50 protein-coding genes and 1 riboswitch (2 of these 51 running past the window's edge) are annotated in these 57,671 nt (G+C 53.5%); of the genes, 36 read left to right on the forward strand and 14 right to left on the reverse strand.

Annotated elements, in window-relative coordinates; translation table 11 throughout:
- A protein-coding gene (locus tag SAMA_RS07325) for a DMT family transporter (protein WP_041410222.1) crosses the window boundary here: on the forward strand, positions 1–45 show its 3' portion. Its footprint begins 840 nt before the window's first position; the window shows 45 of its 885 coding nt (coding positions 841–885); its start codon lies off the left edge, out of view; its stop codon occupies positions 43–45.
- A gap of 6 nt (positions 46–51) precedes the next feature.
- Here the strand turns inward: SAMA_RS07325 and SAMA_RS07330 are convergent, their stop codons facing one another.
- Positions 52–552: a glycine cleavage system protein R gene (locus SAMA_RS07330; RefSeq protein WP_011759522.1), complete on the reverse strand. Its 501-nt coding sequence runs from the start codon at positions 550–552 to the stop codon at positions 52–54.
- Positions 553–764: 212 nt separating this feature from the next.
- Here SAMA_RS07330 and SAMA_RS07335 point away from each other — a divergent pair, with 212 nt between their 5' ends.
- From SAMA_RS07335 to SAMA_RS07355, 5 genes are all read left to right on the forward strand, one after another.
- The gene (locus tag SAMA_RS07335; protein ID WP_011759523.1) at positions 765–3,020 is read left to right on the forward strand and encodes an ABC transporter permease subunit; all 2,256 of its coding nucleotides are present in this window, start codon (positions 765–767) and stop codon (positions 3,018–3,020) included.
- Between the two features lie 63 nt (positions 3,021–3,083).
- Complete coding sequence (gene pstA, locus SAMA_RS07340) at positions 3,084–4,736, forward strand: phosphate ABC transporter permease PstA (RefSeq protein WP_011759524.1); 1,653 nt, start codon at positions 3,084–3,086, stop codon at positions 4,734–4,736.
- Positions 4,737–4,771: 35 nt separating this feature from the next.
- Positions 4,772–5,590, forward strand: coding sequence for a phosphate ABC transporter ATP-binding protein PstB (pstB, locus tag SAMA_RS07345; protein WP_011759525.1), 819 nt, complete (start codon positions 4,772–4,774; stop codon positions 5,588–5,590).
- Between the two features lie 23 nt (positions 5,591–5,613).
- Positions 5,614–6,324 carry a phosphate signaling complex protein PhoU gene (gene phoU / locus SAMA_RS07350; protein WP_011759526.1) on the forward strand — a complete coding sequence of 237 codons (711 nt, stop codon included), beginning with the start codon at positions 5,614–5,616 and terminating at the stop codon, positions 6,322–6,324.
- 241 nt (positions 6,325–6,565) lie between these two features.
- The gene (locus tag SAMA_RS07355; RefSeq protein ID WP_011759527.1) at positions 6,566–7,138 is read left to right on the forward strand and encodes a DUF502 domain-containing protein; all 573 of its coding nucleotides are present in this window, start codon (positions 6,566–6,568) and stop codon (positions 7,136–7,138) included.
- 141 nt (positions 7,139–7,279) lie between these two features.
- On the opposite strand, the gene SAMA_RS07360 is transcribed toward SAMA_RS07355, so the two are convergent.
- The 3 genes from SAMA_RS07360 to SAMA_RS07370 form a co-directional block, all read right to left on the reverse strand.
- A complete protein-coding gene (locus SAMA_RS07360) occupies positions 7,280–7,681 on the reverse strand; it encodes a GFA family protein (RefSeq protein WP_011759528.1) in 402 nt (133 codons plus the stop codon).
- 37 nt (positions 7,682–7,718) lie between these two features.
- Positions 7,719–8,132, reverse strand: coding sequence for an SRPBCC family protein (locus tag SAMA_RS07365; protein WP_011759529.1), 414 nt, complete (start codon positions 8,130–8,132; stop codon positions 7,719–7,721).
- Between the two features lie 64 nt (positions 8,133–8,196).
- Positions 8,197–9,063: an MBL fold metallo-hydrolase gene (locus SAMA_RS07370; protein WP_011759530.1), complete on the reverse strand. Its 867-nt coding sequence runs from the start codon at positions 9,061–9,063 to the stop codon at positions 8,197–8,199.
- A 737-nt stretch (positions 9,064–9,800) separates the two neighbouring features.
- Here SAMA_RS07370 and SAMA_RS07375 point away from each other — a divergent pair.
- Positions 9,801–11,549: an Ig-like domain-containing protein gene (locus SAMA_RS07375; protein WP_011759531.1), complete on the forward strand. Its 1,749-nt coding sequence runs from the start codon at positions 9,801–9,803 to the stop codon at positions 11,547–11,549.
- A 107-nt stretch (positions 11,550–11,656) separates the two neighbouring features.
- Here the strand turns inward: SAMA_RS07375 and SAMA_RS07380 are convergent, their stop codons facing one another.
- The 6 genes from SAMA_RS07380 to SAMA_RS07405 form a co-directional block, all read right to left on the reverse strand.
- The gene (locus SAMA_RS07380; protein ID WP_011759532.1) at positions 11,657–13,294 is read right to left on the reverse strand and encodes a DUF11 domain-containing protein; all 1,638 of its coding nucleotides are present in this window, start codon (positions 13,292–13,294) and stop codon (positions 11,657–11,659) included.
- A gap of 202 nt (positions 13,295–13,496) precedes the next feature.
- Positions 13,497–14,840: a sigma-54-dependent transcriptional regulator gene (locus tag SAMA_RS07385; RefSeq protein WP_011759533.1), complete on the reverse strand. Its 1,344-nt coding sequence runs from the start codon at positions 14,838–14,840 to the stop codon at positions 13,497–13,499.
- 139 nt (positions 14,841–14,979) lie between these two features.
- On the reverse strand, positions 14,980–18,039 hold the full coding sequence (locus tag SAMA_RS07390) for an efflux RND transporter permease subunit (RefSeq protein WP_011759534.1): 3,060 nt from the start codon (positions 18,037–18,039) through the stop codon (positions 14,980–14,982).
- Positions 18,036–21,281, reverse strand: a complete 3,246-nt coding sequence (locus tag SAMA_RS07395; protein ID WP_011759535.1) for an efflux RND transporter permease subunit — start codon at positions 21,279–21,281, stop codon at positions 18,036–18,038. Before SAMA_RS07395 ends, SAMA_RS07390 begins: the two co-directional genes overlap by 4 nt.
- A gap of 12 nt (positions 21,282–21,293) precedes the next feature.
- The gene (locus SAMA_RS07400; protein ID WP_011759536.1) at positions 21,294–22,358 is read right to left on the reverse strand and encodes an efflux RND transporter periplasmic adaptor subunit; all 1,065 of its coding nucleotides are present in this window, start codon (positions 22,356–22,358) and stop codon (positions 21,294–21,296) included.
- Positions 22,359–22,634: 276 nt separating this feature from the next.
- A complete protein-coding gene (locus tag SAMA_RS07405; RefSeq protein WP_011759537.1) occupies positions 22,635–23,921 on the reverse strand; it encodes a citrate synthase in 1,287 nt (428 codons plus the stop codon).
- A gap of 412 nt (positions 23,922–24,333) precedes the next feature.
- On the opposite strand from SAMA_RS07405, the gene sdhC reads away from it, so the two are divergent.
- The 11 genes from sdhC (at position 24,334) to rnk (ending at position 36,303) form a co-directional block, all read left to right on the forward strand.
- Positions 24,334–24,729: a succinate dehydrogenase, cytochrome b556 subunit gene (gene sdhC / locus SAMA_RS07410; RefSeq protein ID WP_011759538.1), complete on the forward strand. Its 396-nt coding sequence runs from the start codon at positions 24,334–24,336 to the stop codon at positions 24,727–24,729.
- On the forward strand, positions 24,723–25,070 hold the full coding sequence (gene sdhD, locus SAMA_RS07415; protein ID WP_011759539.1) for a succinate dehydrogenase, hydrophobic membrane anchor protein: 348 nt from the start codon (positions 24,723–24,725) through the stop codon (positions 25,068–25,070). The genes sdhC and sdhD overlap by 7 nt, the downstream gene beginning before the upstream one ends.
- A 1-nt stretch (position 25,071) precedes the next feature.
- Positions 25,072–26,838 carry a succinate dehydrogenase flavoprotein subunit gene (gene sdhA / locus SAMA_RS07420; protein ID WP_011759540.1) on the forward strand — a complete coding sequence of 589 codons (1,767 nt, stop codon included), beginning with the start codon at positions 25,072–25,074 and terminating at the stop codon, positions 26,836–26,838.
- A gap of 12 nt (positions 26,839–26,850) precedes the next feature.
- Positions 26,851–27,558 carry a succinate dehydrogenase iron-sulfur subunit gene (locus SAMA_RS07425; protein WP_011759541.1) on the forward strand — a complete coding sequence of 236 codons (708 nt, stop codon included), beginning with the start codon at positions 26,851–26,853 and terminating at the stop codon, positions 27,556–27,558.
- 192 nt (positions 27,559–27,750) lie between these two features.
- Positions 27,751–30,573 carry a 2-oxoglutarate dehydrogenase E1 component gene (gene sucA, locus SAMA_RS07430; protein ID WP_011759542.1) on the forward strand — a complete coding sequence of 941 codons (2,823 nt, stop codon included), beginning with the start codon at positions 27,751–27,753 and terminating at the stop codon, positions 30,571–30,573.
- 28 nt (positions 30,574–30,601) lie between these two features.
- Positions 30,602–31,804 (forward strand): 2-oxoglutarate dehydrogenase complex dihydrolipoyllysine-residue succinyltransferase, encoded by a 1,203-nt coding sequence (gene odhB, locus SAMA_RS07435; RefSeq protein WP_011759543.1) that lies wholly within the window; start codon positions 30,602–30,604, stop codon positions 31,802–31,804.
- A gap of 77 nt (positions 31,805–31,881) precedes the next feature.
- The gene (gene sucC / locus SAMA_RS07440; protein ID WP_011759544.1) at positions 31,882–33,048 is read left to right on the forward strand and encodes an ADP-forming succinate--CoA ligase subunit beta; all 1,167 of its coding nucleotides are present in this window, start codon (positions 31,882–31,884) and stop codon (positions 33,046–33,048) included.
- Entirely contained in the window at positions 33,048–33,920 is an 873-nt protein-coding gene (gene sucD, locus SAMA_RS07445) for a succinate--CoA ligase subunit alpha (RefSeq protein WP_011759545.1), read from the forward strand. Before sucC ends, sucD begins: the two co-directional genes overlap by 1 nt.
- Before the next feature lie 108 nt (positions 33,921–34,028).
- The gene (locus tag SAMA_RS07450; RefSeq protein ID WP_011759546.1) at positions 34,029–34,946 is read left to right on the forward strand and encodes an AEC family transporter; all 918 of its coding nucleotides are present in this window, start codon (positions 34,029–34,031) and stop codon (positions 34,944–34,946) included.
- Between the two features lie 126 nt (positions 34,947–35,072).
- Positions 35,073–35,576 (forward strand): GNAT family N-acetyltransferase, encoded by a 504-nt coding sequence (locus SAMA_RS07455; protein ID WP_011759547.1) that lies wholly within the window; start codon positions 35,073–35,075, stop codon positions 35,574–35,576.
- 316 nt (positions 35,577–35,892) lie between these two features.
- Entirely contained in the window at positions 35,893–36,303 is a 411-nt protein-coding gene (gene rnk / locus SAMA_RS07460; protein ID WP_011759548.1) for a nucleoside diphosphate kinase regulator, read from the forward strand.
- 87 nt (positions 36,304–36,390) lie between these two features.
- Here the strand turns inward: rnk and fur are convergent, their stop codons facing one another.
- Positions 36,391–36,822, reverse strand: a complete 432-nt coding sequence (fur, locus tag SAMA_RS07465) for a ferric iron uptake transcriptional regulator (RefSeq protein ID WP_041409720.1) — start codon at positions 36,820–36,822, stop codon at positions 36,391–36,393.
- 252 nt (positions 36,823–37,074) lie between these two features.
- Here fur and cobB point away from each other — a divergent pair, with 252 nt between their 5' ends.
- Together cobB and SAMA_RS07475 are read left to right on the forward strand one after the other, a co-directional pair.
- Positions 37,075–37,821 carry a Sir2 family NAD+-dependent deacetylase gene (gene cobB / locus SAMA_RS07470; RefSeq protein WP_011759550.1) on the forward strand — a complete coding sequence of 249 codons (747 nt, stop codon included), beginning with the start codon at positions 37,075–37,077 and terminating at the stop codon, positions 37,819–37,821.
- 3 nt (positions 37,822–37,824) lie between these two features.
- Entirely contained in the window at positions 37,825–38,265 is a 441-nt protein-coding gene (locus SAMA_RS07475) for an AAA family ATPase (RefSeq protein ID WP_041409721.1), read from the forward strand.
- A gap of 7 nt (positions 38,266–38,272) precedes the next feature.
- On the opposite strand, the gene bioA is transcribed toward SAMA_RS07475, so the two are convergent.
- The gene (gene bioA, locus SAMA_RS07480) at positions 38,273–39,583 is read right to left on the reverse strand and encodes an adenosylmethionine--8-amino-7-oxononanoate transaminase (RefSeq protein ID WP_011759552.1); all 1,311 of its coding nucleotides are present in this window, start codon (positions 39,581–39,583) and stop codon (positions 38,273–38,275) included.
- A gap of 110 nt (positions 39,584–39,693) precedes the next feature.
- On the opposite strand from bioA, the gene bioB reads away from it, so the two are divergent.
- From bioB to bioD, 4 genes are read left to right on the forward strand one after another with little or no spacing between them, the layout of a single operon-like run.
- Positions 39,694–40,758 carry a biotin synthase BioB gene (gene bioB, locus SAMA_RS07485; protein ID WP_011759553.1) on the forward strand — a complete coding sequence of 355 codons (1,065 nt, stop codon included), beginning with the start codon at positions 39,694–39,696 and terminating at the stop codon, positions 40,756–40,758.
- A gap of 16 nt (positions 40,759–40,774) precedes the next feature.
- Complete coding sequence (locus SAMA_RS07490) at positions 40,775–41,932, forward strand: 8-amino-7-oxononanoate synthase (protein WP_011759554.1); 1,158 nt, start codon at positions 40,775–40,777, stop codon at positions 41,930–41,932.
- Positions 41,929–42,675, forward strand: coding sequence for a methyltransferase domain-containing protein (locus SAMA_RS07495; protein WP_011759555.1), 747 nt, complete (start codon positions 41,929–41,931; stop codon positions 42,673–42,675). Before SAMA_RS07490 ends, SAMA_RS07495 begins: the two co-directional genes overlap by 4 nt.
- A complete protein-coding gene (gene bioD, locus SAMA_RS07500) occupies positions 42,675–43,364 on the forward strand; it encodes a dethiobiotin synthase (RefSeq protein WP_041410233.1) in 690 nt (229 codons plus the stop codon). The genes SAMA_RS07495 and bioD overlap by 1 nt, the downstream gene beginning before the upstream one ends.
- Positions 43,365–43,462: 98 nt before the next feature.
- Here bioD and pepE read toward each other — a convergent pair whose 3' ends face one another.
- A complete protein-coding gene (gene pepE, locus SAMA_RS07505; RefSeq protein ID WP_011759557.1) occupies positions 43,463–44,170 on the reverse strand; it encodes a dipeptidase PepE in 708 nt (235 codons plus the stop codon).
- 312 nt (positions 44,171–44,482) lie between these two features.
- Here pepE and htpX point away from each other — a divergent pair, with 312 nt between their 5' ends.
- From htpX to SAMA_RS07525, 4 genes are all read left to right on the forward strand, one after another.
- Positions 44,483–45,343, forward strand: coding sequence for a protease HtpX (htpX, locus tag SAMA_RS07510; RefSeq protein WP_041409722.1), 861 nt, complete (start codon positions 44,483–44,485; stop codon positions 45,341–45,343).
- 314 nt (positions 45,344–45,657) lie between these two features.
- A complete protein-coding gene (gene cctA, locus SAMA_RS07515) occupies positions 45,658–46,008 on the forward strand; it encodes a tetraheme c-type cytochrome CctA (RefSeq protein ID WP_041410235.1) in 351 nt (116 codons plus the stop codon).
- 103 nt (positions 46,009–46,111) lie between these two features.
- Positions 46,112–47,272 carry a tetratricopeptide repeat protein gene (locus SAMA_RS07520; protein ID WP_011759560.1) on the forward strand — a complete coding sequence of 387 codons (1,161 nt, stop codon included), beginning with the start codon at positions 46,112–46,114 and terminating at the stop codon, positions 47,270–47,272.
- A gap of 363 nt (positions 47,273–47,635) precedes the next feature.
- Positions 47,636–48,268: a LuxR C-terminal-related transcriptional regulator gene (locus SAMA_RS07525; protein ID WP_011759561.1), complete on the forward strand. Its 633-nt coding sequence runs from the start codon at positions 47,636–47,638 to the stop codon at positions 48,266–48,268.
- An 86-nt stretch (positions 48,269–48,354) separates the two neighbouring features.
- On the opposite strand, the gene SAMA_RS07530 is transcribed toward SAMA_RS07525, so the two are convergent.
- Entirely contained in the window at positions 48,355–50,118 is a 1,764-nt protein-coding gene (locus tag SAMA_RS07530; RefSeq protein WP_011759562.1) for a M61 family metallopeptidase, read from the reverse strand.
- A 187-nt stretch (positions 50,119–50,305) separates the two neighbouring features.
- Between SAMA_RS07530 and hinT the strand changes: the two genes are divergently transcribed.
- The 8 genes from hinT to SAMA_RS07575 all read left to right on the forward strand — a co-directional run.
- Entirely contained in the window at positions 50,306–50,659 is a 354-nt protein-coding gene (gene hinT, locus SAMA_RS07535; protein WP_011759563.1) for a purine nucleoside phosphoramidase, read from the forward strand.
- An 11-nt stretch (positions 50,660–50,670) separates the two neighbouring features.
- Positions 50,671–51,660, forward strand: a complete 990-nt coding sequence (locus SAMA_RS19930) for a PaaI family thioesterase (protein WP_011759564.1) — start codon at positions 50,671–50,673, stop codon at positions 51,658–51,660.
- A 174-nt stretch (positions 51,661–51,834) separates the two neighbouring features.
- Positions 51,835–52,230 carry a YcfL family protein gene (locus SAMA_RS07550; protein ID WP_041410242.1) on the forward strand — a complete coding sequence of 132 codons (396 nt, stop codon included), beginning with the start codon at positions 51,835–51,837 and terminating at the stop codon, positions 52,228–52,230.
- A 211-nt stretch (positions 52,231–52,441) separates the two neighbouring features.
- A riboswitch (TPP riboswitch) is annotated at positions 52,442–52,547 on the forward strand.
- Positions 52,548–52,600: 53 nt separating this feature from the next.
- Positions 52,601–54,793 carry a TonB-dependent receptor gene (locus SAMA_RS07555; RefSeq protein WP_011759566.1) on the forward strand — a complete coding sequence of 731 codons (2,193 nt, stop codon included), beginning with the start codon at positions 52,601–52,603 and terminating at the stop codon, positions 54,791–54,793.
- 64 nt (positions 54,794–54,857) lie between these two features.
- Complete coding sequence (locus tag SAMA_RS07560; protein WP_041409723.1) at positions 54,858–55,118, forward strand: hypothetical protein; 261 nt, start codon at positions 54,858–54,860, stop codon at positions 55,116–55,118.
- Between the two features lie 3 nt (positions 55,119–55,121).
- Positions 55,122–55,769, forward strand: coding sequence for a nicotinamide riboside transporter PnuC (gene pnuC / locus SAMA_RS07565; RefSeq protein WP_011759568.1), 648 nt, complete (start codon positions 55,122–55,124; stop codon positions 55,767–55,769).
- The gene (locus SAMA_RS19140) at positions 55,766–56,794 is read left to right on the forward strand and encodes a phosphotransferase (RefSeq protein WP_011759569.1); all 1,029 of its coding nucleotides are present in this window, start codon (positions 55,766–55,768) and stop codon (positions 56,792–56,794) included. The genes pnuC and SAMA_RS19140 overlap by 4 nt, the downstream gene beginning before the upstream one ends.
- 63 nt (positions 56,795–56,857) lie before the next feature.
- Positions 56,858–57,671: the 5' portion of a DUF6279 family lipoprotein gene (locus SAMA_RS07575; RefSeq protein ID WP_011759570.1), read on the forward strand. It continues 35 nt past the right edge of the window; only the first 814 of its 849 coding nucleotides appear in the window; the start codon lies at positions 56,858–56,860; the stop codon falls past the right edge of the window.

Consider the following 57,671-nt stretch of genomic DNA (forward strand, 5'->3'; position numbering starts at 1 on the left):
CCCTTAAGGTATCTGGTGAAATCAAGGCACCAAAAGGTGACCTAGGCCTGCTCAGTTGCTGACGGGGTCCAGCACCACATCATCGCCGATGCGGTAAAGGGATTCGGTCAGCAGTTCCTGTTTGGCGATGTCATCCATTCCCAGCACAAAGGTCGCGCGAAACAGGGCGACACCCGTGTGGCTGGCACTTTCAAATTGGCTGGAAAACTGCTCAATATTAATGCCAAGGGCATTGATTTTATTTGATATATCGAGCACCAATCCGGGTCTGTCGTAAGCTACCAGGCTGTAACTTCGTTTGAAGGCCGGTGGTTTGCCCGCCCGTGTACTGGCGTGGGTGAGGGTCAGGCCATCGATGCATTCGAGGGTTTCTATCAGCGGGTCCCAATTATCGGACGGGATCTCCAGCACTATGATGGCGGCAAAAATACCGTCGATATGGCGCAGCTCTGAATCCAGCCAGTTGCCGCCATGGCGACTCACCGCATGGGCAATCTGCTCAACCAATCCGGTTCTGTCCGGGGCCTGCAGTGTGATGAGGTATCTCAGCATTGCGCGCTTACTCCTTGTGTTTGCTACAAAATAAAGACAGAGTGGCAGATGATCTTTTGGCGGCTTGCATCTATGGTCGTAACACAACTGTCATATTGACGTCATATAATGGCCGCCATTCCAGGTTGGGTCGTTCCGATGATTAATTGTTAGCACAGCAAATCGGCGCTGCCCAGCGAAAAGAGCTCAGGCCAATCAATCAGAGGTTATGAATGGAAATTCAGGTCACTAAGCCTGAAATGGCTGCCAGCAGCATACTGGCAGGCAGGGGCACGGGGCGACGCGCCCTCAAGGACAAGGCGACAGCCATTGGCGTCAGCGTAGGTGGCGTGATGGTGTTTGTCGCCCTTTTGCTGATCTTCTTCTATCTGCTTTATGTGGTGAAGCCCATTTTTGACAGCGCCGAAGTGACTGAGCGTGTCTCTGTTGCCTATGATGCGTCAACTGCTCCCGCCCTGATGGTGGGCAGTGATGAGCAAAATGAAATTCTCTACCGTGTGGCCACCGATGGCAGTGTTGCTTTCTATCGTGTAAGCGGTGAGCTGGCCGATACGTTTGTGCCAACCTTTCCCGACGGTGTCAGCGTCAGCGGCGCCTATGCCGGCATGCCCTATGAGCAAAGCTATGCACTGGGCCTCTCCAACGGAGAACTGCGCCTGTACCGTGTCGAGTTTGGTGTGACCTACCCGGACAACCGCCGCCTTATTACCCCTAAACTGCGTCAGCTGAGCCAGGACGGCGAGATTCTGGTGAGTGAGTCAGGTGACGCCATTGCCCAGTTTGCCTATGCCCGCAGCAGTGAGCAGGTGAGTGTGGCCTATAAAGATGCCGAGGGCCGCTGGCAGCTTACCCGCCTCGAAGGCGAAGTGAACATGATGACCGAAGAGGTTGAGTGGAGCCGCGTGAGTGCCCCGCTCGTGGATGCCCCTTCCAGGGTTGATCAGCAATTGATGACTCCCGATCAGCGTCAGCTGATGCTGCGCGGCGGTAACAAAATTTTTGTGTACGACATCCGTGATGCCGAATCGCCTTCGCTGCTGCAGGTGATAGATGCGGGCCGTGCCAAACAGCAGCTCACCAGTGTGTCTTTACTTGCCGGCGCCAGTTCACTGCTGCTGTCTTACGACAGTGGCGACGTGGTGCAGTATTTCCAGGTCAGCAGCGACAAGGGGCGCCTGTACCGTGAAATCCGCGACTTCAATGGCCTTGGCAACATTCAGGCGATTGGCAGCGAGTTTTATCGCAAGAGCTTTGCCACCATTACCGCCGACGGTCGTTTGGCGCTGCTTTATACCACCAGTGAACGTGAGCTTTTGAGCGAGACCTTTGATATTGCCAAGCCACAGGCGCTGGGTTTCAGTCCCCGTGCCAATGGCTTGGTCGTGGATGCAGGTAATAAGCTGCATCTGTTTGATGTGAGTAACTCACATCCGGAGGTGAGCTGGAGCGCCCTGTGGAACAAGGTGTGGTACGAAGGCTATCCAGAGCCCAAGTTTGTGTGGCAGTCCACCTCGGGTTCCGATGACTTTGAGGCCAAGCTCAGCCTGATGCCATTGGCATTCGGCACCATGAAGGCTGCGCTCTATGCCATGTTGTTTGCTGTGCCCATTGCCATTGCCGGTGCCATCTACACGGCGTATTTCATGTCGCCCAAGGTGCGTGGCATAGTCAAACCCACCATTGAAATTATGGAAGCTTTGCCAACGGTTATTCTGGGCTTTTTGGCCGGTCTGTGGCTGGCCCCCCTGGTGGAAGAGCATTTACCCGGCATTCTGGCCCTGCTGATACTGTTACCTGTATCCATTCTCCTGAGTGCCTATGGCTGGAGCAAGTTGCCCGGCCGCTGGAAGCAACGCCTGCCTGAAACCTATCAGGAATTGATGTTGGTACCGGTTATTTGTGCCGTGGGCTATCTGTCCTTTGCCATCAGCCCCAGCATCGAAGTGATGTTCTTCCACGGGGATACCCGTCAGTTCATCACCAACGAGCTTGGCATCACCTTTGACCAGCGTAACGCTTTGGTAGTGGGCATTGCCATGGGCTTTGCGGTTATTCCAACTATCTTCTCCATTGCCGAAGACGCCATCTTCTCGGTGCCCCGTCATCTGTCCAATGGCAGTCTGGCGCTGGGGGCTACCACCTGGCAAACCCTGACACGGGTGGTGCTTCTGACCGCAAGCCCGGGTATTTTCTCCGCCATTATGATGGGCCTTGGTCGCGCCGTGGGTGAAACCATGATTGTGCTGATGGCAACGGGTAACACCGCCATTATGGAATGGAGCGTATTTGAAGGTATGCGAACCCTCGCGGCCAACATTGCCGTTGAAATGCCGGAGTCGGCTATTGGCAGCAGCCACTATCGGGTGCTGTTCCTCGCGGCCTTTGTGCTCTTTATCTTCACCTTTATTTTCAACACGATTGCCGAGGTGGTTCGTCAACGCCTCCGTGAGCGTTACAGCTCGCTGTAATGACGCTCTGATAAGCAGGAATTGTTCTGATGGAATGCATTGAAATGAATTGGGGAAAGCACAATGGGTAAGTGGTTTAAATCGGGTTCCCCCTGGATTTGGATGACTGGCGGCGCGGTGAGCATCAGCCTTATCGCCGTGCTGGGCCTCTTGCTCCTTATCGCCTGGCGCGGTCTGTCGTATTTCTGGCCAGCTGACATCTACGAGTGGAAACTGCGCGATGCCAAAGGGGTGGAGTCCACCCTGATTGGCGAAATTTATGATAGTGAAGCCGTGCCCACTGAGCGCCTTATCACCGCCGGTGTGGAGTTTGCCGAGCCTCCCGGCGAGTTCGTCACCCGTTATCTGGTGAAAACCGGGAACCGTGAATTCGTGGGGCTGGATTTCCGCTGGATTTTGGAGACTGACATCGTCTCGCGCACTACTCCCGAAGGCATTGCCAAAATCGAGCGCACCAAAAACGGTAACTTCTATGGTTATCCGCTGGCGGTGATTGAAGATGGCAAGCGTCTGGAACTTACCGACGTGCAGCACTCACTGGAAGAGCATATTGCTCGTGCGGTGAGCATTGCCGACAAGGCGATGACACTGCAAAAGCGTGATATCGGCGCCATCAACTACGAGCTGGAACGCCTGCGTCTGAAAGCGCGCCGCGCCGAACTGGACGGTGAGCTCAGCGACAGCAAAAAGCAGGAGTTTGAAGCGGCCCGTCAAAAGCTTGAAGCCGACTATCTGGTGCTGGAAAAAGAACTCTTTGCCCTGCGTGATGAAGCGGCCCGCGACAGCGTGATTATTCGAGACATGCGCGGTGAAGAAGTGGTGCTCAAGCTCGATAGCGTGCTGGACGTGGCCTATGCAAATCGTCTCGGCTTCGTTGGCAAGATTGGTCACTGGTTCGCCGGTGTGGCGAACTTTGTCAGCGCCGATCCCCGCGAGGCCAACACCGAAGGCGGTGTCTTCCCGGCAATCTTCGGCACCGTGTTTATGGTGCTGCTGATGGCCGTAATCGTGACGCCATTCGGGGTGATTGCCGCCATTTACCTGCACGAATATGCCAAAAAAGGCCCGCTTACCAAGATTATCCGCATTGCCGTGATTAACCTTGCCGGCGTGCCGTCGATTGTGTACGGCGTGTTCGGTCTGGGCTTCTTTGTGTACATGCTGGGGGGCTCCATCGACCAGCTGTTTTACCCCGAAGCGCTGCCGTCGCCCACCTTTGGTTCGCCCGGTGTGATTTGGTCGGCGCTGACGCTTGCCATTCTTACCCTGCCGGTGGTGATTGTGTCCACCGAGGAAGGTTTGTCGCGTATTCCAAGCGCAGTGCGACAGGGCAGTTTGGCGCTGGGCGCCACCAAGGCTGAGACCCTGTGGCGGATTGTGATCCCCATGGCGAGCCCTGCGATTATGACGGGCCTTATCCTGGCAGTCGCACGTGCCGCCGGTGAAGTGGCGCCGCTGATGCTGGTGGGTGTAGTCAAGCTTGCGCCAACGCTGCCCATCGACATGAACTTCCCCTTTGTGCACCTGGACCGTAAGTTCATGCACCTCGGGTTCCATATTTACGACGTGGGCTTCCAGAGCCCCAACGTGGAGGCGGCCCGTCCGTTGGTGTACGCCACCTCCTTCCTGCTGGTGTCCGTGATTGTGGCGCTGAACCTGACCGCCATCAGTGTACGTAACCACCTGCGTGAAAAATATCGCTCCCTTGAGCATTGATAATCCGACGATTATCCTGAGAATTGGTACAGAATATGATTTCGATAGACAGCACTGTAATGAAGACCGAAACCCTGGATTTGGCCAATCTGCCCGCGTCGGAGACGGCTCTGGAGATCCAAAACCTCAATTTGCACTATGGCACCAAGCAGGCCCTGTTTGATGTGTCCATGAAGATCCCGAAAAAGCGCGTTACTGCCTTTATCGGTCCCAGCGGCTGCGGTAAATCGACCCTGCTGCGCTGCATTAACCGCATGAACGACCTGGTGGATAACTGCAATATCACAGGTGAAATTCGCCTGCATGAGCAGAATATCTACGACAAGGCGGTGGATGTGGCGGCGCTGCGCCGTAACGTGGGCATGGTGTTCCAGCGCCCCAATCCTTTCCCCAAGTCCATCTACGAGAACGTGGTGTATGGCCTGCGCCTGCAGGGCATTAACAACCGTCGTGAGCTGGATGAAGCCTGTGAGCGCTCGCTGCGCGGCGCTGCCATTTGGGATGAAGTGAAAGACCGTCTGCATGACAATGCCTTTGGTCTTTCAGGTGGTCAGCAGCAGCGTCTGGTGATTGCCCGCGCCATTGCCATTGAGCCCGAAGTGCTGCTGCTCGATGAGCCTACCTCGGCCCTGGATCCCATCTCGACCCTGACCATTGAAGAGCTCATCACCGAGCTTAAGGCCAAATACACTGTGGTTATCGTTACCCACAACATGCAGCAGGCCGCGCGGGTATCTGATCAAACGGCCTTTATGTATATGGGCGAGCTGGTGGAATATGCCGATACCAACACCATCTTCACCACGCCATCCCAGCGCAAAACAGAAGACTACATCACAGGCCGTTACGGTTAACAGCAAGAGGCGTTTGAATTCACATGGATAAACTGAGTACCAATAAGCACATTTCCGGTCAGTTCAATGCCGAGCTGGACGACATCCGTAACCGGGTTCTGGCCATGGGTGGTCTGGTAGAGCGTCAGCTGGAGCAGGCACTGGATGCCCTCGGTGGCTTGGATGCCGAGCTCGCCAAGCGCGTGATCGATGGCGACCACAAGGTCAACGGCATGGAGGTGTCCATCGACGAAGAGTGCACCCGTATCATTGCCAAGCGTCAGCCCGCGGCGAGCGATCTGCGTCTCATCATTGCCATCTCCAAGACCATTGCCGACCTTGAACGTATCGGTGATGCCTCGGTGCGTATTGCCAAGGCCGCACTGGAGAAGCGTAACAACAACCAGCAACCGCTGCTGGTGAGCATTGAGTCCATGGGACGCCATGCCACCCGCATGCTGCATTCCACGCTGGATGCGCTGGCGCGGATGGATGTGGAGTCGGCCCTGGAGCTGCACCGAGAAGATGCCCGTCTGGATAAGGAGTACGAGGGCATCATTCGTCAGCTGATGACCTACATGATGGAAGACCCCCGTTCAATTCCGGGAGTACTGGATGTGCTCTGGGCCGCCCGCGCGGTGGAGAGAGTAGGGGACCGCTGTAAGAACATCTGCGAGTACATCATCTACTACGTGAAGGGCAAGGATGTGCGCCATACCTCCTACGAGGACATGGAAAAAGACATTAACCTCTGATGTCTCTGCTGTTGCCATCTTTAAAAGCCGGGTTCCCCCGGCTTTTTTGTGTCTCTGATCCGCCTGGACATCGGCACTGATGGCGTATTGTCGATACCCGTTGGCTCAATAAAAACCGTGGTATTTGCACCGGTAACGAAAAGGAGTGAGGCACGGATAGCCAGAGTCAACGGCTGTGATACCATAGCGGACAATTTCAGGGGCATCCTGCCCCAAAGCCACTGCGTTAATCGAGGAAATAATGAAAACCACTCTGACCCGTGGACTGATGAACGTATTGCCCATGGCACTTAGCCTGTGGCTTTTCTGGTCGCTATTCGTGTCGCTGGATGAGTTGGGTGTCTTGCTGCTGGAGTTGGTGGGCTTACCCAAGCTGTTTGTGGGTGAGGGCTTCTTGCTGGTGATAGCCCTGGTATTCTCTGCCGGCTTGCTGTTTTCCGTCAGCCCCATCCAATGGATATGGGGCAAGGTTGAGCGCGCGCTGATGCGCTTTCCACTGTTTAAGTCTGTGTATGGCAGTATCAGAGACATAGCGTCTTTGATGAACCGTGATGGCAAGCCAAAGGATCAGCAGGTGGTACTGGTCAAACAGGCCAATGGCGGATACGTGGTGGGCTTTATCATGACTGATAAAGCGCCTGAGCCTGTATCACAGGCGCTGGGGGACGGCGACTGGGTGCCCGTGCTGTTTCAGCTTTCCTATCAAATGGCCGGTGTCACTACCCTGGTTAAGCGTGAAGACCTTATCAAGGTTGACTGGAGCTTTGAAGAAGCCATGCGTTTTAACCTGACTGCCGGTCTGTCAAAGTCCTGAGCGACTAATCGCATCGTCATTTAACACCTATGCCAGCCCTGCGGCGATTTCAGCAGGGCCACGCCTCTTGCCAGATTGTTTCTATTCTAAAGACGCCACTATTCTCAATACGCCACTATTCTCAATACGCCACTATAACCACTAGCCTTGTGAGCGGGATCTGATAAAGCGCGGCAGATTGTCCTGGATAGTCAGCCATGGCTGCCGGCTTTGGGTATGGATGTGGTACTTGGGTGAGATGCCCGACGCGTCGTCCAGAGAGCAGATGCTGAGGGTCAGATAGTCGGGATATTGGGTGCTGCGATAAGTCAGGGTGCAGCCACATTCAGGACAAAATCCACGGCGGATATTGTCCGATGAGGCGTATTCTTTTACCTCACCAGCAAGCCAGCTGACCTGCTCCGCCTTAAAGTCCATCCAGGCGCCAAACGGGGCGCCTGAGGTCTTTTGGCAATCCAGACAATGGCAATAGTCGGCATCAAAGGGCTCTGCGCTGAGCTGATAACGAATGTTGCCGCAGTGGCAACCACCTTGCCTGTTCATGTTTGCCTCCTTGTTGACGCCTTATCTGCGGCCCTTATCAGCTGCGAAGGGACTCTACGTGTTGCTTAAAGTTGTCCAGGATAGCCTGCCAGCCCTGGCGCTGCTGCTCAGCGGTATGTTGGTCCTCATTGTCGAAGGTTTCCTCCAGCAGCACGCCTTCCTTGGTTTGACGCAGGATCACCTGTACTTCGCGACCATCTTCCATCACAAACGTCAGGGCGCTGCCGGGGATAAGATTGGTGAAGGTGCCGCTAAAATCAAAGCCCATGGAGCCGTCACGGGCCTGCATCCGATAACTGAATGTGCCCCCTTCACGCAGATCGATTTCTGCTGCGGGGCAGCACCAGCTGTCGGCCGCAAAATTCCATTGGCAAATATGGCTGGGGGTTGTCCAGGCTTGCCACACAATGGCAATAGGGGCGTCAATCAGGGTTTGTACTGTGGTTTTCATGGTACTCAGTTCCTTGTACTCGGCGGGATGAGCGGCAGGGCATCAAGGCGCTGCCGCAATCAGCTTAAGCGGACTTAAGCCCCTCATAAAGCGTGGCAATCCATTTTTCTTCATTGATGAACGACCAACTCCAGCTTTGATATTTTTCGCCCAGGCCTTCGGAGGTCATTTGTTCGAGGCTTTTGCCCTCGCGGTGGGCTTCCTTGGCCCAGTTGATACTGTAATCAAGCATGTGTTTAAACTTTAACAAATCATCCTTGGTGGCAAGCTCACCATGCCCCGGGATGACTTTGGTGTCGTCCCCGATCATCTGCAGCACCGTAGCCACATTGTCGCGATAGCCTATCACGTCGCCACCACCCTTAAGGTCAATGTAGGGAAATCTGTCTTTAAAAAAGAGATCGCCCATGTGAATAACGTTGGCAGCCTGCCAAAGCACGACACTGTCGCCGTCGGTGTGGCCGGGGCCCAGATGGGTTACTTTCAGGTTGTCACCGTTAAATCGAATATTGATGCCCTTGTCGTAGGTAATGACCGGCAAACCTGCGCTAGGGAACTTGTCGTCCTTTTGCAGTCGTTGCAGGACGTTATCATGGGCCATGACAGTGCCATGGTCTGCGAAGTGTGCATTTCCTCCGGTGTGATCGCCATGATAATGGGTGTTGATGATGTATCTGGGCATAGCGGCTTTTTTGGCACCCGGCGTTTGCGCGAGGGCCGCAGTTATCTTGTCTGCCAAGGGGGCGAACTGATCATCAATGATCAGCAGGCCGTCTTCGCCGCTGCTGACGCCTATATTCCCACCGGCGCCTTCAAACAACCAGGCGCTGCCATTGAGGTGAGTACTTTTGATTTCCACGGCAGCAAATTTATCGTCGGCGGACATGGCTGCGCTACAGCACAGCAGCAGGATCAGTGGCAGTTTGTTCATCTGTATATCCCTGTTGTTATAAACCTGTTTAAAGCTACAAGAATTCACCTTAAACGCAAGTAGAGATCCCCCTGCGTCTCGTGCTGGCACGCGCCATTGATGCGTCAAAAAATCGCTGCGTCTGTTGGTGGCGATTTATCCCGCTATTCCCAATATTTTTGGATGAAATGACTGTTGCTGGTCCTATTCATTGCGCGCAATGAAAAGCGTCATTTTGCCGTGTCAAAATTCAGGCATTTGACTTTTTATTGACACTGGATAAATAAAGCCATGTTTCTCGTAAAAAAAGCAATTATCAAATTTTCAGGATCGCTAACTTAATGGAAATTAGTCAAAAATTCGTCTGGTATGACCAGATTAAAAATTAATCAATCTTATGTGTTGTTTTTAAAAGAAAATGGCTGAAACCCGCTAATTTACTGGGTTTCAGCCTATATACAAGCCGACAAGCTTCTCTATAGAATGACCTCGCCGAACAGATCCATAGAGGTTTGGGTGAAAAAGTGAAGGAAAGCGTTTCTAATCGTAAAAAGGATGTCCTGAAACGCAAAAGCTTCCATCGTTATTCACATACAAATTCTAGTTTTATCAGTTATCTGAAACCTGAAAAACACAGAATTTGAATAGCCCAAAAGAGTTGCAAAATGACAAAGTTGACCCAAGTTACTGCAAGCACCGCCCACATCCGTCAGTCACAGCGCCTTTCTTCAAAGGGGTTTGGCAGGACAGTTGCGTCAATGATGGTGATGTCCGCAATGGGACTGGCCGCCATGGTGCCTGTGGCTGCAAACGCCGCCGTGACCGGGGCGCAGAAAACTCTGGTGTTTCTGGTCAACTTTCAGGAAAACCCCAACGATCTGCCCATGAGCGTCAGCGAAGCTGATGCCATGGTGTTCGGCACCGTCAATGATTTCTACCGTGCGGCCTCAGATAACCAACTGTGGTTGACCGGTACCGTGGCTGGTGTGTTCACCGCGCCCATGTCCAACCAGGTTTGCAACAACGCCAATACCCTGGCGCAGTCCATCAATGAACAGGCGATTGCCGCCGGCGTGCCCCTGAACCAGTATGACCGCTATGTGTATCTGACCACCAAGGACGCCTGTCAGTCTGAAGGCTCAGCCACCCTGACCGGTCTGCCATCACGCGCCGTTATCAATGGTCCTCAGCCTGCCCGCGTTGTTGCACACGAATTTGGTCACAACCTGGGCCTGGAACACGCCGGTGCCTGGGATTGTGATGCCGGTACGCTGGCGGGTAACTGCCGCGTAATTGAGTACGGTGACAGCTACAGCACCATGGGTAACTCAGATATGGGCTATTTCGGCGCCGAGCAAAAAGAACAGCTGGGTTGGGTTAGCGCAGCGTCTGGTGCAGTAGCTGTGGCAGCGGAGGATGGTGTGTATACTCTGGGCGCCTATGAGCAGAGCAACGGCCAACCCATCGCGGTGAAAATCCCCCGCGGTGCCGACCCCGTCACCGGCAAACAGCGTTGGTTTTATATCGAGTATCGCCAGTCTCTGGCCCATGACAGCTTCCTGGCTGCACGCTCTTACACCCTGTACCGCGGCGATGTGACCGAAGGGGTATTGGTTCGTATGGTCACCGAAGGTGAGCCACGCAGCCGCGTACTGCACATGAAGCCTGATGCCTACTTCAAGCAAAGATATGGCATGAACGACTGGAAAGATCCTGCCATGGCCATAGGTGACAGCTTTACCGATCCGGATTCAGGTGTGACTTTCAGTCTCTTGTCTGCCAATGGCAACACTGCCGACATCAGTGTCCAGCTGGGTAGCGCTGCTGGTCAGTGTTTGAAAGCCGCACCAACCGTTACCGCTGTGCAAAGCGTTGCCTCCGGGAATGCCGGTGACACTGTGCAGTACAGTGTGAGAATTGAAAACCGTGACTCTGCAGATTGTGCCGCTACCGATTACCGTGTTGCAGCCAGCCTGCTGAGTGGTTGGCAGGCCAACACTGCCACTGTCACTCTGGCTCCCGGTGCCAGTCAGCAGGTGACGCTGGCCGTTACTTCTGCCGGCAACAGTGCTGACGGTAACTACAACGTGCCTGTGACTGCCACTTCACTGGCCGACACCAGCGTTAAAGGCAGCACCAACCTGACTTACCAGGTAATTGCAGCCCCTGCTGCCAGTGAGCTGGTTGCCAACAATGACCTGGTGAACATCAGCAGCAAGCAAGCCGTTACCATCGCGGTGAAGGCCAATGACGTGATAGCCCAGGGTGCCAGTGTGACAGTGCAGGTTTCTGCCGCCGCTAAAGGCAGCGTGGAAGTACTGAGTGATGGCAGCGTACGTTACACTCCTGCCAAGGCGTTCAAAACCAGCGACAGCTTCAGCTACACCCTGTTTGATGGTATCAGCAGCTCCAGCGCGACCGTGACTGTGACGCTGAGCTCATCCACCACAGATACAGGTGATACCAGCACTGGCGGCAGCACCGGCGGCAAAGGTAAGAACCGTTGACAGTGACCCGATAAAAAAAAGCCCGGTATTGATACCGGGCTTTTTGTTTGTGCTCTTTCTGGAGTCAGGTCTTGTGGTTCACAATCAAGCCACTGACTGACCAGCCGCTAGTCGCTACTTGGGCAAATAGGACAGGTGGCAGAGTTTTCACTGAAGGCACTTGAGCCATCAATCTTCAGTTGTCCCACTGCAAAGACGGTGTCACTGAAGGTCTTGTCTACTGCAGAGGTAAAGGCTTTAGGTACGTAATCACCTGAGTAAGGCATACATACACCGCCACCTAAAGTCACACCTGAAAGCACATCCACGTCGTCGGATGGATCGGATGGAGTACCTGAGTCATCGGTTACTGTTACGTTGATCAGTGTGAGGTTATTGGCTGTGGTATTACAAACCTGTCCAGAGAAGCTGACCTTGGCAATCACACCATTTTCAGTTTCGACAAAGTTGGAATTACAGTCTTTGGTCACATTAATCATGGGCGAAATGCTCAGTGATTGGCAATCGGCCCCACCAGTATCGGAAATGGTGGAGGCTGCACTTGGTGTGCCTGCTGCAGTTACAGTAACAGTGTTTTGCAGGCCGTTGAGGTTACTTTCAAAAGTGCCACCACCTTCAGCTATCGCACCTTTTGCCAGCGTGCCGATGTTAAAGGTCTGATTGGCCACGTTGTCGGTTACCACAACGTTGTACAATGTACCGGCGCCGTCATTGGTGACTTTGTATGTAAAGTCATACTCATAACCGGTTTCTGTAGCATTGACACGAGCCTGGCTGCAGGTCTTGGTAATATCGACACTGCAAAGTTCAAAGTCATGGATAACAAAGTCTTTCAGCGTGGCGGTAAACTCGCTGGATGAACGGGTTTCTGCCATAAAGCTGCTGAAGCAACTGTCACCACCGACCAATTGAGTCAGGTTAATGCCACCTTCAAAGAAGGTTTCATATGGGAACTCATTGGCATTGTTGCTGTTTTTAGACTGATATGGCCATGGAGATGGGGTAGGATCGTATGACCCATTCTCATCGTTGGTGATGGCGCAAACCAAATCATTACCCAAGCCAGAACCGCAAATGGCTGCCCCTTTGTACAGCAGACGCAGATTGGCTGCATCACACTCACCGGCAGCTGGATTGTTGTTGGCGGCCTTGGTACAGCTTGAATCCCACACATCCACACGGATTTCGGGGCTGGCGTTCACTGATTGCGGGAAGTTTGCCAGAACCAGCACGTCGCCGTTAGTGTGCATGCCTTCAAAACTGCCATTTGGTAAGGCAGCGACATGCTGTTTAAAGAACCAGAATCCCAGGAAGGCATCACCCTTGTTGGAGATCCTGTCGGCGCCAAAGTACACCACCAGGTCATCATTGATGTTATAGGCTGCCGCATACGCGTGGGTAATTTCATCTTTATCAGGTGAGCTACCCATTTTGTGAGCCCAGGCATTGATGTCCTGAATGTCTTTTCTACCACCGGTGAAAATACTGCTGTCGACTCCGGACGCATCGGGCGTATCGTCGACTATGCCGGTGAATCTCAGTGGATCGCCGCCATCATTACCGCCATTGTTATACAGGGTTGCCCAGTCATAGGGTGGTGCAACGGCATCCTGTACGGCATTACCCTCCAATTCGAATATATCGTCATGAACCGCAAACGCAGGTGTTGCGGCCATACCCATCGTGAAACCCAGCGCCAGTGCGCTGAACCTACGAAGTATCTTTCCTTTACAGAGTAGTTTCATTTTTAGCTCCTTCTATGCATGCGTAACCCGTTACGTCTTCTTATGCCGACAGGGGGGCGTAATGGGCGTGGTCACGCATAGTCATAGCAAGACTTGAGCCTGAAATTATCTATTTGTTTTTTATGGGAAATTTATTGGATGGTGGGTAAAGCTGTTGCATGCATGAAGCAGGTTGTTTCATTTACCTGCGACACTGACACACTTAACCGGGTTCCTTTTTCAGTAATCGATAGAGGGTGGAACGTGAAATATTCAACGCCCTCGCGGCGGCAGACATATTGTGTTTATGGTCGCTGATTGCTTTGAGAACCGCTTCCACGTCCAGTTCATCGCGCTGACTGACCAGGTCGCGGTGTTTGGCGTGAATGGCAACGCTGAGGCCTAAATCGTCGGGTGTGATAAGTGATGTTTCTGCCATAATCACTGCTCGCCGTATGCGGTTTTGCAGCTCTCTGACATTACCTGGCCAGTCGTAATGGCGCATGGTCGCAATGGCACTGTCACTGAAACTCAGTGAACGATTAGGAGGGGAAAGCTGGGCAAGAAAGGCTTCAGCCATCAACCTTACTTCTGTGCAGTACTCTCGCAGGCTGGGTACATGCAGCCTGAGCACATTAATTCTGTGGTAGAGGTCTTCCCGGAACGTACCGTCATCGACCGCTTTTTCAAGGTTTTGATGCGTCGCAAAGATAATGCGGCAGTTTATCTTCAGTGGGCTCTTGCCACCGATACGGGTGATTTGTCTGTCATCAAGAAAATGGAGCAGGTTAACTTGCAGCTCCAGTGGCAGATCGGCGATTTCATCCAGGAACAATACCCCGTCTTTGGCTTGTTCGATGTGACCCTGATACTGTCTGTCTGCGCCGGTAAAGGCCCCCTTTTCGTGGCCAAACAGGGTGGATTGGATAAGGCCGTTGGGTAAGGCGCCGCAATTAAGGGCAATAAAAGGTCCATCGGCTCTTGCCGACATTCGGTGCAGCCATTTAGCACACAGACCTTTGCCTGTGCCGGTTTCACCGCTGAGCAGTACTGTTTCGTCTGTACTGGCGAGTTTTTGGATGTCTTGTTTCAGACGGATGATACAGGGGTGTGTGCCCAAAATATCGGTAATTTTAACCCCTGCGGTTTTTACCGGCAGTAATTTTGCCATGCCGTCGGCGTGGCCCAGGGCTTTGTTGACGCTGTCCCAGTCAAGGGGAGAATGGTGATAGTCGATAAAGCGGGCGCTGAGCAACCACTGGCATGCCTTATCGAGTTTACCGTCGGTGAGGGCTATCCAGAGTAAGTGCGGAAAGTGGCTTTGAATGAGGGCGATGTCTGAAGACAGGGTATCGGCACGGGGACACAGCATGGCGACGGCGACTCCCAACTGCTGTCCGCTCAGTTTTAAAATTGCTTCATGACCGCTGGCTGCAGTCAGACAATGCCAGCCGTATGCCGCGAGGCGACGACTTACATCTGTTACTTCCTGGGATTTTGACAGGAGCAAGAGATGGCGGGGCATTGTGCCAGCAGCGCGGGTTTCCTTTTGCACCACTTTGTTCATTTCGGTTGCATTTCCATCACAACGCCGGATCCTGAGTGTATGCAAGGATTGGCGGTCTCTCAAGGAAGCGGGTGCGATGTTTTTGGCCAGAGTTGTCAAGAAAAAGGGCCGCAGAATGCAGCCCTCGACGTTTGTCGGTTCAATCAGCTTTACCTGCCAGCCAGGGCAGTAACTTGTCTGTACGTTTGTTTGCCATCCACAAGCCTTGGGCCGCCCTGTGTCTTAAGCGATAAAGTGCCTGATAACACAAGGGAACCAAAAACAAACTGGTGACAGTGGAGAAGCTGAGTCCACCAATAATGGCAATGGCCATAGGGTAGTATGGGGGCCCACCACCGCCGATTTGGGTATCGCCCATGGCCAGGGGCACAAGACCCAGCACTGTGGTGCCTACCGTCATTAACACTGGCCGCAGACGGGTAATGCACACTGCATGTATGGTGGCAGACAGTTCTTCCAGTGAGGGGGTCATCTGGTTGATTTGGTCAACCAGCACTATGCCGTTGTTCACCACAATCCCCATCAGAATGAGTATGCCAATCATAGCCATCACGCCATTGGGCGTACCTGTAAGCCACAGTGCCCAGAATACCCCGGTGATGGAAAAGAGTATGGAGGTAATGATGGCCGATGGCAGCAGCAAGGATTCAAACAGTGCGGCCATGACGATATAAATCATTGCCACCGCCAGCAGCATGTTCACCACCATGATCTGCTGATCTTCATCCTGACGCTCGAAGCCGCCCCGGAGCGAATATTCGTAGCCATGGGGGAGGTTCAGATGGCTCATGGCCTGCTTGATCTTCTCCTGGGCTTCTTCGGTGGTAATGCCTTCCACGTTGGCGCCGATGGACAGTGCCGTTTTACGATTAAAGTGGCGTATGGTGTCAAAGCGCGGCGCAATGTCTACCTCAGCCAGTGACGACAGGCTGTATACCCGCTCGTCTATTTTCAGTACCGGCAACTGCTTGAGCTTTTCCAGGGACTGTTGCCAGCTTTTCTCGTAGGCAAGTTCAATGCGGATTTCCCCGCTGGGGTCATGGCGAAAACTTCTCAGCATTTGGCCGCGAAGCGCCGTAGCGATGGCGCGGGCAATGTCGCTGGCCTGGGTACCAAGGCGCGCTGCCATGTCTCTGTTAACCCGTATAAGTACTTCCTGCTGTGCACCATTGACCTCGGAGTTAACATCTTCCAGCCCCTCAATGGCGCTCAGCATAGGCAGCGCTTCCTCGCTTAAGCGTATAAGCTCGCTGGTGGAGCGACCTGTCAGGGTGACGCGCACGCCCTGACGGTCATTGCTCCAACCGAACTGTGGCTTGGCGATGGAGAACTTGGGAAAACCTTCCCGCATGCTTTTCTTCAGGGCTTCGAGGTCAAACTCAGCGCCTTTTTTAAACAGCACGGTCGAAGAGGCGCGCTCGGGATTGTAGTAGCTGTAAACCGAGTCGATGAAAAACTCCTCTTTGTGGGCGTAGAGGTAGCTCTCCATCTCGGCGACTACCGCTTCGGTAACGGCCAGGGCGTGGCGGCCTTCAATCTGATAGTTAATGAAAAGTCGTTGCTTATTGGCGCCATCTTCCTGATCCTGCTTCACGTTCGCAAGTGGCAGTGCGGTGGATGCCAGCATCAGCACCGCGATAAAAGTACTCCATTTAGGGTGGGTCAGCACCCAATTCAGGCTCTCTTCATAGAATCGCTGCACCCGGGATTTCTGGGTTTTGTCTTCATGATGGATGTGAATGCGGGTCAGCATCAGTGGGATAAGGGTCTTGGCAACCAGCAGTGAGGCGCCCAAAGAAATACAGATGGCGATGGCTACGTGCTCGAGGAAGATGGTGAGCTGCACCTTGGCGCCAAAAATATTGGGGAAAAACACGATGGCCGTGGTCAGGGTACCGGCAAGTACTGCCAGTGCAACCTTATCCACCCCGGCCAGCACGGCTTTATCTTTGCTTTCGTGCAGCTCTTTTTGCTTTTCCTGCAGCACGCTCTCGGTGACCACGACCGCGTTATCAATGAGCATGCCCACGGCAAGCAGCAAGCCCATCATTGACAGTATGTTCAGGCTGTAGCCAAGCAGATACATGGCTGCCAGGGTCATACAGATTGAAATGGGCACCGAAGACACCACAATCAACGTCATTCCCATGTTGCGTAAAAACAGATACAGCACGGCAAAGGACAGGGCCGCACCTATGAGTCCTGCCATCATCAGATCCCACAGGGAGGATTTTACCCCTTCGGCCTGATCTTCCATGATAAAGAGCTTAATACCGCTGAACTGCTTATCGGCTTTTACCTCTTCAATGACCCGCATGACCCGGGCAGACACTTCCACCAGGTTGGCACCTGACTCTTTAAAGACATCCAGGCCCACGGCATAACGCTGATCCAGATGACGACCTTCGATTCGCTCAGGCAGCTCATAGTTAATCCTGGCGATATCGCCAAGACGCACGCCGCGTGTGAGTACTAAATCTTCAATTTCCTTGAGGGAGCGAAACTCACCCTTGGGGGAAACCTGATAGACGGATTTGTCCTGACGCAGCGTACCACCGGCTATCACGAAGTTTTCGGCCTGTAGACGGCGGTTAAGTTCGGCGGAAGATATACCGGAAGCGGCCAGCAAGTCGGCATCTACCCTGATGCTGATTTGCTTTTGCTCCACCCCGTAGAGAGTCACCTGAGAGACACCTTCCACGCGTTCAAGTGGCTGACGCAGTTGCTTTTCCAGCAAGTCGTAGGCGCCAGAGAGCTCCCGATCGCTGGAAATACGCAGGTTAAAGATGGGCATGTCCGATGTGGAGAACTGCTGGATGAATACCCGCTCAACGTCCTTTGGCAACAGGTGCCTTACTGCATCGACCTTTTCTCGGGCCTCCAGGCTTTTGGTGGCGGTATTTTCCCCCCACTTCATACTCAGTTCGATAAAGGCACCATCCTGACTGGATTCTGAGGTCATTTTTTCAATGCCACTCATGGTGGCAAGTGACTCTTCCAGTACCCGGGTAATATCGCGCTCAACCTCGGCGGGGGTAGAACCCTTATAAGGAACCTGAACCATCACCTGAGGAATGTCGATGCCGGGAAAGAGTTCCAGCGGCAGCAACCTGGTAGACGCCATACCAAACAGCAGTATGGCGACAAAACACATCACAGTGGTGACCGGGCGGCGGACCGCGAGTTTGGTGATATTCATACGCCGGCCTCCGCAGTCTCTGGGGTCTTGGCGACAAACTCTTTGCGGTCAAAGAGGGCATAGAGCACAGGAATCAACACCAGCGTCAGTAAGGTAGACAGCGCCAAACCGAAAATCACTGTGATTGCCATTGGGGCGCGCACCTCTGCGCCATCACCCAGACCAAGGGCCATGGGCAACAGGCCAAGTACCGTGGTCAGTGTGGTCATCATAATAGGGCGTAAACGCGACTTGGCGGCCTCGCTGATAGCCTCAAGTTTTTCAACGCCTTCACTGCGCAGCTGATTGATGCGGTCAATCAGTACAATGGCATTGTTTACCACAATCCCGGCCAGCATGATAAGGCCGATAAACACCACCACAGACACGTGTGTTCCTGTGAGGTAAAGACCAAACACGCTGCCACTGACGGCCATGGGCACGGCAAAGAGGATAAGCAGCGGATGCAGGAAAGACTCAAACTGACTCGCCATCACCAGATAGACGAGGAACACCGCCAGAACCAGCGCGATTTGCAGCGACTGGAATGAGTGCTCCATTTCTTCATTCTGACCACCAAAACTCGCCTGAATGGAGGCTGGCAGCTGCTGTTTGGCAAGAATACTGCGGGCTTCCGTGACCGCCTCAGCCAGATCCCCAAAGGCGAGGTTAGCCGATACCAGTGCAACGCGCTGTTGGCTGATACGGTTGATGGCAGATGGTCCCAGTTCGAGTTTGACGTCGGCCACTGCCGACAGCGGAATTGGGGTCGCCGCGTCCGGGTTAATGATCATGTTGCCGATATCGCTGATTTGGTCTCGCTCGGTTTCTTCGGCGCGCACCAGGATATCAATTTTGCGATCCCGAAGGCTGTACTTGCTGGCAACAGTACCACCGATACGCTGTGCAATACGGTTGGCCACTGTGGGTGCATCCATGCCCAGCGCCGCCAACCTGTTGCTGTCGAAGTGAATGGCAAGCTCAGGCTGACCATCCCGCAGGCTGGTATTGATGTCGGCGAATCGCTCTGACTGGCCCAGTGCGCGAACCAGACTGTCGGCGCTTTGCTTGAGCAAATCCAGCTCATAGCCGCGCAGCTCGATTTCAAGCGGGGTGCGGAAGCTGAAGAGTTCGGGATATTTGACCTTGGCTTCGAGCTCAGGAATACGACGGATTTCATGGCGCAGCACATCACTTACCTGCTCAAAAGCATCATGATCGGCAAGTACCACCTGTAATCGGCCCCAGTTTTCACCGCCACGGCTGACATCCGAGGTCATCAAGCCGCCGCTGCCTGCCTGGCTGTAGGCGTGTTTAACGGCGGGCATGTCTTTGATGGAGAAGGCCAACTGCTGAAGTACCCTATCGGTTTCACCAACTTCGGTGCCGGGTGGCAACAGAATTTCCACATAGAATTCCCCCTGATCCATGTTGGGAATAAGCTCCATGCCGAGACGTGGCAGCAAAAGACCCGCACTGGCTGTGATGCCAAGGGCAACCACCAGAGTAAGGACTCTGGCCTTGAGTGCAGCGGCAAGCAGTGGACGGTAGCTGGCTTCCAGTGCGCGGTATCCCAGGTTAAACAACCAGGTAAAGGGCTTTAGCAGCATGCCCATAAGCCAGGAAAACAGGCGGCTCAAGGACAGTGCGGCGGTCAATAACGCGGCTGGTAACCATTTGAAAAGCAGAACAAAGGGAAAGCTGAACACTGTGGCGCTGTAATGCTTGAGCTTACCCATTTTTCCTTCAGGTTTGGCTCTGGACTCTTTCTCCAGCAGTGGCGGCAGGGCCTTAAAGCCTTCGCGGGATGCGAGCATGGGAATGGAGGTCAGGGCAACCAGCAAGGAGGCGAGCAAGGCAAAGGTCACGGTAAGCGCCTGATCGGAGAAGAGGGCGCCGGCAATACCATCTACGAACACCAGAGGGACAAACACCGCAAGTGTGGTCAGGGTGGAGGCAAATATGGCGCCGCTCACTTCCCGGGTTCCTTTGATGGCGGCGTCTATCCGCGATAATCCCTGTTGCTTGTATCTGTCGATATTTTCCAGTACCACAATGGCATTATCCACCAACAGGCCCACCGCCAGTGCAATACCACCGAGCGACATGATGTTGAGGCTGATATCAGCGAAATACATCATGTTAAAAGTGGCTATCACCGAAAAGGGGATAGAGATGGAAATAATCAGGGTGGGAATAATGTCACGCAGGAACAGGTAAATCACCAGCATGGCAAGAATAGAGCCAATCAAGGCTGAGGAGGTGACTTCGCTGACGGCGCTTTCGATGAACTCGGACTGGTCATAGATGATTTCCATCTTGGCGAGGGGATCTTTACCGTTGATGCGTTCGATATCCTGCTTAAGCTTTTTCGCCACGGTCACTGTATTGGCATCACCTTCTTTATAGATGGCAAGCTCAATGGACTCGCGCTGACCGATGCGGGTGATATCGCTTCGCTCCTTGTGGCCATCGACGATGGTGGCCACTTCAAACAAACGTACCAGGCTCTGGCCATTGCGGTACACCACCACCTGGCCCAGCTCCTCAAGGGAGTTGAACTGGTTAAGGGTGCGTACCAGATACTCTTTATCGCCCTGAACCACTTTACCGGCAGAGACGTTGAGGTTTTCGGCCGCGATACGGCTGCGAATTTGCTCGGCATCCAAATCAAGCTGCGACAGACGCTCCTGATTCAGCAGGATTTGCACTTCCTGCTCCAGACCACCTGACAGGCGCACTGCTGCCACGCCGGGTAAGCCTTCGAGCTGGCGTTTGAGTTCTTCGTCGGCGTAGGTACGCAGCTGTTTCAGCTCGTCGCCACTGGCTTCCTCCCGCGACAGTGCGACACGCATGATGGGGTCGAGGTTGGGGTTAAAGCGCAGCAGTAATGGCTTTTGCACGTCCAGCGGCAGGGCAATGATGTCGAGCTTTTCCCGCACGTCCAGGTTTGCCATGTCCATGTCTGTGCCCCATTCGAATTCGAGGATGACATCGGACATACCAGAGCGGGACACAGAGCTGATTTTACGCAGGCCTTTTACGGTACCCACTGACTCTTCGATAGGCTTGGATACCAATTGCTCTACTTCAACGGGTGCAGCGCCATCGTACAGGGTACGTATGGTCACCGTGGGGTAGCTCAAGTCCGGCAGCAGCATAACCGCCAGACGGGAGAAGCCCACCATACCGAAGAGGATCACCGCGAGCATAAACATCCACACGGTGACCGGCCGTTGAACGGAAGTCGTGATTATTGACATGGGATGTGCTCCTTATTTTTTAACCGAAGCCACATCCAGTGGGGTGATGATTTCAACCAGCGACTGGTCTTTGAGGTTTTGCTGCCCACGGATCACCAGATGCTCTCCGGGAGCAATACCCGCAACGACTTCAACCATGTTGCCTTCACGATAACCCAGCTCTACTTCGCGACGCTCGGCCGTGGTGTCCTGGACAACATACAGGGTTTGCTTGTTATCCTGGTTGATGATGGCGTTGTAAGGCACTGTGATGACGTTTTCATGGGTGTCGTACTTAAGTTCCACCCGGGTAAACATACCCGACTTAAGGATGCCATTTTGATTGGGCACCTTGAGCGTGACCTTGAAGGTGCCGCTCTGGGCGTCAACGACCGGGCTGATGCGCAGTACTTCGGCATTCACGGCCTGGTTTTTCTGACCGCTGGCGTAGATATCGGCATGCTGTCCAAGACGCAGGCTGGAGAGCTGCTGCTCCGGCAGATGCACTATCCCGTGAAGCTCGTCCTGATTGACCACATAGAAGAGCTCTTCGAATTCTTTGGCCATGTTGCCGGCTTTAACGAAGCGCTTGGCGATGATGCCATCCACGGGGGACACGATTTGGCTCTCTTTAACCTGCAGTTTCGCCAGGTCCAGGCGCGCCTTGGCGGCCTGCAGGTTGTATTCGAGTTTGGCGATGGAGTCGGCGCTGACATAGTCTTTGCTCTTCATCTTTTTCACCCGCGCTAGCTCTTGCTCGATGATGAGCACTTCGGCTTCGGAGCGGTCTAGCTCATACTGCTGACGCTTGGCGTCGATGACGGCCAGCAATTGCCCTTGTTTGACTCTGTCGCCTTCTTCTACGTGCAGGGCTTCTATCAGGCCAGCGATACGGGTCACAACATGGGCCTCGACCGGTGCTTCGAGGGTGGCGGTGGTGGAATAGAATGAGGAAACATTGCCCTGAACCACTAACTGGGTTTCAACAGGTATGGCGTATTTTTCTTCTTCCTTCTTGGCTTCTTCCTGTCCACAGGCGGCGAGTACACCAACAAGCAGTAAGGGGAGGGCGAGTTTGAATGATTTGCGGGCTTCCATTGTTATACCTGTACTGTTAACTGTGTTGCGCTTTAAAAGCAGCTTCCGTGCCAGAATTGGATAATTCATTTATTACAATAAGATAGCGATAAATTAGCTTCGTTTGTCGCCGTGCAAACTGTAAAAAAGTGGTGAAATTGTTTATCCGTTGGTGAGAAATACTAAAGACTGTTAACAAGTGAACTTCAAGGCGGGAATTGCAACAAAAGATGAAGCTGGAAAGGCGAAACAGAAACAAAAAAGGCGCCAGAGGCGCCTTTTTAACAGGATTAGTCGTTATCGCTTATCGACACTGACAAAATCGCGGCTGTGTTCGCCGGTGTACAGCTGACGTGGGCGACTGATCTTGTGACCAGGCTGATCCAGCATTTCTTTCCAGTGAGAGATCCAGCCAACGGTGCGGGCCAGAGCAAAAATCACGGTGAACATGCTGGTTGGAATGCCAATGGCCTTCATGATGATACCTGAGTAGAAGTCTACGTTCGGGTAGAGCTTCTTGGAGATAAAGTACTCATCATTGAGGGCAATACGCTCGAGCTCCATGGCAACGTCCAGCAGAGGGTCGTTCACCTTGAGCTCGCTCAGCACTTCGTGGCAGGTTTCACGCATTACCTTGGCACGTGGGTCAAAGTTCTTGTACACGCGGTGACCGAAGCCCATCAGACGGAATGGATCATTCTTGTCCTTGGCGCGGTCGATAAACTCAGGAATACGGTCAACAGTACCGATTTCTTCCAGCATGCGCAGACAGGCTTCGTTGGCACCACCGTGGGCAGGACCCCACAGAGACGCAATACCGGCTGCGATACAGGCGAATGGGTTGGCACCGGAAGAGCCGGCCAGACGCACAGTAGAAGTAGAGGCATTCTGTTCGTGATCAGCGTGCAGGATGAAGATGCGATCCATGGCGCGCTCGATGATTGGGTTTACCTTGTACTCTTCGCAAGGTACGGCAAACATCATCGACAGGAAGTTACCGGCGTAGCTCAAGTCATTACGTGGGTACACGAATGGCTGGCCGATGGAATACTTGTAGCACATGGCTGCCAGCGTCGGCATCTTGGATACCAGACGATAGGCGGCAATTTCACGGTGACGGGCGTCGTTTACATCCAGAGAGTCCTGGTAGAAAGCAGACAGTGCACCGGTCACACCGCATAGCATGGCCATGGGGTGTGCATCGCGACGGAAGCCGCGGAAGAAGAATGCCAACTGCTCGTGAACCATGGTGTGGCTCTTCACAGTGTGGGCAAATTGTTCGTATTGCGCTTTAGTCGGCAGTTCGCCGTACAGGAGGGCGTAGCAGAGTTCCAGATAGTTGGATTCTACTGCCAGCTGCTCGATGGGGTAGCCACGGTGCAGCAAAATACCCTTGTCGCCGTCGATATAGGTAATTGCTGATTCACAGGAAGCTGTGGCCAGAAACCCTGGATCAAAGGTGAAATAACCTTTGCTGCCCAGCTTGCTGATATCGATAACATCGAAACCTTCGGTGCCCTGTTTAACCGGCAGTTCAATTGAATCGTTCCCCGGTAATTCCAATTTGGCTTTCAAATCAGCCATACCCCGTTCTCCTTACTTCATTCTTGTGGTGAGTGCGGCATGTCAAAACGGCCCCTACTTTACAAGCAATCGAGATCACATTTCAATTTAAATAAGCGTTTAAATTCCTTAGACCATGGTATAGGTCTGACCAATTTCCCTGTCAAGACTAGTACTTATCCCATAAAAAGGCCAAAAAAACTAAATATGCATAATGTGACGTTTGTATTTGACTTTTGCGGCGAGTATACTTGCTGCGGCTCGAAAGGGCTGATTACAGAAGGCTTTAGGCACCTTTTCTCTGCATGAAAAAACGGTAGCCAAAACAGCCCTCTGAAGATAACACCTTTTTCTTTTGTGACGACTGTCGCCGTGACCGAAATCATGGTTCAAAGTTTGACCAGAAGCGGTTCGCATAACAATAAAATGCTCAATGGAGCTGAGTGAGCAGAACGTGAAAAAGCAAAGACCTGTCCATTTAGATCTGCAAACCATCCACTTTCCTGCAACAGCGAAAGTGTCCATTCTTCATCGCGTCTCTGGTGTGATCATGCTGTTCGCCATGGGTATCCTGATTTGGTTGCTCCATGCGTCTCTGGCATCCGCCGAGAGCTTCCAAGGCGTTCAGGCTCTGTTTGACAACTTCCTGGTGAAGTTTGTTATTTGGGGCATTCTGACAGCACTGGGTTATCACCTGCTTGGCGGTATCCGTCATTTGGTGATGGATACCGGCCGCTGGGAAGAATTGGGCTCTGGTAACGCATCAGCCAAGGCTGTATTCGTGCTGGCGATTACCTTTTCTATCATTGCGGGGATCTGGGTATGGTAACCAATGCAGCAAGTTTCGGACGCAGTGGTGTCCATGACTTTATCCTTCTTCGTGCCAGTGCGGTCATTCTGGCCTGCTACACCATCTTCTTGGTGAGCTTTATTGCACTGAGTGCGCCTCTCACTTTCGAAATCTGGCACGGGCTGTTCAGCACCCTGCCGATGAAAGTGTTTACCCTGCTGGCTCTGATTGCCCTGCTGATCCATGCCTGGATCGGTATCTGGCAAGTGCTGACTGACTACGTCAAGCAAACAGCGCTGCGTGGTGTATTACAGTTTACCTTTGTCGTGACTGCCTTCGCTTATCTGGCCGCCGGCATTGTGATTGTGTGGGGGGTATAAGGTGAGTATTCCAGTTCGCGAGTTTGATGCAGTCGTGATTGGTGCCGGCGGTGCCGGTATGCGCGCTGCACTGCAGATTTCCAAAGAAGGCAAGAGCTGTGCGCTCCTGTCTAAAGTATTCCCAACCCGTTCTCACACTGTATCTGCCCAGGGTGGTATTACAGTAGCGCTGGGCAACGCCCACGAAGATAACTGGGAATACCACATGTACGATACCGTTAAGGGCTCCGACTTTATCGGTGACCAAGACGCTATCGAATACATGTGTCAAACCGGTCCAGAAGCCATTATCGAGCTGGAGCATATGGGTCTGCCATTCTCCCGTTTCGAAAACGGCAAGATTTACCAGCGTCCTTTTGGCGGTCAGTCCAAGAACTTTGGTGGTGAGCAGGCTGCTCGTACTGCCGCGGCTGCCGACCGTACCGGTCACGCCCTGCTGCACTGTCTGTATCAGCAGAACGTGAAGAACAAAACTCAGGTATTCTCTGAGTGGTACGCTCTTGACCTGGTGAAGAACGAAGATGGCGCCATCGTAGGCTGTACTGCCATCGACATTGAATCCGGTGAAATTGTTTACTTCAAAGCCAAGGCCACTGTACTGGCTACCGGTGGTGCAGGTCGTATCTACGCATCTACCACCAACGCGCACATCAACACCGGTGACGGTGTGGGTATGGCTTACCGTGCCGGTGTGCAGCTGCAGGACATGGAAATGTGGCAGTTCCACCCAACCGGTATTGCCGGTGCCGGTGTACTGGTAACCGAAGGTTGCCGCGGTGAGGGTGGCTACCTTTTGAACAAAGACGGTGAGCGCTTTATGGAGCGTTACGCGCCAAACGCCAAGGACCTCGCGTCCCGTGACGTTGTGGCCCGTTCCATGATGACCGAAATCCGTGAAGGCCGTGGCTGTGATGGTCCTATGGGTCCACACATCAAGCTCAAGCTTGATCACCTGGGTAAAGAAACCCTGGAAGCCCGTCTGCCAGGCGTGTGCGAACTGTCACGTACCTTTGCTCACATCGATCCGGCCGATGGCCCAATCCCTGTGATCCCAACCTGCCACTATATGATGGGTGGTCTGCCGACCAAGGTATCCGGTCAGGTAATCCGTAAGAACGACGACGGCAGCGAAACCGATATCGTCGGCCTGTTCGCTGTGGGCGAAATCGCTTGTGTATCTGTTCACGGTGCCAACCGTCTGGGCGGTAACTCGCTGCTTGACCTGGTGGTATTCGGCCGTGCGGCTGGTCAGCACCTGGGTAAGGCGCTGGACGAGACTGCCGATCCTAAAGCTGCTACCGACGCAGACATCGAGCAATCACTTGCCCGTCTGAAGCGTTGGGAAAGCAACAAAGACGGCGAAGATCCTGCGCAAATCCGTAAAGACCTGCAAATGTGTATGCAGCTTAACTTCTCTGTGTTCCGTACCGGTGAAGCCATGGCCGAAGGCCTCGAGCAACTGCAAGCCATCCGCAAGCGTCTGGAAAATGCCAAGCTGTCTGACAACTCCAAAGAGTTCAACACTCAGCGTATTGAGTGTCTGGAGCTGGATAACCTGATGGCCACCGCCATCGCGACTGCTTACGCTGCTAACTTCCGTACTGAGAGCCGTGGTGCCCACAGCCGTGAAGACTTCACCGAGCGTGATGATGACAACTGGCTGTGCCACAGCCTGTTCGACCCCGTGACTGAGGCTATGTCCAAGCGCGAAGTGAACATGTCACCCAAGCACCGTGAAGCCTTCCCACCGAAGAAGCGTACCTACTAAGGAGTTGCGAAGATGAAGTTGGAGTTTTCAGTTTATCGTTACAATCCTGACGTAGATACCAAGCCACGTATGCAGGATTACAGCTTCGACGTGCCTGATGGCTCAGACATGATGGTGCTTGATGCGCTGCTGAAGCTGAAAGAAATCGATCCGACACTGTCGTTCCGCCGTTCATGCCGTGAAGGTGTGTGTGGTTCTGACGGTATGAACATGAATGGTAAGAACGGCCTGGCTTGTATCACGCCTATCTCTACCTTCAAGGGCAAGAAGATTGAAATCCGCCCACTGCCCGGTATGCCCGTGGTACGTGACCTGGTGGTCGATCTTTCCCAGTTCTACAAGCAGTACGAGAAGATCAAGCCATACCTCATCAACGATGAGAAGAAGCCTGCCCGTGAACACCTGCAGAGCCCTGAGGAGCGTGCGCACCTCGACGGTCTGTATGAATGTATCATGTGCGCCTGCTGCTCGACCGCCTGTCCATCGTTCTGGTGGAACCCCGACAAGTTCGTGGGGCCAAGTGGTTTGCTGCATGCCTATCGCTTCCTTATCGACAGCCGCGATACTGCGACTGAAGAGCGTCTGGCCGAGCTTGACGACGCCTACAGCGTGTTCCGTTGCCACGGCATCATGAACTGCGTAGACGTGTGTCCGAAAGGACTGAACCCGACCAAGGCGATTGGACACATCAAGTCCATGCTGCTGAAGCGGGCCGTGTAAATGCAAGACAATGAGCTAACGATAATAATGATATAGCTCAGCGAGAGTCACTGTCCCTTTCGGGGGATGGTGGCTCTTTTGTGTAAAGGAACTACTTGAAGCCGTAATTTTGGAACCCTCGGGGCGGCTGTCGGCATACCTTGTATGCCAAACCATGGCTAAGCACGTGTATAAAGTTTGAAAGGATAAGAAATGCACCAAGGCAGCATGAAAGCCTGGCTGGAGTCATCTCACCTGTACGGATCGAACGCGACCTATGTGGAGGAGATGTACGAAGCCTATCAAGAAGACCCCACTTCAGTGTCCGATGACTGGCGTGCGGTGTTTGACAATCTCCCTCCCGTGAACGGTGCCTCTGCTGATGTACCTGAAGCTTCTCACTCCAAGATCCGTGATTATTTCCGCTCCCTGGCCCAGGAAGGCCAACGTAAAGGCGCCGGTCGTGTAACCGACCCCGAAGTGGATGCCAAACAGGTTAAGGTACTGCAACTGATTAACGCTTACCGTTTCCGTGGTCACCAGAATGCGAATCTGGACCCGCTGGAACTGTGGAAGCGTGACGCAGTGGTTGAACTTGACCCGGCGTTCCACGGCCTGACCGCCGATGATATGCAGCGTGAATTCAACACCGGTTCATTCGCCTACGGTGGCGAAACCCTGAAACTGGGTGAGCTGGTAAAAGCATTGAAGGCCACCTATTGTGGTTCCATCGGTGCCGAGTACATGCACATCACCGACACCGACGAAAAACGCTGGATCCAGCAGCGCCTCGAACCTTCCATGGGTCGCGCCGCATTCGATAAAGGTGTTAAAACCCGTATTCTTGAAGGGCTGAACGCCGCCGAAGGTATGGAAAAGTACCTGGGTGCCAAGTTCCCCGGTGCCAAGCGCTTCTCTTTGGAAGGTGGCGATGCACTGGTGCCCATGATGCGTGAAATCATCTATCGCGCCGGTGAAGCCGGTACCAAGGAGATCGTGGTGGGCATGGCTCACCGTGGCCGTCTGAACGTACTGGTTAACGTACTGGGTAAGCGTCCTGCTGAGCTGTTTGACGAGTTTGCCGGTAAACATGCCGAAAGCTCAGGCTCAGGTGACGTGAAGTACCATCAGGGCTTCTCCTCTGATTTCGAAACTCCCGGTGGTAACGTACACCTGGCGCTGGCATTCAACCCATCGCACCTGGAAATCGTTAACCCTGTGGTAATGGGGTCAGTTCGCGCCCGTCAGGACCGCCGTGGCTGTAAAGATGGTCTGTCAGTGATGCCTATCACCATTCACGGTGACTCGGCGATTGCAGGGCAGGGCATTGTGCAGGAGACATTCAACATGTCTCAGACCCGCGGTTTCCGTGTGGGCGGCTCTATCCGCATCGTTGTGAACAACCAGGTGGGCTTCACCACCTCTAACCACCATGACGTGCGTTCTACCGAGTACTGTACCGACATCGCCAAGATGGTTCAGGCGCCGATTTTCCACGTGAACGCCGACGATCCTGAAGCCGTGGCCTTCGTGGCTCAGGTTGCCGTTGATTACCGTAACGCCTTCAAGCGTGACGTGGTCATTGACCTTGTGTGTTACCGTCGTCATGGTCACAACGAAGCTGACGAGCCAAGTGCCACTCAGCCGCTGATGTATCAGAAGATCAAGAAGCACCCAACCCCACGTAAAATCTACGCCGATCGCCTGATTGCCGAAAACGCCGTCAGTGCCGATGACGTGACCGCCATGATCAATGGCTACCGTGATGCCCTGGATCAGGGTGACTGTGTAGTGAAAGAATGGCGTCCCATGTCACTGCGTACCGTCGACTGGTCTCCATTCATCGGTCAGGACTGGGATGTGTCTTACGAGCCAACCGTGGCGCTGGCACGTTTGCAAAAACTGGCTGAGAAGCTGGCGTATGTGCCTGAAACCCATCCGCTGCAGTCTCGCGTTGCCAAGATTTACGCAGACCGCGTGGCCATGGCCAAGGGCGAGAAGCTGCTGGACTGGGGTTTTGCCGAGACTTTGGCTTACGCCACTATCCTGGAAGACAACAACCGCGTGCGCATCACAGGTCAGGACTCTGGCCGTGGTACCTTCTTCCACCGTCACGCGGTTCTGCACAACCAGAACGATGCCACCACCTATATGCCGCTGCGTAACCTTGCGCAGGAGCAGGGTCCGGTTGACATTACTGACTCTGTGCTGTCAGAAGCCTCTGTACTGGCATTCGAATACGGTTATGCCACTGCCGAGCCAGGCGGCCTGACCATTTGGGAAGCTCAGTTTGGTGACTTTGCCAACTGTGCCCAGGTAGTGATTGACCAGTTCCTGTCCTCCGGTGAGCAAAAGTGGGGCCGTCTGTGCGGTCTGACCATGCTGTTGCCACATGGCTACGAAGGTCAGGGCCCAGAGCACTCTTCAGCCCGTCTGGAACGTTTCCTGCAACTGTGCGCCAACCACAACATGCAAGTGTGTGTGCCTTCGACCCCGGCTCAGGTTTATCATATGCTGCGCCGTCAGGTAGTTCGCCCACTGCGTCGTCCTCTGGTGGTCATGTCGCCCAAATCTTTGCTGCGTCACCCTTTGGCCGTGTCTTCTCTGGAAGAACTGGCAAACGGTACCTTCCAGAACGTGATCGGCGAAATCGACAGCCTGGATCCGAAAGCCGTTAACCGCGTTGTGTTCTGTAGCGGTAAGGTGTACTTCGAGCTGCTGGAGCGTCGCCGTAAGGAAAACCTCACCAACGTTGCTATTATTCGTGTCGAGCAGCTGTATCCGTTCCCTGCCGAAGAGATGGCAGCGATACTTGCCGAATATCAGCACGTGACTGACTTCGTATGGTGTCAGGAAGAGCCGCAGAACCAGGGTGCCTGGTATTGCAGTCAGCACCACTTCTGGGCCGCAATTCCCAAGGGTGCCACTCTGACCTACGCTGGCCGTGAAGCTGCTGCTGCACCGGCCTGTGGCTACCCAGAATTGCACGCTCACCAGCAGGAATCTCTGGTGGTAGACGCTTTGAACTTGAAGTAACAGACATTTATAAAAAGGATAGCTTTCAATGAGTATCGAAATTAAGGTACCCGTTCTGCCAGAATCCGTGGCTGATGCCACTATCGCCACCTGGCACGTTAAGCCTGGTGAGGCTGTATCTCGTGACCAGAACCTGGTTGATATCGAGACCGACAAGGTTGTATTGGAAGTGGTTGCACCAGAAGATGGCCACATCGCTGAGTTTCTGGCCCAGGAAGGTGACACCGTTCTGGCCGAGCAGGTGATTGCCAAGTTTGTGGCCGGTGCCGTTGCCGGTCAGGAAGTGACCAAGGCGCAAGCCGAAGCCGCTGCCCCTGCTGCTGAAGCCGCTAGCGATGAGAGCAACGATGCACTGAGCCCATCAGTACGCCGTCTGATTGCCGAACACAACCTGGATGCCAGCAAAATCAAAGGCACTGGTGTAGGTGGCCGTATCACCAAAGAAGACGTTGACGCCTTCGTGAAAAGTGGTGCCGGTAAAGCTGCTGCTCCTGCGGCCAAAGCAGCTGCTCCGGTGGCACTGTCTGGCGATCGCTCGGACAAGCGCGTGCCTATGACCCGCCTGCGCAAGACCATTGCCAGCCGTCTGCTGGAAGCCAAAAACTCTACCGCCATGCTGACTACCTTCAACGAAGTCAACATGAAGCCTATTATGGATATCCGTAAGCAGTATCAGGATATCTTCGAGAAGAAGCACGGTATCCGTCTTGGCTTTATGTCTTTCTACGTGAAAGCGGTAACTGAAGCCCTGAAGCGCTTCCCAGAAGTGAACGCGGCTATTGATGGCGATGACATCGTTTACCACAACTACTTCGACGTGAGCATCGCTGTGTCTACTCCCCGTGGTCTGGTTACGCCAGTACTGCGTGACACCGACACCATGAGCCTGGCTGACATCGAGAAAGCAGTACGCGATCTGGCCATCAAGGGCCGTGACGGCAAGCTGACTGTGGAAGACATGACCGGCGGTAACTTCACTGTGACCAACGGTGGTGTATTCGGCTCGCTGATGTCTACCCCAATTCTGAACCTGCCACAGAGCGCTATCCTCGGCATGCACGCCATCAAGGACCGCCCAATGGCAGTCAATGGTCAGGTTGAAATCCTGCCCATGATGTACCTGGCTCTTTCTTACGACCACCGTATCATCGATGGCCGTGAGTCTGTTGGCTTCCTGGTAACCATCAAGGAATTCCTGGAAGACCCAACCCGTCTGCTGCTGGACATCTAATCAGCACAGACAAAAAACCTCGTGACTGGCCCCTCGGGGCCAGTTGGATTTAAAACGTAGTATACGGATAGATCATCATGAACTTGCATGAGTATCAGGCAAAAGCCCTCTTTGCCGAATATGGTTTACCAGTGTCAGAAGGCTATGCCTGCGATACCCCTCAAGAAGCGGTAGAAGCGGCCGGTCGTATTGGCGGAAATATGTGGGTAGTCAAGTGTCAGGTGCACGCTGGCGGCCGCGGTAAGGCTGGTGGCGTTAAAGTGACTGGCGACAAAGAAGAAATCCGCGCCTTCGCTGAAAAGTGGCTGGGCAAGAACCTGGTGACTTACCAGACTGACGAAAACGGTCAGCCAGTTGCCAAGATCCTGGTTGAAAGCTGCACCGACATTGCCAACGAACTGTACCTGGGTGCCGTAGTTGACCGCGCTACCCGTCGCGTAGTGTTCATGGCTTCTACCGAAGGTGGTGTGGAAATCGAAAAAGTGGCTGAAGAGACTCCTGAGCTCATTCACAAAGCCATCATCGATCCTATCGCCGGTCCACAGCCTTTCCAGGCTCGTGACCTTGGCTTCAAGCTGGGTCTGAACCCAACTCAAATGAAGCAGTTCACCAAGATATTCATGGGCCTGGCCCAGATGTTCCTGGATCACGACTTCGCTCTGCTGGAAATCAACCCACTGGTAATCACTACCGAGGGTAACCTGCACTGCCTGGACGGCAAGATTGGTGTAGATGGTAACGCTCTGTTCCGTCAGCCAAAAATCAAAGACATGCACGATCCTTCTCAGGATGACGCCCGTGAAGCCCACGCTGCCAAGTTCGAACTGAACTACGTAGCTCTGGACGGTAACGTAGGCTGCATGGTGAACGGTGCTGGTCTCGCCATGGGTACCATGGACATCGTAAACCTGCACGGCGGTAAGCCAGCCAACTTCCTCGACGTAGGTGGCGGCGCGACCAAAGAGCGCGTTTCCGAAGCGTTCAAGATCATTCTGTCTGACAGCAATGTGAAAGCCGTTCTGGTTAACATCTTCGGTGGTATCGTGCGTTGTGACATGATCGCCGAAGGTATCATCGGTGCGGTGAAAGAAGTAGGCGTGAAGGTGCCTGTAGTTGTGCGTCTGGAAGGTACCAACGCTGAACTGGGTGCCAAGGTGCTGGCTGAATCTGGTCTGGACATCATTGCTGCCAAGAGCCTGACCGACGCTGCTCAGCAAGTTGTTAAAGCTGCGGAGGGCAAGTAATGTCTGTATTGATCAACAAAGATACCAAGGTAATCTGCCAAGGTTTTACCGGTGGTCAGGGCACTTTCCACTCTGAGCAGGCTATCGCTTACGGTACTCAGATGGTTGGTGGTGTATCTCCTGGTAAAGGCGGTACTACTCACCTGGGTCTGCCAGTGTTCAACACTGTGAAAGATGCCGTTGCTGCCACTGGCGCTACTGCTTCTGTTATCTACGTACCTGCGCCTTTCTGTAAAGACGCCATTCTGGAAGCCATCGACGGTGGCATCGAGCTGATCGTATGTATCACCGAAGGTATCCCAACTCTGGATATGCTGCAGGTGAAAGTGAAGCTGGAAGAAACCGGCGTTCGCATGATTGGTCCTAACTGCCCAGGTGTTATCACTCCAGGCGAATGTAAGATTGGTATCATGCCAGGTCACATCCACAAGCCAGGCAAAGTCGGTATCGTTTCCCGCAGCGGCACTCTGACTTACGAAGCCGTTAAGCAGACCACTGACGAAGGTTTCGGCCAGTCTACTTGCGTAGGTATTGGTGGTGACCCAATCCCAGGTACCAACTTCATCGACGTACTGGAAATGTTCCAGAACGATCCTCAGACCGAAGCCATCGTGATGATCGGTGAAATCGGTGGTACTGCCGAGGAAGAAGCTGCTGCTTACATCAAGGCTAACGTGACCAAGCCAGTTGTGTCTTACATCGCCGGTGTGACTGCACCTGCCGGTAAGCGCATGGGCCATGCCGGTGCGATTATCGCCGGTGGTAAAGGTACTGCCGAAGACAAATTCGCTGCCCTGGAAGCTGCCGGTGTAACCACCGTTCGCTCTCTGGCCGATATCGGCAAGGCGCTGCGTGAAAAGACTGGTTGGTAATCCCATCCGGTAGAAAAAGGGCGCCTTCGGGCGCCCTTTTTTTGTGTGTATAGATGTATGTATAGAAGTAGGTATAGATATGTGTATTGACTCATTGATAGGCGTGGCATGTCCGTAATCGAAATCGTCTTCCCGCTGCTGTTTATCGCCGCGCTGGGCTATGGTGCCTGCCGCAGTGGCTGGTTTAGCCGCGAGCATATCGCCGGCATAAGCAAGTTCGCCTTTTATGTGTGTATTCCCGCACTGCTGTTTTCCGCCATGCTGAAAGTACCACTTAAAGAGAGTATCCGCTTACCGGTGCTGGCGGCCTTTTATATTCCAGTGGTGCTGAGCTTCGCCTTTACCTTGTTGCTGGCCCACCAAACCCTTAAACGCCCATACCGAGACTGCGCCGTGCTTGCCCTCGGCGGCAGCTACTCCAACACCTTGCTGGTGGGCTTGCCGGTGATCATGGCTGCCTTCGGCCCTGCGCAGATGGCAAGCGTGTTTTTAATTATTCCCTTTCACAGTGCGGTGTTGTTTGGGCTCACTTTTGCGCTGTCTGATAATACGGAAGCCGAGGGTGGCAGCAGGGGCACACAGCTTATCAAGGGGCTGCTGTTTAACCCTGTGGTGGCGAGTATCGGCCTTGGGCTTATCGGTAACGTCGCCGGGCTGAGCCTGCCGACAGCCCTTGGCACCAGCCTCGAAATGCTCGCCAAACCAGCCATTGCCTGTGCGCTCTTTGTGCTGGGTGCCAATTTGAATCAATATCGCCTCTCCAGTGCCTTTGCTCTGACGGCGGTGTTAAGTGCGATTAAGCTTATGCTGCTGCCCCTGCTTATCCTGATTGCGGGTAAGCTGCTTGGGCTTACCTCACTGGAGCTTGCGGTAACAGTACTGCTTGGCGCATCGCCACTTGGGGTGAACGCCTACCTGATTGCGGCGCAGCTTAAGCGCGACAGCGACATCATTGCTGGCGCCGTGGTGCTGTCATCCATGCTTTGTATCCTCTCTGTGATCTTCTGGTTAACTGTGTTAACGTGAGGCCTCTTTTTGGGTTGAGGACTTTACTTTGTCTTTGGTTGAGGACTCTTTTTGGGTCGAGGACTCTTTTTGAGTTGAAGACTCTTTTGGGGGAGCTCTGAGAAGGGCAGTGCAGGAGCGCATTTTATGATAATTACAACAACAGACAGATTGATTTTACGGCATTTCAACGAAGGCGATATAGAAGCGCTGTTTTTAATGAACAGTATCCCGGAAATATTGACCTATATCCCCATCGAACCTTTTACGGACATGGCCCAGGCCGAGAAATTGCTCCATGAGGTGATTTTCGAAGACTATCGCAGCCGCGGTTTCGGTCGCTGGGCGGTCGAGCATAAGGCCAGTGGCAAGGTGATTGGTTTTTGTGGTCCCAAGTTTATTCCTGAGTACGACAAAGTAGAGCTGGGTTACCGTTACCTGCCCGAATATTGGGGGCAGGGGATTGGCAGTGAGGCAGCATCAGCCGCCATTGCCGAATTCAAACCCAGGCTTGGCATAGACGAAGCTATAGCGCTCATTCTTGATGGTAATTTCGGTTCCATGGGCGTTGCCAGGCACATCGGCATGGAGCCGCAGCAGCGTGATAAATTTATGGAGCATGATGTGACTGTGTTCCATAAGTGGCTGTAATTACACCCCGACAGCCGCAAATTCCGTCTTCATCGCTGGCATTTGGCGATAAGGCGGGGTAGAGTCTCCTTTGGTGACTCTGGTCAGACTCTTAAGCAAGGGTTCGACTTTTCTTCGGGTTACCTCACCAAGAGCCTCCCGGCTCACCGCTCTTTCGCCTGATCCTGACATTTTTATTGGATTATTTCTGACCCGCATCTTTCAAGGTGCGGGTTTGGACTATTTGGTGCGCTAAACCCTCCGTGGGGGAAGGGATAACGCGATTGTTGGGCGCCGCCCAATAGGGTGGCCTTGTTTAAGAAAGTAGAGGACTGCTGTGACTGAACAACCCAAGATTGTGATCTCCGAAATTGATATGGAGCGTCTTGAACGATTATTGGAAAGCCTGCCGGGGAATGATGCCGGCAAGGTGGCATTGGAAGCTGAACTCAGCCGCGCTGAGGTCAGACCGTCCAAGGATATGCCAGCCAATGTGGTGACCATGAATTCCGAGGTACGCTTTACCGTGTCATCCTCGGCAGAAGAATTTTGCCTGAGGCTGGTATACCCAAAAGATGTGTCGGCCAAGGGGGACACAGTCTCCATCCTCGCGCCGGTCGGCAGTGCTCTGCTGGGACTGGCCCAGGGGGATGAGATGGACTGGCCCCGTCCCGGTGGCGGTACCACCCGGGTCAGAATCGAAGAAGTGACTTATCAGCCTGAGCGCAGTGGTGACTTTCACCGCTGAGTAGTCCGCGCATTAAGCCGCGCTTCAGGATAAAGCAATAAAAAAACCAGCGCTGGAGCGCTGGTTTTTTATTAGGGAAAACAGCGATTACTCGTCGCCGTGATCACAGGTATCGTTGGTGCATACGCCGTACAGATACAGGCTGTGGTTGGTGAGCTTAATGTTGTGGCGCATGGCAATTTCATTCTGACGACGTTCAATCAAATCGTCAGAAAACTCAATCACTTTGCCACAGCTCAAACAGACCAGATGATCGTGATGATGTTGGGTTGACAGCTCGAACACGGCCTTGCCGCTTTCGAAGTGGTGACGGGAGACGATGCCCGCATCGTCGAACTGGTTCAGTACCCGGTACACGGTGGCCAGGCCAATCTCTTCACCAATCTCGAGCAACTTCTTGTACAGGTCTTCGGCACTGATGTGTTGATTCTCTGGTTCTTGCATCAGCTCCAGGATTTTTACTCGTGGCAGGGTAACTTTCAATCCCGCTTTTTTCAGCGCCTGATTTCCATCTGTCATGGTTAATCTCTTGATTGCAGAACCATTGGGCTCTTTGTGGACAATGGAAATCATTATATGTGTCTGGATTCAAAACTTAAACCTTTGATAGCCCTTAAATGAACTCATATGGCAATATTTGCTGGTGTATCAGACAATCGTCCATGATTGGGTCAAAAAGGCACATTCAGATAAGGGTTATACCAAGGCACAATTGTCAGCGACCTGCGTGAAATGGCAGGCTGGTAACAAAATAATAAGGAAGGCATCAGCATGTACCGGCATATAGTAGTACTCACAGGCGCAGGGATTTCTGCAGAGTCCGGGATCCGTACCTTTCGCGATCAGGATGGCCTGTGGGAAGAGCACCATATAGAAGACGTGGCGACCCCTGAAGGTTATGAGCGCGATCCTGAACTGGTAGAGCGTTTTTACAATCTGCGCTGGGAGCAGCTAAAGTCGACAGACGTTAAAGCTAACCCGGCCCACGAGGCGCTTGCGCAGCTTGAAGCTGAATTTGACGGCGACTTTTTGCTGGTAACCCAAAACGTGGATGATTTGCACGAGCGCGGTGGCAGCCAACGGCTTATTCATATGCATGGCGAGCTCAATAAAGGCCGTTGTCCCCGCTCACGTCAAACTTTCTTATTGCGTGAGCCCTTTGGTCCGGACAATGTTTGTACCTGCTGTATCCCTCCCCAGCGTTTGCGGCCCCATATCGTCTGGTTTGGTGAAATGCCTTTTGGCATGGATCGCATCCACGATGCGCTGGAACGCTGCGATCTCTTTATTGCCATAGGTACCTCAGGCACTGTGTACCCGGCGGCAGGCTTTGTGGATATCGCCAATCATCATGGTGCCCAAACAGTGGAAGTGAATCTCGCAGCTCCCGATAGACACAGTCAGTTTCAATGGCACCTCACAGGTAAAGCCGGAGACATAGTGCCACGATTGGTGAAGGCTGTGCTTCAAGGAAAAAGCTTGTGCAGCTTGGCCGATGTGCTGCAAGAGACCGACTGAAGAATGAAAAAAGCCATTATTCTCAGAGGCCTGCCCGGCAGCGGGAAGTCATTTTGGGTGACAGAGTTTCTGGCGTCGTTACCCGAGGCGGCTCACCCAGACAAGCCTTCTGCACGGGTGTTTTCCACCGATGCGTTTTTTATCAAAGATGGCGTGTACTGCTTCGATGCCAAAAAGTTACCCGAATACCATCAGCGCAACCTCTGTGGATTTATCGAGGCGATGGCAGAGGGCACACCTGTGGTGATTTGCGATAACACCAATTTGGCACACTGGGAATATTTGTCTTACGAGACTGCGGCCAAAGCCCTGGGATATGAGGTGGAAAAGGTGCTCATAGGCAGCCCGGGCGACAGGCGCCATCAGGCGCTCTGTGCCGAGCGAAACAGCCACGGCGTACCACTGGTCGCCATCAGGCGCATGGCCAGGACATTTCAGCCCTGAACTCGCGTTATCCGTGCGCCGGGTTGTTGGCGGTTTTGCAGATGCCTTCCAGCGAAGCAACCTCCACCATGGCACGGGTCAGCATGCCTAGCTCTGAATCACTGATACAGTAGGGCGGCATCACGTAAATTAATCTGCCGAAGGGGCGAACCCACACTCCTCGCGCGGCAAAGGCCATAAGTGCAAAGGCCGTGTCGACGGTTTGCACCATTTCAATCACACCCACGGCGCCGAGCACTCGTACATCGGCTACCTGCGGCAGCGTTCTGGCGGTTTCCAGTAACTCGGTCAGCTTGGCTTCAATATTGGCAACCTGCGCTGGCCAGCGGTTTTCGGCAAAAAGTTCAAGGCTTGCCAGAGCGGCCGCGCAGGCGAGCGGATTAGCCATAAAGGTGGGGCCGTGCATGAATACACCGGCGGGTGAACTCGAAATGCCAGCTGCCACCTCATCCGTGCACAGGGTTGCAGCGAGACTCAGCATGCCGCCGGTGAGCGCCTTGCCAAGGCAGAGCAAATCAGGGGTTATACCCGCATGCTCGTAGGCGAATGCCTTGCCGGTGCGGCCAAAACCGGTGGCAATCTCATCCAAAATCAGCAGCACCCTATATTCGTCACAGAGCGCACGCACGGATTTGAGATAGTCAGGGCTATGGAATCTCAGGCCGCCGGCTCCCTGCATGATGGGTTCAATGATAAGCGCTGCAATTTCCTGGTGATGTGCCTGAAGCAATGCGCGCAGTTCTGCCAGGTCTTGCTCTGCAAGGGAACGACCAAAACCTGCTGGAGGCGCCTTGGCGAATATTTGCTTGGGTACCAGATGGCCAAACATGCCGTGCATGCCTGAGTTGGGATCGCACACACTCATGGCCGCAAAGGTATCGCCATGATAGCCGCCGAGTACGGTCAGCAGTTTGTGCTTTTGCGGCTCGCTTCTCCCTTGCCAGTACTGCATGGCCATCTTGAGTGCGACTTCCACCGCCACTGAGCCAGAGTCGGCATAAAACACCCTGGTCAGTGTGGGGTGAACCAGCTTAAGCAGTGCTTTACCTAGCGCGGTGGCAGGCTCATGGGTGAGGCCGCCGAACATCACATGGCTGAGTTTAGCGGCCTGAGCCTGCACCGCGCTTACCAGCGCCGGATGCCCATAGCCATGGATGGCCGACCACCAGGAAGAGGTGCCGTCAACCAACTCGCGACCATCCTCCAGTGTCAGGCGGCAGCCTCGGGCACTTTGCACACCCAGCACAGGTAAAGGCGCTGCCATGGAGGTATAAGGGTGCCAAAGGTGGTTACGGTCAAACTCAAAATCTATGCTCATTTTGCGCGCTCAAAATTTAATCATCAGTAAACCCTGCCAACTGGTTGGCGTTGACAGTGTAAGGGCCAGGGTTATCCTAGCCAACAGAAAACATTAATTGGGGTAATACCATGTCATCCTTTGCCGTTCGTCACGACTGGAGCCGTCAGGAAGTCGAGGCGCTGTTTGCACTGCCAATGAACGATTTGCTGTTTCGTGCCCACAGCATACACCGCGAAGTGTTCGATCCCAATGAGGTACAGATAAGCCGTTTGCTATCGATTAAAACCGGTGCTTGCCCCGAGGACTGTAAATACTGCCCTCAAAGCGCCCGTTACGATACCGGTCTTGAAAAAGAGCGCCTGCTGGAAATTGAGAAGGTGCTGACCGAAGCCCGCGCCGCCAAAGACGCCGGTGCCACCCGTTTTTGTATGGGGGCCGCCTGGCGTAATCCCCATGAGCGTGATATGCCGTATCTGACTGATATGGTCAAAGAAGTAAAGTCCATGGGGCTGGAAACCTGCATGACACTGGGCATGCTTTCGGCCCATCAGGCCAATCAGCTTGCCGAAGCCGGTCTGGATTATTACAACCACAACCTGGATACGTCTCCGGAGTTTTACGGCGATATCATCACCACCCGCACCTATCAGGACAGGCTCGATACCCTTTCCAATGTGCGTGCCGCCGGTATGAAGGTGTGTTCTGGTGGTATCGTCGGCATGGGCGAGCAGGCCACCGACCGTGCCGGTTTGCTGCAGCAATTGGCTAACCTAGAACAACATCCGGACTCAGTGCCCATCAATATGTTGGTGAAGGTGACCGGCACGCCACTGGACAGCGTGGATGATTTGGATCCGCTGGAATTTGTGCGCACCATCGCCGTTGCCCGTATTTTGATGCCGCTCTCAAGGGTACGTTTGTCTGCCGGTCGCGAGAACATGAGTGACGAGCTGCAGGCCATGTGTTTCTTTGCCGGTGCCAACTCGATTTTTTACGGCTGCAAGTTGCTGACCACACCAAATCCTGAAGAAAACGATGATATGAGCCTGTTCCGCCGCTTGGGCCTCAAACCCGAGCAAGGCAAGGCGGCCATCGTCGAGGAAGATGCCGCCGTGGTGGCGCGGGCAGCCAGGGAGCAACAGGCTGAGGGCGAAGCCAAGACCAAACCGCTTTTCTACGACGCGGCCAACTGAGCCGGATTTACCAGTGATGAATCGGTTGCTGCATCGCCTGGCTGAGGCCAGAGTGAAAGCCGAATCGGCGGGGCTTTGGCGTCAACGTCAGCGCCACAGCCCGGCTCTGATGGATTTTTCTGCCAACGATTATCTGGGGCTTGCCCGGGACGAGAGACTCGCCGAGGCCTTGGCAGAGGGGGCCCGTCGTTATGGTGTCGGCAGTGGTGCATCGCCACTGGTGAGTGGCTACTCAGAGGCCCATGCCGAGCTGGAAGCAGCCCTCTGCGCCGCAACCGGCCATGAAGCTGCGCTGCTCTTTTGCTCGGGCTTTGCCGCCAACCTGGCTTTGTGTCATGCCCTGTTTGACAGCACCGACACCCTGGTGGCCGATAAGCTTATTCATGCCTCCATGATTGACGGTATTCTTGGCAGTGGTGCCAACCTCAAACGCTACCCACATTGTGACCTCAGTGGCGCGGCCCGCCTGATAGAGAGGTTCCCGGGTACTGCGCTTCTCACCGAGAGTATTTTCAGCATGGATGGCGACCTGGCGCCTTTGTTACCACTCTCCAATCTGTGTGAGTCCCATAACAGTTTGTTTATTGTCGACGACGCCCATGGGTTTGGCGTTATCGGAGAGCAAGCTATGGGTGCCAGCAGGTTGGATGGGGTGAATATCTCGCTCCAGCTGGTGACCTTTGGTAAGGCTCTGGGGTGCCAAGGCGCTGCGGTGCTTGGCAGTCAGGCGCTTATTGAGAGTCTGGTGGCAAGCGCCAGGCATTATATTTATTCCACGGCGTTATCCCCTGCTCAGGCCCATGCAGCTCGCGTGTCGCTCTCTCTGGTTCAGCAGGGGGAAAAAAGCGCAACACTGGCCGTGAATATCCGCCACTTCCTGAACTGCGCCAAGGAAGTCGGCCTTGCTTTGCTGCCCTCTCAAAGCCCAATTCAACTGATGCCCGTCCCTACTGTACAGGCTTGCCTGATGGCAGCGGATACTCTCAAGGCCCGAGGCTTTTTGGTGGGGGCAATTCGTCCCCCAACGGTGCCGGCACCTAGGCTCAGAATAACCCTGAGTGCCGCCCAAAGCATGAACAGTATAGAGGCATTGGTAAACGCTCTGGCGGACATTGAAAAAGGCTTTGGCGAGGGCGTTAACGAATGCGTAGTCAAAGGCAGTGATAAGCCATGACGACCCAATACGATGTGGCAGAGCACTTTTCCCGCGCTCATCAGTACGATTGCCACAACCTGCTGCAGCGATTAACCGCAAATAAACTGTTGACCAAGGCAGCGCTTGGGGGCCATTTACTGGATATTGGCGCAGGCCCGGGGACCGATTTTTCGCTGTTCCCAGTCATTCGGGTGACTACGGTGGATATTGCGTTCGCCATGTGTCAAAGGCTTAAAAGTCTTCATCACTCCTATGAGGCTGTGTGCGCCGATGCTGCCGCCTTGCCTTTTTCCAATGCGTGCTTCGATAGTCTCTATTCCAATCTTGCGCTGCAATGGTGCCCCGACTTTACCGTGGCGGTTGCTGAGGCGTCTCGGGTGCTTAAACCCGGTGGTCGTGGCCACTTTGCCATGGTGTGCGACGGCGCATTGCCAGAGCTTGAAGCAATGGGTTTTTGTGTGAATCATTTTGCGCCGGCATCCATGATGGCAGCGGCCTTCAGCGACCAGGACTGGTGCGAATTATCCATCGATGTGGTGACAGAAACCCTCTATTTTGATGATTTGCGGACACTGCTTTATTCCATCAAAGGGGTTGGTGCCAGTGCCCGCCACGGTGCCGGGCAGGGCAAGGCATTGCGTGGCCGAACCGACTGGCTGGCGAGGATGGATGACGCCGAACGCCTGAGAACACCTCAGGGCTTGCCACTGAGCTATCAGATTTTGTATGTCAGTGCGGTAAAGCGAGGAGCAAACCTATGATGTATTTTGTGACAGGGACCGATACAGACTGTGGTAAGTCTTTTATTTCGGCCGCCTTGCTGTCTGCGGTGACCAATCACAAGCCAACAGCCTTAACCCTGGGCATTAAGCCGGTGGCGTCGGGCTGCCGGGTCACAGAATTGGGGCTTAGAAACCCGGATGCCGAACTGCTGATGGACCACAGCAGTGACAAGCTTGATTATCAGAGCGTCAACCCCATCGCGTTCGAGCCTGCAATTGCTCCACATATTGCCGCCGCGAAGGCGGGGGTGGATATAAGCCCGGAAGCCATTATGGCCAAGCTCGATTTGGTCCGCATGAACTCGGCCGATTTTTGCTTGGTTGAAGGCGCTGGTGGCTGGCGTCTGCCGCTGGGCAATGGACGGTTTATGCCGGAAATGGTGCAGACACTTGAGTTGCCGGTCGTGCTGGTGGTGGGGATGAAGCTGGGCTGCCTGAACCATGCCATGCTGACTCAAGAAGCCATTAAAGCTGACGGACTGCGTATTGCCGGCTGGGTTGCCAATCGAATTGACCCTGAAATGGCCTGCTATGAAGAAAATCTCGCGACGCTCATATCTGTAATGGACGCGCCGTTTCTGGGGGCTGTGCCCTATATGGAGTCGGCTAAACCTGTCGATGCGGCCGCCTTTATTACGCCGGGTCCCTTGTTGTCAGAACAACGCTGACTGACGCCAAGGTGTGTTTGATAAGCCAAGCCGCAAAAGTCAGTTAAGCAAGAAATAATAAAGGTCACCGTTAGGCGACCTTTATTATTTACAGTCGATTACAGCAGCTCGCTCAGATCGGCGCCCGCAGCGATGGGCGATTTTTGCACACTGCCTTTGAAGAAGTAGGCTTCTTTATCGCCCAATAAGGTCAGCTTATCGCCTTGGCGATACAGGGCACTGCCTTCCTGAATGCCCACAACCGGGGTCAGAGGGTCGACCATGGTGAACTCCAGCAGACGCTGGGCGCGGGTCTCACCGTTATGGCCCGGGGCCTGATAATCGGTGTAATGGGGGTTAAGCTGAAACGGCAACAAGCCCAGCGCGGTGAAGGAGGGCGGCTCTATGATTGGCATGTCGTTGGTGGTCCGGATGGATAAACCGGCGATGTTTGAGCCAGCGGACCAGCCTACATAAGGCTTACCGGCTTCTACCTGCTCACGAATGACAAACAGCAAGTCGTAGCGGTACAGCTCGTGCAGCAGATGGAAGGTGTTGCCGCCGCCAACAAAAATGCCGTCGGCATCGCGAATCGCTTGACGGGGGTCAGCGTGCTCATGGATACCACTGATGTTGATATTCAGGTTGCGCAGGCCCTCGCGAACTTTCTCAAGGTACACATCATACCCCAGGCTGATGCCGGCATAGGGAATAAACACCCAATTGCGGGCATGCTCCGTCAGGGGAGCGATAAAGGGTAAAGTGTGTTCAAGATATGGGGTATCGCCAACGCGGGAAGCGCTGAGCAGCAGGGCGCGGATGTTCATGGGATTTCCTGATTTTCAGAGGTCGTTATTAGATCGGTATGCCCGTTTAAAAATAAGACGTGATGGGCTTGAGTGGACCAATGTTAACAAAGATTCATGGTGATAAACATCTAAAAGGCAAGCCATTGTCAGGGGGGCTTCCGCACGCCGTTAATCTTAAGATTTGCTTAAGAAATCCCGCATAGACTGCCGCCATATGTTCCGACAGGGGATTTGGACTTTTTCACCAGCGTACCCTTGAAAATCGAATTTTAAGACATATTATGTCCCTTGTGAGTGTGAATGGGCGATTTGCCCGATAAAGGAGCTGAAATGAAACGTGTATTTCTTTTCCTGTTGACCAACCTGGCGGTGCTGCTGGTTGCGTCGATAGTGATGTCTATTCTGGGCGTTGATACCCGCTCTATGAGTGGTCTGTTGGTGTTTGCGGCCATCTTTGGTTTCGGTGGCGCCTTTTTCTCGCTGGCCATTTCCAAATGGATGGCGAAAAAGTCCATGGGTTGTGAAGTTATCACCACCCCACGCGATGCCACAGAAAAATGGCTGATTGATACGGTTGCCCGCCAGGCGCAGCAAGCCGGTATCAAGATGCCTGAAGTGGCTATCTATAATTCACCTGAAATGAACGCCTTTGCCACAGGCCCCAGCAAAAACAACTCGCTGGTTGCCGTAAGTACCGGTCTGCTCTACGGTATGACCCAGGATGAAGTGGAAGGTGTTCTGGCACACGAAGTCAGCCACGTGGCCAATGGCGACATGGTGACACTGACCCTTATTCAGGGCGTGGTGAACACCTTTGTTATCTTCGCCGCCCGCGTAGTCGCTGGATTTATCAATAACTTCCTCTCCAGCGACGAAGAGGGTGAAGGTTTGGGCACCTTTGCCTATATCGCGGTGGTGTTTGTACTGGAAATGCTGTTTGGTATTCTGGCGTCTATCGTGGTTGCTTACTTCTCCCGAATCCGTGAGTATCGTGCCGACGAAGGCGGTGCCAAGCTGGCAGGTCGTCACAAGATGGTTGCTGCACTAGAGCGTTTGCGTAATGGTCCGGAGACCGGCGCCATGCCAGCGCAAATGGCGGCGTTTGGTATCAATGGCAAGCGTTCACTCGGTGAGCTGCTGATGAGCCACCCGCCATTGGAAAAACGCATTCAGGCGCTCAAAGCGCAGTAATCAAAAAAAGAGGCCTTTGGGCCTCTTTTTTATTATCAGTGGTAGGTCGCATTTGACGAAAACGCTTTTTACGTTATGTTAGTAAAGCGGGATAGCATGTTGTTATGGTGTAAAAATCCATTTCTCGCAGTCAGTTACATGATTCAGCGCACATTTTGTCGCCCCCTGAGTTGTTACACTGAGCCAACGTGGATGCTGGGCCGTGCTGGCCTGGACATCAAAATTGAGAACGTCGTGCTAAGACCTGGACGGTACGATGGAAGTCGATTTAAACAAGAACTTCCACAACGCTGTCCCTAATGGAGGATACCATTGTGAGTAAAACACTCTTGAGCGCTATTTTCGGCGCAGCCTTTGCAGCCCTGGCTCTGACTCCCGCGGCCTTTGCCGGTGATCAGACCCTGGCTGAGTTCCACGTTGAAAACGGTGGTTGTGATTCTTGCCACAAGGATGAGTCTCCTTCGGCTGACGGCGCCTATGAGTTTGAACAATGCCAAAGCTGCCACGGCACTCTGGCGGAAATGGACGACGTGCACAAGCCACACGATGGCAATCTGGTGTGTGCTGACTGCCACGCTCCACACGACAATAACGTGGGCCAGAAGCCTACCTGTGAATCCTGCCATGACGATGGTCGTACCGCAGACAGCGTACTGAAAAAGTAAGCTTTTTGACCTTAAAGAGCCGGCAATCGCCGGCTTTTTTGTGCTTGGCGACTTCTGCTGGATAGGGTAGTTTTACCTGAAGGGATATTTCAGGGATGTAGCCATGGTTCACAATGGATTAGTTGCAGTCGTACTGACACTGATGGTCATGTTAAGCGGTTGCAGTCAGACAAGGCATTTACACAGTGTCGACGCCATTCCAATCAACCAGTCACTTTACCCCGATTCATTGGCTGCAAACGTCATCAGCTACTCGCATCTGTTTACGCTAACACCGGCCCAATACGATGATATCGAAAGTTTTATCCAGCGGCCTGATATTGCCCCATTAGCGCCTTTTATTCAGGCGAAGCATTATTTACTTGATACCCTGACTGACTTTCACTACGAAGGCCAAAGCCTGAATGCCTCAGACGCCTTGAAGCTCAACAGTGGCAACTGTATGAGTATGGCCGCAGTAAGCTACGCCGTATCCAAGGCATTAAAGGTGCCGATACAGTTTCAGATGGTACAAAGTGAGCCTGTATTGCTGGATGTAGTCAATCACACCATGGTCATTTCCGATCATGTTCGAACACTGCTATACGATGCCCCCGAAAATACCGTGTTGCTGAGTCCCTATTGGGGAGGCCATCAATTCGTGACGATTGATTACTTTCCCAGTTCAACCAGTCTGACGGGAAAATTGGTAAACGAGACAACTTTTGTCGCCATGTTTTATCGTAACTTAGCCTCAGATGCACTTGTTGCGGGGCGTTTGGAGGATGCATATTGGCTCGCCCGCGAAGGGGTTAAGTGGGCACCCAAGTATGTTCCTCTTATCAATGTGGCGGCAATAGTCCACAGACGCAGTGGAGACTGGCATTCCGCGCAAGCGCTTTATCAGTATGCGTTGGAGATCGAACCGGATAATTTGGCTGTGCTGGATAATTATCGAGCTCTTGCCAAGTTGGCGGGGAATACCGATTTGGCCGATACCCTGAAGAAGCGAATTGCTCGGATTGAAGATTATCGTGGCTTTGATTTTTATGTACTGGGTCATGAAGCCCTTCGTCAGGGTAACTACAACGAAGCGGAAGTGTACTTTTCCAAACTTTTGAAAAACGCGCCTTATTTTCATCCGGGTTGGTTTGAACTTGCCAGAGTACAGGCGGTTCAGGGTAAGTTTGATATAGCAAAGCAAGCTCTCGAAAAGGCACTGGCACTTTCGTCTCGCAGCGAAGACGCGCGACGGTATCAGGCTAAACTCTCGTTATTCGAATAGCCCATGGCGGCAACCCTGCAACGTCGAGAACAGTCAGATGGGCAAAGAATTCCATTTCATAGAGTATTGTAATCTGGCACCTGTCGTAGCGCGTGGCTTAGCACTTTGGACAAGTGGTCGCTTTCATCAATGAGTACAAGCGTCATGGAAAGCTGATTCAGTTAACACTAATATTAGAAGGCGTTATGACGACTGCTTCGGTCAGAGCCTTGGCTGGAGCATCAGGACAACAGCAGAATAATTGACGGTATGTTACTAAGTAAGGGGTAGATACTGCCGTTTAATTGGTGTAACTTGTGCGTGTTCTGCTTGGAGATTAGCGCAGAGCAGGTTTAGCCAGAATTAACACGGAGGTTGAGCGTTATGTTCAAGATAATACATTGGATGGTGGTATCTCGTTCACACTTGTTGGGTGATTTACTGGACTGCCGTTGGCCACAGGAATTTTTGGTCAAGCTGACCAAAGCGGCGCCAGAAGAGATGTGTAACAAGTTGCACCTCAGTCAGGTTTCTCTGGTGGTGATTGACCTGGCCTCGGTAGACTTGCAAAAGGCCTATCAGCTGCAGAAGCATATCGAAAGGGAATATTCGTCCATTAAGGTGGTGTTTATCCACTTCCCCCGTCAAACCGACGCGCGTTTCCTCGTTAATCAATCCGTTACAGCAGGCGTATTTTTCTTTGACGCCAGTCTGGCCGATATCGGTGAAGGTCTTGGCGAAATCCTGAAAGGTCGCAGCCAAATTCCGGCACAGTTACTGCGCAGCAGCAATGGTGAAGATTACGAAGAAGACAGTGAAAAACTGACCATTCGTGAACGTGAAGTGCTGCAGGCACTCTTGTCGGGGAGCACTAATCTGGACATTGCCAATCGGCTTTTCGTCAGTGAAAGCACCATCAAAACCCATCTTTACCGTGCATTTCGCAAGATTGGCGTTTCCAGTCGCGGTCAGGCTATCGCCTGGGCTCAAACCCATTTGCACGAAGTGCATGTTTGACGGTGTTGGTGTTTTTGTAGAGTCATCGATGCAGCTGAGCAATAAGAAAGGCGTCCAGGACGCCTTTTTTATTGTTTCTGACTCAGTTACCCGAGCCAGGCCGCTATCGCAGTGGCATCTTCCAGATGCAGCGACACTGTATCCAGAGGGGCTGCCTGAAGCCGTAATTTGGCAGTCATCAATTCGTCGCGGCGGAAGAAATGCAGCGCCAGCTCATCGCCTTCATTGTAACTGTTAAGCACGTTTTCAAGATTGGCCGTGGCCTGAAGCCCATCGATGGCAATCAGTAAGTCACCAGCCGATAAACCGGCCAGATGTGCACTGCTGGATTCTGCCACCGTTTGAATTCTTACCCCCAATGGCTCTGCCTTGAATTTGGCACCAAGAGACAGTGTCAGTGGCGAAGGTTTTCCGCCCCCGGTGTCGTTTTGACCGCTTGCGGCCCTGAGCGCCATGTGAACACCAAACTCGGCAAGCAGCGGGGCGAGGGGTAAGTCGTCCGTGTTATCCAAATAGGCGAAAATATCGCTCACATCGCGGCCAAGCAGCTCTGCTACCAGAGCCTGATGACTGTGTTCGTCAGTTCCCTGTCCGGTCAGTCCAAAACGCTCCCATAACAGGCGCATCAGGGAGTCCAGGCTCTCCTTACCTGCGGTTTCCTTGCGGATGACAAGATCGAGATACAGGCCGAAGAGTGCGCCCTTGGTGTAATAGCTTACGATGGCGTTTTGGGCATTTTCATCCTGTTTGTAAAACTTGGTCCAGGCATTAAAGCTCGAATCCCTGAGGCTTTGTTTGAAACGGCCCACACCCCGGTATACCCGTGTCATGGTTTCACTGAGCATGTCCAGGTAGGTTTCGGTATCGACTTTGCCCGCTTTAAGCGTCAGCAGGTCGTCATAGTAAGACGTCAGTCCTTCGTAAGCCCACAATTGCCGGGTGTAGCTCTCACTCTCCAGCGAATAGGGGATAAAGGTAGCGGGTTTAATCCGCTTAACGTTCCAGCTGTGGAAATACTCATGGCTGCACAGGGATAAATAAGTGCGATAGTCCTTGTTGACTTTGTCGTCCATGGACAGCGGCAAATCTTTACGTGAGCACACCAGTGCCGTTGAGCTGCGGTGTTCCAATCCGCCAAAGCCATTGTCCAATACCATGGTCATAAACAGGTATTCATCAAAGGGGGCTGGCGCACCAAACAGCTGTATTTGCGTTTCGCAGATGGCTTTTAAATCCTGGCAAAGGCGCTCCATATCGCAGCGATGGCGGCCGGTCAGCACTATGTGGTGGGGCACGCCGCAGGCCTCAAAACTTGCCTGGGTAAAGTCACCCATTTCTACCGGGTGGTCGATAAGGGCGTCATAGTTTTCGGCTTCAAAGGCGCCAAACTGCCAGGCATCGCCGCTGCGTCTTGGCAGGGTTGTCGCCACTCGCCAATGATTGAGGGCAATCTCGGTCGGCGTCTGAATCTCAACCCACAGCGGTCCGTCGGTTTGGCCTTCTACCGCCAGAAACACACTGGAGCCATTGAAAAAACCATGGGTCATATCCAGATGTGCACTGCGTACCGACAGGTCGAATGCGTACACCTGATATGACAGGCGCAGCGGCTCTGTTGAGCGGTTTTCCACTTGCCAACGTTGTTTATCGAGTTGAGTCAGAGCGACGGGGTTATTCGCTTGCCAGGCTTTGATTCCAATCAGATTGCGGGCAAAGTCACGCACCATATACGAGCCCGGGATCCAGGCTGGCAACGAAAGCAATTGGTTAACACTTGGGGTTGGGATCTCCAGATTGACCTCAAACAGATGAGCTTTGGGATCACTTGGAATAATGCTGTAACGGATCATAATGGTTCCCGAAATCAATTATGCAGGCATGCTGCCAAATTCCAGCTCTGTTGGCAAAGGGAGTTGGCTTTTCTCTTACCCAAATGTGCTGGGTCTTGCTATGATAAGCCCATTGAATTCAAGGCAGAAAACAGCCTCTTTTTCCTCAGGAATGGATAGCCAACCCTGACAGCATATGGAGTTCACCATGGCCGAAGAAACCATTTTCAGCAAAATAATCCGCCGCGAAATCCCTGCCGATATCCTGTACCAGGATGAACTGGTCACCGCGTTTCGCGATATCGCCCCCAAGGCGCCGACCCATGTGTTGATAGTACCCAATCATCTTATTCCCACTGCCAATGATGTGAAGGCATCGGATGAGCTCGCGCTTGGCCGTATGTTTACTGTGGCCGCCAAGCTCGCGGACGAAGCTGGCATTGCCAAAGATGGTTATCGACTCATCATGAACTGCAACAGTCACGGTGGCCAGGAGGTGTACCATATTCACATGCACCTGGTGGGCGGCGAGCCTTTGGGCCCAATGCTTGCCCAGCGTTGATTGGCGGTGTTATGAAAGTTAATCCGGATTTTTTTGAGCTCACACCGCTGGCGCAACGCTTTGTCAGCCAACTGGCCCAGTGTCGGCGTCTGGGTATCAAGGTGCACGAAGGCAGCGAGCATCATGTACTTTTGGAGCTGCCCTATAGTCAGGCGTTGATTGGCTACCCTGACACCGGGGTTATCCACGGCGGGGTGATCACCACCCTGATAGACACCGCCAGTGGCACAGCTGTGGTCTGTGCCATTCAGGAGAAATTCCAAACCCTGGAAATTTCACCCACTCTGGATTTACGGGTCGACTATATGCGTCCTGCTGAGCCCGGCAAGAGTGTCTACGCCTTCGCGGAATGCTACCGCTTATCGTCCAACATCGCCTTTACCCGTGCTATCGCCTATCAGGACAGCATAGATGAGCCCATTGCCCATGCGGTTGGCTCCTTTATGCGCATCAGTCCCGAAATGGTGGGGGAAACTTTCCGCAATGCGCTATTGGAAGACAACGTTATCCTTGGTCCTGTGGTGACTGAGCTTGCCCATTGTCCCGACGAGGCCCAAAGTCCCAAACCCATGGATGTGAAGGAAATCGTGCGTCGGGTGGCGGAACTGAACGACTTTGGCCATCTGTTGGAGCAAGTGCCTTATGCCCGCTTCATCGGTATGGAGGTGGAGCGATTTGGGGATGAGCTGGTTTGCCGATTACCTTCGCGGGATGCCAATATTGGTAATCCTGTGCTGCCGGCTATCCATGGTGGTGTGATTGCCGGCTTTATGGAAATGTCGGCAATCGTGCAACTGATGGTGTTTATGCAAACCTCGAGAGTGCCTAAAGTAGTCGATTTTTCAATTGATTACCTGAGGGCCGGTTTGCATAAGGATACCTTTGCCGAGTGTATTATTACCCGGCAGGGGCGGCGGGTCGCCAATGTGAACATCAGTTGCTGGCAAACCAATCGCAAACAGTTGATAGCCACGGCAAGGGCCCACTTCCTGATTGATTAAGGCGCCGGATGAATACGGTTGTCTTTGGTTTCAGCTTAATCAGCGGGCATTCAGCAAAGTGCAATTACACTGATGCAGATTCACTGGCGAGGATAACATAGGTTTTCCATGCTCAATTTGGTCTGAAGCCTAACGGCACAGGCGCTGCGCATGTTTGGCAAAACAGGAGGTTTTATGAAGATTGCACAGCTGGTTTTACTGGTGGCCCTCGTAGTGCTTGCCGGTGGCTGCGCCAAGCATACGGCAGGGATTTCGGGGTCATCGTCGGGGGAGACCCGTGTAGATAACAGTACCTTCGGTCGCGAGGTGTCTGTGGGCGAGCTCAAAATGAGCAGCAGCGGTGACTTGCTCACGGCCCATGCGCTTATTCAGAGCCGGGTGGCTACCGATCTCAGGCTGCAGTATCGTTTTACCTGGTACGATACCCAGGGGTTGGTGATTGACGGAGAAGGGCAGAGCTGGCAGTCGCTTAAGCTCCATGGTATGCAGCAGATGCAGGTGAGCTCGGCGGCGCCCAATCCATCCGCCAGCCGTTTCGAGGTCTATGTGCGCAAGGCATTTTCCAACTAAGCTGCACTGGCACGCAGTGCTAATGATTAAACACCGGCATCGCCGGTGTTGTTATTGCAGCAGGCTTATTGTGTACTTTATCTTTGCGTGCTGTTTCTGACGCCGGAGCCTTATGCACGAGCCTTACGCAGGAGCACTGTCACGGGAGTGAAAATTTCCAGCTGAGGTTTGCAACAAAAGTATCATCCCGGTGGAATATGGGCGTATAATTGGCGGCGCCAAGGGGTGTCTGCCGCATGCAGACTGAGATGTCTCAGGACGAACCCTTAGAACCTGATCCGGCTGATACCGGCGTAGGAATGGGCTGATACTGCAAATTTATTGCCACTCCGAGCTTGCCGGATCTCATACAAATTTTGTTGAGGTCCAAATGTTTACTAAATCCCGTATTCCCCTGTTTGCCCTGGCACCCGTGTCTTTGGCCGTATGTTCGTCGCTGGCCTTTGCCGCTGACAACAAGGCTACTGCTGAAGAAAACCCCATGGAAGTAATGCTGGTGACGGCCGATTTTCGGGGGCTCTCGGTTGAAAAAATTCCCTCCAGCGTTACCGTGATTGATGCCCAGAAGATAGAAGACGAAGGCGCCCGGCACTTTGAAGATATTTTGGGTTCTGTGGCCAATTTCAACTGGTCCGGTGGTACCTCCAGGCCCCGATATTTCCAGATCCGTGGGGTAGGCGAGCAGGAGGACTACAAGGGCGCGCCCAATTCCTCCGTTGGCTATTTGATTGACGATATCGACCTGTCAGGGCTGGGCATGGTGTCCAGCATGTACGATCTGCAGCAAGTGGAAGTGCTGCGTGGTCCTCAGGGTACCCGCTACGGCGCCAACGCGCTGGCAGGCCTGATTTATCTTAAGAGCAACGACCCCACTGAGCAGTTTGAACACGGTGCCCGGCTGAGTCTTGGCAATGATAATCTTAAAACCTTCGCCGGTTTCAGCTCAGGTCCCATGATGGAGTCTGGGGAACTGCTGTACCGTGTTGCCATTGAGCAGCACCGTCAGGACGGTTTTCGTGACAACCTGTACCTTGACCGTTCAGACACCAACAAGCGTGATGAACTGAGTTTCAGAACCAAGGTGCGCTGGTATGCCAACGACCATACCCAGGTAGACTTCACCCTGATGCACGCAGACTTTGACAATGGTTACGATGCCTGGACTCTGGATAACAATGGCTTTGATACCCTGACCGACATGCCGGGCACTGATGCCCAGCGCACCACGGGTGTGGGATTGAAGCTGTTGTACGATGGCTTCGATAAGGCCGAGTTGACCTCACTGACCAGCTTTGCCGGGACTGACCATCATCACGGTTACGATGGCGACTGGGCTAACCCCGAATATTGGGCCGCACGCCAGTGCACCGATGATTATGATGTCAACGGTAATGGCGACTATGCTGACCTTTTACCCTGCGAATACGATTACACCTGGGACAAGCGTGGCGATCGCAGCACCGTATCCCAGGAGTTCCGTTTGGCCAGCAACGAGGCGGGCAAGATTTGGGGTGGCAGCACCGCCTGGCTCGTTGGCCTGTATGGTATGCAGCTTAAAGAAGACAACGACCTGGCTTCTTTTTACAACGGTTGGCCAGATGAAACACTACGCTCCAGCTACGAAGCGACCAACCTCGCCATCTTCGGTCAGCTCGACAGCGACCTGGGGCAGGAGATAAACCTGTCGGTGGGCCTGCGTCTTGAGCGTCGTGATGCCGATTACAGCGATGATGCAGGGGATGCCTTTGACCCATCTGAAACCATGTGGGGGGGCCATATTGCCATCGGCAAACAGCTGAATGAGCAGCATAATCTCTATGGCCGCATTGCCCGCGGTTACAAAGCGGGCGGTTTTAACATGTCGCTGCCTGCTGAGTTTGCCGATAAGAAGGAGTTCGATACTGAAGTCCTCTACAACTACGAAATTGGCCTTAAGTCCAGCTTCCTTGAAGGCAACTTCGACACCAATCTGGCGCTGTTCTTTATGGACAGACAAGATCAGCAGGTATCGGCATCCCAACAGGATCCTGCCAAACCCCAGCGTTTCGTTCTTTTTACCGAAAATGCCGGCAGTTCAACCAATTACGGTGCCGAGCTTGATCTGAACTGGTACGCCACCGATAACCTGCACTTCTACGGCAGCCTGGGCTATCTCAAGGCCGAGTACGGTGACTACAGCTATCAGGATAAATATGGCGGCCTGGTTGACCTCTCTGGCCGTGAGCTGGCCCATGCACCCAATTGGACCTGGTCACTGGGCACCACCTGGCGTGCCGACTCAGGCTTTTTTGTCAACCTCAATGCCAATGGCAAGAGCAAGTTCTACTATTCAGACTCCAATGACTCAGTTTCCAAAGACTATGGGGTGCTCAATGCCCGAGCGGGCTTCGAGGGCGATATCTGGTCTGTCTATGTTTGGGGCCGCAATCTGCTGGATGAAGAATACGGTGTGCGGGGCTTTTATTTCGGCAATGAGCCGGACAATGGCTGGGCGGACAAGCAATATATTCGCTTTGGCGATCCCCGCGCCTTTGGCCTGACCCTGGATGTGCGTTTTCTGTAATTGACATGATTGGCGCCGGGCGTGCGTGCAAGCGCGCCCGCGACGCTTGATGAGGAACCTAATGATGAAACTCACCGCTGAAATCAGCATGTATCCGCTGCATGATAACTACCTCGAGCCTATTCGCTGGTTTATCAGCAGGCTCGACAGCTATCCGCAAATCGTCCGTCGCACCAACGCCATGGCAACTCAGGTACAGGGCGACTATGCAGAGCTGATGGCGATGCTGGCCACCGAAATGCAGGCGGCACACGAAAAATTCGGCAAGGCTGTGTTTGTCTGCAAGTTTATCGGCGGCGAACTTAACCTGTCCCACTCGGAGTAACCCATGCAGGCGGATTTTTGGGGCTGGCTTGGCGGCGCCTTTCACAGTGCCTTTGGTGAAATGCAGGTGCTGTCGGCCTGGGAAGGGGTTGCCGTGATACTGGCCATGGCCTACTTACTGCTGGCCATGAAACGAAGCCGCTGGTGCTGGGTGGCGGCCTTTGCCAGCACCGCCATTTACACTGTGCTTTTTTATGAAGTCGCGCTGCTGATGGAGTCGGCGCTGAATGTGTACTACATGGGCATGGCCATTTACGGCTATTGGCTGTGGCGTCAGGATGGCCAGGATGAACTTAAAGTGCAGCGCTGGCCGCTTAAACTGCATCTGGGCATCATTACGCTGACCTCTATCGCATCCCTTGCTGTGGGGCATTTGATGGCCACCTTTACTGAGGCCTCTTTCCCGTATCTCGATGCGGCAACCACCTGCTTTGCGGTGATGACCACTTTCCTGGTGGCTAAAAAGGTGTTGGAGAACTGGCTGTATTGGGTGGTGATAGATGTGGTGTCCATCTACCTCTACCTCAGTAAGGGATTGATGATGACATCCCTGCTGTTTGTGTTTTACGTGGGGCTGGCGGTGGCTGGTTATTTTGTATGGCGTGCTGCTGCGGCCGAGCAGCGTCCCCCTGAGCTGGCGCTTAATTCATGACAATCCCTCTGGAGATTGAGTCAAGGGAGGGATCCGGGATTAAATCGCTTCCGGGTGTTACCGAAGAGGTGCTGGCATTTATCGCCGATACGGGGCTTTTCGCCGATGGGTATCGCCTAAAGCCTTTGACCCGCGGCCTCAGCAATCATAACCTGGCGCTCTTTGCCCGCGAAGGCGCCTATGTCCTTCGGGTGAACCGTGATGAGAGCAGCGCCTTTTGTCAGCGGGCCTTTGAAGCCGAGAACTGGCGCCTGGCAGCGTCAGCGGGACTTGCCCCGACCTTGGTGGCCCAAAGCATTGATGGTCGCTGCTATCTCTCGCCTTTATTGGAGGACGGCGGCTGGCAACAGCGTTATCAGGAAGTCCCTCTGAGTCAAATCACCTGTGACGCGGCTTTTTTTACATCGCCCGGTCAAACACATGCCGGGAGTGACAGGGAGCCGGATGGTCTCACACACACGACCAGGCTGCTGCTCGACCTGCTGCTGGGATTGCAGGCTCTACCTGTGCCCGCGAATGTGAAGGGTTTTACCACCCAGTGGCAGGATTATGAGACGGCGTTGGATGCGAGCCAATCGCACTGGGCCCGCAATCCCCGCTGGCAGGAGGCCTATCAGGCACTGGCGGCAGAATTTACCGAGGTCGAGGCTGCCATGGCGCGCCTCGATGCGATGGGACTTTCTTGCCAGTACAGTCATCGGGATCTCACACCCCATAATTTACTTTGCCACCAGGGCAAATTGTTTTGCATTGATTTCGAATATGCCTGCGCCTCGCACCCCCTTTGGGATCTCGCCGCTGTGCTGGCAAGCCACAATTTGCCGGGGCGAGAGCGCCGTGACCTGATGGACGCCTACCTTTATGCCCATCCGCAGCTGGAGTCCTCCATGTCATCAAGGGTTGTGGATGCGGTGGCGCTTCATTGGTATTTCGGGGCCATCTGGGCGCTGCTGATGGCTGGGCAATCTGGGGACGACGACTATCTTTGCTGGTTTCACAGATACTTACAATTGGCCAAGAGTTGACGCCTTGTCCATTTCCGCTGGCCCTTGTTACCCTTCGCTAAGCCATAACAGAAAAGGACATCTATGAAACGTGCTCTGGCAGTAATGGGTTTGGCGCTTTTTTTACTCGCGGGTTGTTCAACCAAGATGAGTTACTACTTCCTCGATTGGGCAATCGAGTGGGAGCTTGATGACTATGTTGATTTAAACCGCGACCAGCAGAAGCAATTTGATGCGGTGTTGGATGAGTTTATTGACTGGCATCGCCGTGAGGAGCTGCCCCGCTATGTGGCTCAGCTGGAAAGCATCAAGCAACAGATGCAATCCGGTACCTTAACGCCCGCCGCCTGGGCCGAAGAGGTCAACTACGCTCAGTCTCATTGGTTTCGGCTGTTTGAACATGTATTTGAAGGCATCTTGCCCATTGTCCAGAGTTTCTCAGACGAGCAGGTGGCCGGTATTATCAAACAGCTTCGTGAGGAAGAGGCCAAGCTGGTGGCCGAATATGCCGGTAAAACACAGGAAGAGTTGATTGCCGACTCGGATGAGCGGCTCACCGAGCGGGCCGAAAAGTGGATAGGCAAGTTGTCGGACAAGCAAAAAGCCATGATCCATGCGTCCAATACATCCAGGCTGTCGACTCTGGATATGTGGCTTGAATACCGTCACGAATGGCTCAGACAGTTTGAAACGGCCCTCAATCAAAGAGCTGATACCGCCTTGCTGCGCAGCAGACTGCAACTCCTCATGACAGCCCCGCAAACCCTGAAGTCAGAGAAACATCAGCAGGCGGTGCGCGAAAACAGCGAGAATTTTGGTCGTTTGGTGATGGACATTTATCGAGACTTGTCTGATAAGCAACGAAAGAAGCTTTGGCACGAATACGATGCTCTGACCA

The organism is Shewanella amazonensis SB2B (assembly GCF_000015245.1).
GTDB lineage: Bacteria > Pseudomonadota > Gammaproteobacteria > Enterobacterales > Shewanellaceae > Shewanella > Shewanella amazonensis.

What these genes read in the sequence shown, in the direction of transcription:
- pstB (WP_011759525.1), top strand. Translation starts at nt 4,772, where the DNA reads ATGATTTCGATAGACAGCACTGTAATGAAGACCGAAACCCTGGATTTG.
- pstA (WP_011759524.1), top strand. Translation starts at nt 3,084, where the DNA reads ATGGGTAAGTGGTTTAAATCGGGTTCCCCCTGGATTTGGATGACTGGC.
- SAMA_RS07525 (WP_011759561.1), top strand. Translation starts at nt 47,636, where the DNA reads ATGTTCAAGATAATACATTGGATGGTGGTATCTCGTTCACACTTGTTG.
- SAMA_RS07365 (WP_011759529.1), bottom strand. Translation starts at nt 8,132, where the DNA reads ATGAAAACCACAGTACAAACCCTGATTGACGCCCCTATTGCCATTGTG.
- SAMA_RS07375 (WP_011759531.1), top strand. Translation starts at nt 9,801, where the DNA reads ATGATGGTGATGTCCGCAATGGGACTGGCCGCCATGGTGCCTGTGGCT.
- odhB (WP_011759543.1), top strand. Translation starts at nt 30,602, where the DNA reads ATGAGTATCGAAATTAAGGTACCCGTTCTGCCAGAATCCGTGGCTGAT.
- SAMA_RS07495 (WP_011759555.1), top strand. Translation starts at nt 41,929, where the DNA reads ATGACGACCCAATACGATGTGGCAGAGCACTTTTCCCGCGCTCATCAG.
- SAMA_RS07560 (WP_041409723.1), top strand. Translation starts at nt 54,858, where the DNA reads ATGAAACTCACCGCTGAAATCAGCATGTATCCGCTGCATGATAACTAC.
- sdhC (WP_011759538.1), top strand. Translation starts at nt 24,334, where the DNA reads ATGGAGCTGAGTGAGCAGAACGTGAAAAAGCAAAGACCTGTCCATTTA.
- SAMA_RS07380 (WP_011759532.1), bottom strand. Translation starts at nt 13,294, where the DNA reads ATGAAACTACTCTGTAAAGGAAAGATACTTCGTAGGTTCAGCGCACTG.
- bioD (WP_041410233.1), top strand. Translation starts at nt 42,675, where the DNA reads ATGTATTTTGTGACAGGGACCGATACAGACTGTGGTAAGTCTTTTATT.
- SAMA_RS07425 (WP_011759541.1), top strand. Translation starts at nt 26,851, where the DNA reads ATGAAGTTGGAGTTTTCAGTTTATCGTTACAATCCTGACGTAGATACC.
- SAMA_RS07455 (WP_011759547.1), top strand. Translation starts at nt 35,073, where the DNA reads ATGATAATTACAACAACAGACAGATTGATTTTACGGCATTTCAACGAA.
- pepE (WP_011759557.1), bottom strand. Translation starts at nt 44,170, where the DNA reads ATGAACATCCGCGCCCTGCTGCTCAGCGCTTCCCGCGTTGGCGATACC.
- SAMA_RS07490 (WP_011759554.1), top strand. Translation starts at nt 40,775, where the DNA reads ATGAATCGGTTGCTGCATCGCCTGGCTGAGGCCAGAGTGAAAGCCGAA.
- sucD (WP_011759545.1), top strand. Translation starts at nt 33,048, where the DNA reads ATGTCTGTATTGATCAACAAAGATACCAAGGTAATCTGCCAAGGTTTT.
- sucA (WP_011759542.1), top strand. Translation starts at nt 27,751, where the DNA reads ATGCACCAAGGCAGCATGAAAGCCTGGCTGGAGTCATCTCACCTGTAC.
- SAMA_RS07385 (WP_011759533.1), bottom strand. Translation starts at nt 14,840, where the DNA reads ATGAACAAAGTGGTGCAAAAGGAAACCCGCGCTGCTGGCACAATGCCC.
- phoU (WP_011759526.1), top strand. Translation starts at nt 5,614, where the DNA reads ATGGATAAACTGAGTACCAATAAGCACATTTCCGGTCAGTTCAATGCC.
- SAMA_RS07395 (WP_011759535.1), bottom strand. Translation starts at nt 21,281, where the DNA reads ATGTCAATAATCACGACTTCCGTTCAACGGCCGGTCACCGTGTGGATG.
- SAMA_RS07370 (WP_011759530.1), bottom strand. Translation starts at nt 9,063, where the DNA reads ATGAACAAACTGCCACTGATCCTGCTGCTGTGCTGTAGCGCAGCCATG.
- SAMA_RS07520 (WP_011759560.1), top strand. Translation starts at nt 46,112, where the DNA reads ATGGTTCACAATGGATTAGTTGCAGTCGTACTGACACTGATGGTCATG.
- SAMA_RS07450 (WP_011759546.1), top strand. Translation starts at nt 34,029, where the DNA reads ATGTCCGTAATCGAAATCGTCTTCCCGCTGCTGTTTATCGCCGCGCTG.
- SAMA_RS07390 (WP_011759534.1), bottom strand. Translation starts at nt 18,039, where the DNA reads ATGAATATCACCAAACTCGCGGTCCGCCGCCCGGTCACCACTGTGATG.
- fur (WP_041409720.1), bottom strand. Translation starts at nt 36,822, where the DNA reads ATGACAGATGGAAATCAGGCGCTGAAAAAAGCGGGATTGAAAGTTACC.
- SAMA_RS07360 (WP_011759528.1), bottom strand. Translation starts at nt 7,681, where the DNA reads ATGAACAGGCAAGGTGGTTGCCACTGCGGCAACATTCGTTATCAGCTC.
- htpX (WP_041409722.1), top strand. Translation starts at nt 44,483, where the DNA reads ATGAAACGTGTATTTCTTTTCCTGTTGACCAACCTGGCGGTGCTGCTG.
- SAMA_RS07555 (WP_011759566.1), top strand. Translation starts at nt 52,601, where the DNA reads ATGTTTACTAAATCCCGTATTCCCCTGTTTGCCCTGGCACCCGTGTCT.
- SAMA_RS07475 (WP_041409721.1), top strand. Translation starts at nt 37,825, where the DNA reads ATGAAAAAAGCCATTATTCTCAGAGGCCTGCCCGGCAGCGGGAAGTCA.
- SAMA_RS07330 (WP_011759522.1), bottom strand. Translation starts at nt 552, where the DNA reads ATGCTGAGATACCTCATCACACTGCAGGCCCCGGACAGAACCGGATTG.
- SAMA_RS07355 (WP_011759527.1), top strand. Translation starts at nt 6,566, where the DNA reads ATGAAAACCACTCTGACCCGTGGACTGATGAACGTATTGCCCATGGCA.
- SAMA_RS07550 (WP_041410242.1), top strand. Translation starts at nt 51,835, where the DNA reads ATGAAGATTGCACAGCTGGTTTTACTGGTGGCCCTCGTAGTGCTTGCC.
- SAMA_RS07405 (WP_011759537.1), bottom strand. Translation starts at nt 23,921, where the DNA reads ATGGCTGATTTGAAAGCCAAATTGGAATTACCGGGGAACGATTCAATT.
- SAMA_RS07335 (WP_011759523.1), top strand. Translation starts at nt 765, where the DNA reads ATGGAAATTCAGGTCACTAAGCCTGAAATGGCTGCCAGCAGCATACTG.
- SAMA_RS07530 (WP_011759562.1), bottom strand. Translation starts at nt 50,118, where the DNA reads ATGATCCGTTACAGCATTATTCCAAGTGATCCCAAAGCTCATCTGTTT.
- SAMA_RS07400 (WP_011759536.1), bottom strand. Translation starts at nt 22,358, where the DNA reads ATGGAAGCCCGCAAATCATTCAAACTCGCCCTCCCCTTACTGCTTGTT.
- SAMA_RS19140 (WP_011759569.1), top strand. Translation starts at nt 55,766, where the DNA reads ATGACAATCCCTCTGGAGATTGAGTCAAGGGAGGGATCCGGGATTAAA.
- bioA (WP_011759552.1), bottom strand. Translation starts at nt 39,583, where the DNA reads ATGAGCATAGATTTTGAGTTTGACCGTAACCACCTTTGGCACCCTTAT.
- sdhD (WP_011759539.1), top strand. Translation starts at nt 24,723, where the DNA reads ATGGTAACCAATGCAGCAAGTTTCGGACGCAGTGGTGTCCATGACTTT.
- SAMA_RS19930 (WP_011759564.1), top strand. Translation starts at nt 50,671, where the DNA reads ATGAAAGTTAATCCGGATTTTTTTGAGCTCACACCGCTGGCGCAACGC.
- hinT (WP_011759563.1), top strand. Translation starts at nt 50,306, where the DNA reads ATGGCCGAAGAAACCATTTTCAGCAAAATAATCCGCCGCGAAATCCCT.
- cobB (WP_011759550.1), top strand. Translation starts at nt 37,075, where the DNA reads ATGTACCGGCATATAGTAGTACTCACAGGCGCAGGGATTTCTGCAGAG.
- bioB (WP_011759553.1), top strand. Translation starts at nt 39,694, where the DNA reads ATGTCATCCTTTGCCGTTCGTCACGACTGGAGCCGTCAGGAAGTCGAG.
- sucC (WP_011759544.1), top strand. Translation starts at nt 31,882, where the DNA reads ATGAACTTGCATGAGTATCAGGCAAAAGCCCTCTTTGCCGAATATGGT.
- pnuC (WP_011759568.1), top strand. Translation starts at nt 55,122, where the DNA reads ATGCAGGCGGATTTTTGGGGCTGGCTTGGCGGCGCCTTTCACAGTGCC.